The sequence below is a fragment of the Ruegeria sp. AD6 genome (genome assembly GCF_056542325.1).
The window spans coordinates 1-55,956 of record NZ_JBQFZQ010000007.1 but is presented as its reverse complement, the minus strand read 5'-3'; the positions used below and the strand labels follow the sequence as shown (position 1 = coordinate 55,956).

The window sequence follows — 55,956 nt, the reverse complement described above, 5'->3', positions numbered from 1 at the left end:
GAACGCGGTGGCCAATCTGGGCTATGCGGAAGGGCGTTGGTTGAAACCGGTTTATCCCGGCGACACGCTGCGCTCGGTTTCCGAAGTGATCGGGGTCAAGCAGAACTCGAACGGCAAAACCGGCGTGGTCTGGGTGCGCACCCGTGGTCTGAACCAATTGGATGAGGTTGTCATCGACTATGTGCGTTGGGTCATGGTTCGTAAGTCGAACTTGGATGCACCCGCGCCGGACACCGTTGTGCCCGAGCTGAAAAAGGTTCTGGAGCCACAGGATCTGGTTGTGCCCGAGGGGCTGGATTTCTCGAACTACGATTTCATGCAGTCGGGCGAACCCCATCGCTGGGGCGATTATGAGATCGGAGAGAAGATCGATCACGTGGATGGCGTCACCGTCGAAGAAGCCGAGCATATGCTGGCAACCCGCCTGTGGCAGAATACCGCCAAGGTGCATTTCGACCTGACCTTCCGGCCCGAGGGGCGATTGATCTATGGCGGTCACGTGATCTCGATGGCGCGGACACTGTCTTTCAACGGTCTGGCCAATGCGCAGATGATCGTGGGGCTGAACGGTGGTGCACATGCAAACCCGTGTTTTGCAGGTGACACGATCAAGACCTGGTCCGAGGTTCTGGACAAAGCCGAAACCGATGTTCCGGGCGTCGGTGCCCTTCGCCTGCGGCTGGTCGCGACCAAAGGTGGCGCGCCGTTTGAGTTGCGCAATGAAGACGGCAAGTATCACCCGGATGTGTTGCTTGACCTCGACTACTGGGCCCTGATCCCAATGTGATGTGACCCGGTCAGATCGCGCGGATCTGATGACGCTGATGTGAGTACAGCGTTGATTTTCCGTGCTAGGTTGGCGGCATGACCCTGCTTCGCACACTTGCCGCCTGCCTTTGCCTAGCGCCCCCTGCGTGGTCCTGTGATCTGGCGCTGGCGCTTGCGGTGGATGTCTCGGGGTCTGTGGACAGCAACGAGTTCCGCATTCAGATGGATGGGTTGGCGGCTGGCTTGCGCGATCCGATTGTATCCGAGGCATTGGTGCGTGGGCAGGCCCAGTTGATGTTGGTGCAGTGGACCGGGGCCTCGCGCCAAAGGGTGACGATCCCCTGGACCCGGATCGACAGCTTCGATGCGCTCGACCGGTTTGCCGATCAGGTGGCGCAAGATCCACGCGTCTGGCGCAATTTTTCAACCGCGATTGGTGAGGCATTGGAGACCACGGTGTCCAGCTTTGATACCGTGTCGGAATGCAAGCGGCTGCTGATCGACATCTCGGGCGACGGAATCTCGAACGAAGGGGTTGAACCCACGCAAATCCATGGGCTGTTGAAGGATCGCGGCGTAACCGTAAATGCCATCGCCATTGAAGAAAGTGAGCCTGATCTTACAGCCTATTTCTACGAAAACGTCATTGTCGGAGAAGGGGCGTTTGTCGTGTCCGCAGCCGGGTTTGCGGACTACCCCGAACGCATTCGCAAAAAGCTGCTGCGCGAAGTCACCCAGCAATCTGCCGCCCTGGAACAGGTGGGGAAGATTCGTGATCACATTGATTGATCAGTGAAAACGCTAACATTGAGATGGCTGCATGTGATTTGTGATCACAGTATTATTTAGTGTGATCACATATGGGGCAAAACGTCCATTTTGCACTAAAATTACCCGTTTTTGCGGGTGCAGCACGTGACAGCACAGGAAAAAAAGGTAAAACGACTGGTAGCCAAAGTAAGAGGAGCCGCCATGGCCGATGTCAATCGGGGCAATCGCCCGCTCTCGCCACATATTATGATCTACCGCCCGCAGATGACCTCGTTGTCGTCGATCATGGTTCGACTGTCGGGTCTTGCAGTGTTTGTCATCGCAGCACTTGTGGTTTGGTGGCTGCTTGCCGCGGCCACGTCCGAGGCCGCATTTGCTGGCATCGACGGCTTTCTGCGCAGCTGGTTCGGTCAGCTCATCCTGACGGGTGGGGTCTGGGCACTGTGGTACCACACGCTGGGGCGGTTACGTCACGTGGTGTGGGACTTCGGCTATTGCCTCGACGTTGATGTGTCCGAGAAGATGGGCATTGGCATGTTTGTCGGGGCGACCGTTCTGACCATCATCACCATGCTGTTGGTGTAAGGAGAATGGCGATGCAATACCTCACCGACCGCAAACGCGCGCAAGGCCTGGGCGCAGGGAAATCCGGAACGCAAACACATTGGCGCACCATGGTCCGGGCGATGATCCTGGCCATTCTGGTGCCCCTGTTCATCTTCACTTTTGGCTATGGCATTGGCGGAACCTACGAAGAGGTTCTGGCCTATTTCGCCCGTCCCTTCCCGGCCATTGTCACCGGTCTGACATTGGTCGTGGGTCTGCTGCAACTCATGTATGAGGCGCAGGAAACCATCGAGGATTACGTGCACGGGATCGCGGAAAAGATCACACTCGTTGCGATGTGGGCCTTTGGCTACACGCTGATGGCTGCGGGGCTGTTTGCCCTCGTCAAGCTGGCCCTGTGATGACGCGCTAAGGATCAGAGATAATGACAGCAGCATATGAATATGAAACCCACGAATATGACGTTGTGGTTGTCGGGGCAGGTGGCGCCGGTCTGCGCGCAACGCTGGGTATGGCGGAACAGGGCCTGCGCACGGCCTGTGTGACCAAGGTTTTCCCGACACGTTCACACACGGTTGCAGCACAAGGCGGTATCGCGGCGTCTTTGTCGAACATGGGGCCGGACCACTGGCAGTGGCATATGTACGACACCGTCAAGGGCTCGGACTGGCTGGGTGACACGGACGCGATGGAATACCTTGCGCGTGAAGCCCCCAAGGCGGTTTACGAACTTGAGCACTACGGCGTGCCGTTCAGCCGGACCGAAGAAGGCAAGATCTACCAGCGCCCCTTCGGCGGCCACACCACCGAGTTTGGCGAAGGCCCCGCCGTGCAGCGCACCTGTGCCGCCGCCGACCGGACCGGCCACGCGATCCTGCACACGCTGTACGGGCAAAGCCTCAAGAACAATGCCGAGTTCTACATCGAATATTTCGCCATCGACCTGATCATGTCCGAAGACGGGCAGTGTCAGGGCGTTGTCTGCTGGAAGCTGGACGACGGCACCATGCATGTCTTCAACGCCAAGATGGTTGTGCTGGCGACCGGTGGCTATGGTCGGGCGTATTTCAGCGCCACCTCGGCCCATACCTGCACCGGCGACGGTGGTGGAATGGTGGCCCGCGCAGGCCTGGCGCTGCAGGATATGGAATTCGTTCAGTTCCACCCGACCGGCATCTACGGCTCGGGCTGCCTGATCACCGAAGGCGCACGGGGCGAAGGTGGTTACCTGACCAACTCGGAAGGCGAGCGGTTCATGGAGCGTTATGCGCCCCAGTACAAGGATTTGGCTCCGCGCGACTATGTCTCGCGTTCGATGACGATGGAAATTCGCGAAGGCCGTGGTGTTGGCGGCGAAGGGGATCACATCCACCTGAACCTCAGCCACCTGCCTGCCGAGGCGCTGGCAGAGCGTCTGCCGGGCATTTCGGAAAGTGCCAAGATCTTCGCCGGTGTCGATGTCACCAAAGAACCGATCCCGGTTCTGCCGACCGTGCACTATAACATGGGCGGTATCCCGACCAACTATTGGGGTGAGGTTCTGAACCCCACCGCCGATGACCCGACAGCTGTCGTTCCCGGCCTGATGGCTGTGGGTGAGGCCGGTTGTGCCTCGGTCCACGGCGCGAACCGTCTGGGGTCGAACTCGCTGATCGACCTTGTGGTCTTTGGCCGCGCGGCGGCGATCAAGGCGGGCAAGGTTGTCGATGCCGGTGCTCCGAACCCGGTTCTGAACCAGGCGTCGGTTGATAAGGCGTTTGACCGCTTCGACACGGTCCGCAACGCCAGCGGTGCGATCCCAACCGCCGATCTGCGGCTTGAGATGCAGAAGACCATGCAGGCCGACGCCGCCGTGTTCCGTACCGCCAAGACTATGGCCGAGGGCGTCGAGAAGATGACCGCCATCGCCGCCAAGATGGACGACCTGAAAGTCACCGACCGCAGCCTTGTCTGGAACAGCGACCTGATGGAGACGCTGGAACTGACCAACCTGATGCCAAGCGCGCTGGCCACCATCGTCGGCGCCGAGGCGCGCAAGGAATCCCGCGGCGCCCACGCGCATGAGGATTTCAGCGAACGCGATGACGAAAACTGGCGCGTTCACACTGTCAGCCGGGTCGAGGGCAACAAGGTCGAGCTCAGCTATCGTCCGGTCATCGTCGATCCGCTGACCAACGAGGACGAAGGCGGCATCAGCCTCAAGAAAATCGCGCCCAAGGCGCGGACCTTCTAAGGAGCGTATTGACCAGGCAATGGTGTGCAAACGCCAAATACCCACGGACAACGCTGCGACCTATGGCCGTTGGACACTGTGCTGTGTCTGGGGGCTGGTATGACGGTTCAGGCGTTACGCTCTGCTCAGGCCGATCCGAAGATCATTCTGGTCGGTCTCAACCGCTGCGCAACGACCTCGTTCCACAGGTTGTTTCAGGACAGCGGCATCCCATCGGTGCATTGGGTGGATGAGCGGGGCGAAAATCTGGCGCATCGCATGGTGACAAATATATCCATGGGCCGCAAACCTCTGGACGGGTTTGGCGCTGTTCGGGCGTTTACCGACATTGCCTTTGTCAATGTCCGCTTCATGCTGGACGGTGCACGGTTCTTTCGCGAACTGCACGCGGGCTACCCGGATGCCTATTTCCTGCTGAACACGCGCAATCGGGACGACTGGATCACATCCCGCGCGCGCCACAACCAGGGCCGGTATCTGGATCGTTGCTGTCAGGCCAACGGTCAATCGGCGGACGAAGTGAAACAGGGCTGGGCGCATATGTACGACGTGCACCATGCCGAAGTGCAGGACTATTTCGCCGGAAACCCAAGGTTTCTGCGATTTGATATCGACCGGGACGAGCCGCAGGCCATTGCCGACTGGCTGTCTCCGGATTTTGACGTGAACATAGCCCATTGGGGGCACTATAATCGCGGCGCGTCCAAGCGCGCCCGGACAGGCTGAATGGAGAATTGACATGGTTCAACTGACCCTGCCCAAGAATTCCCGGATCACCACCGGCAAGACCTGGCCCAAACCGGAGGGTGCGAAAAACCTGCGCAAGTTCCAGATTTACCGCTGGAACCCGGATGACGGGCAAAACCCGCGCGTCGATACCTATTTTGTCGATATGGACAACTGCGGTCCGATGATCCTGGACGCGCTGATCAAGATCAAGAACGAGATCGACCCGACCCTGACCTTCCGCCGGTCCTGCCGGGAAGGGATCTGTGGCTCTTGCGCGATGAATATCGACGGGATCAACACGCTGGCCTGTATCTACGGCATGGACGAGATCAAGGGCGACGTGAAAATCTATCCGCTGCCGCATATGCCGGTGGTCAAGGACCTGATCCCCGATCTGACCCATTTCTACGCTCAGCACGCATCCATCATGCCGTGGCTGGAAACCAAGACCAACCGCCCGGCGAAAGAGTGGAAGCAATCCATCGAAGACCGCAAGAAACTGGATGGTCTGTATGAATGCGTCATGTGCGCCAGCTGCTCGACATCCTGTCCCAGCTACTGGTGGAACGGCGACCGCTACCTTGGCCCCGCCGCCCTGCTGCACGCCTATCGCTGGATCATTGACAGCCGGGATGAGGCCACGGGTGAGCGTCTGGACGAGTTGGAAGATCCCTTCAAGCTGTATCGCTGTCACACGATCATGAATTGCGCCAAGACCTGCCCCAAGGGTCTGAACCCGGCGGCTGCGATTGCGCAGATCAAGAAAATGATGATCGAACGCTCGGTTTAAGGCGTTTTTGAATCAGCGCTTGCCGGGTTGCGGCAAGCGCATGCCGCTATTGCAAAATCAGGCGATGCAGCCCGGTGCGACTCGGTCTAGATTTGCAGTAGGGAGGAGTGATGGGATCAAATCAGGATCACTCCGATGACAACAAAACCACAAACCCCGAAAGTGACCGCCAAAGAAGCGCTGGACCTGCTTGAGCAGGCCTGGGCCTATTACACGCCGGAACCAGCACCGGCCCTAAAGGCGCGAGAGCCAGAGCTGTTTGAATACGCAAATGCCGCCTGACGGCTTGCCAATTGCCGACGGTATGGGCGAAACAGAACCATGCCCGTTCTTTTGCTACTTCTGGCCGCCGGGGTCTTTGCCTATTTCTTCTGGCGGTCGCGCACGTCTTCACTGACGCGCGAGTGCCGATGGCGGCAACATCGCGATGAAGGTCGGTGGGTCTGCGCCTATTGCGGCGCAAAAACGGAAAGTTCTGACAGCCCAACCCAGTGTTTGCGCCAGTCTTCAGGCCGATAGAAACCGGGCAGAGGGGTCCTCTGCCCGTTCCAGTTTAGCCTGCTTCCGGAAAGGCGGCGTGCAGGGCAATCTCGACCATATCACCAAAACTGCTTTCGCGGTCGGATGAGGGCAGTGCCTCACCGGTCAGCAGATGATCGGACACGGTCAACACGGCCAAAGCCCGGCATTTGTGACGGGCGGCGAGGATGTAAAGCTCGGCCGCTTCCATCTCGACGCCCAGAATGCCGTGACGCACCATCTGTTCGTTCAGATCAGGGCGTTCGTCATAGAACACATCCGACGAATAGATGCCGCCGATATGGGTGGGCGTGCCTTTTGCCTTGGCCGCCACGGCGGCGGCCTGCAGCAAATCCCAATCTGCACAGGGAGCAAAATTCATCTCTTTCATGATGCCCCGCGAAGGGGTGCTGAGCGTTGTCGAAGTCATTGCCAGAATGACGTCGCGCAGATTCACGCTGTCCTGCATCCCACCGCAGGACCCGATGCGGATCAGCGTTTTCGCGCCATAGTCCCGGATCAGTTCATTCACGTAGATCGACAAAGACGGCATTCCCATACCGCTGCCCTGAATGGTGACAGGATTGCCCTTCCAGCCGCCGGTGAAGCCCAACATGCCCCGAACGTTGTTGACCTGCTTTACATCGTCCAGAAACGTCTCAGCGGCCCATTTCGCGCGATACGGATCGCCGGGCAAAAGAACGGTTTCGGCGATTTCACCTTTTTCCGCGCCAATATGAATCGTCATTTCGGCACCTGTCCTGATTAGATTTCCAGATCGGAAATATCCGCGCCGGATTTCAGCGCATCATGAACCCATTGCGGTTTCCGGCCACGACCTGTCCATGTCTGGTCCGGATTTGCAGGGTTGCGGTATTTGGCCTGTGCCTTGCTGCCTTTTACGGAACGCGGCGCGTCGCCCGACAATTCGGATAGCGAGAAGCCAAATTCAGCAGCTGCCTTTTCCGCCGCTTTCAGCGCTTCCTGACGTTCACGTTTCTCAGCGTTTACAAGGGCTTTTTCGACGTTTTCGCGCAGAGATACCAGCTCTTTTCGCGACATCGTTTCCAGGTTTATCCCCATAATCTTGTCTCCGTCCTGATAAGTGTTACCGCGTGCGCCAAGGCGCACCGCAATTGCAAACAACGCGATACTCTACTCCCAATGAATTGGGAATAGAAACGGGGAAATAATTGGTAAAAACGTCCGTTATTCAGCGGCCAGGTTTTTCGGGTCCACCAATTCCACAATATCGCCCATGATCGAATTGAGTTCGAAATTCTTGGGGGTGTAGACTTTTGCGACGCCCATGGCCTTCAATTGTTCCGCATCCTCATCCGGAATAATTCCGCCGACAACGACAGGGATGTGATCCAGACCCGCTTTGCGCAGCCGTGCAAGGACATCCTCGACCAGCGGTAGATGGCTGCCGGACAGGATCGACAGACCGATGACATGCGCGTCGTCATCTGCGGCGGCGGTCACGATCTCTTCGGGGGTCAGGCGAATACCTTCATAGCTGATGTCCATACCGCAATCCCGCGCACGGAATGCGATTTGTTCCGCACCGTTCGAATGGCCGTCCAGACCGGGCTTGCCGACCAGGAATTTCAGGCGGCGGCCCAGCTTGTCGCTGACGGCGTCCACCGCGGCGCGCAGGTCGTCCAGACCTTCGGTCTTGTTCGAAACCGAGCCCGACACACCTGTCGGGCCGCGATAGGTGCCGTAAACCTTGCGCATTTCCTCGGCCCATTCACCGGTGGTGACACCGGCCTTTGCGGCGGCAATCGACGGCTCCATCACATTTGTGCCGTTCTGCGCAGCCTCACGCAGCGCGGCCAGTGCGGCCGTAACGGCGGCATCATCCCGCTCGGCGCGCCAGTTGTTCAGGCGGTTAATCTGTTCCTGCTCGACAGCCGGATCAACAACCATGATCCCGCCATCTTCGGTTTGAAGGGGCGAGGGCTCACCCTCGATCCATTTGTTCACGCCGACCACAATGGTTTCATTGCGTTCGATCCGGTTCAGACGCTCGGCGTTGGAATCGACAAGGCGGGATTTCATGTACTCGATCGAGGCAACGGCACCCCCCATCGAATCGAGGTTGGCCAGTTCGGCGCGCGCGCCTTCCTTCAGTTCCTCGACCTTGGCGTCCACCGCCGGGTTGCCGTCGAACAGGTCACCATATTCCAGCAGGTCGGTCTCATAAGCCAGAATTTGCTGCATCCGCATCGACCATTGCTGATCCCATGGGCGGGGCAGGCCAAGCGCCTCGTTCCAAGCCGGCAACTGCACCGCACGGGCGCGGGCCTTTTTCGACAGGGTCACGGCCAGCATCTCGATCAGAATGCGGTAGACGTTGTTTTCCGGCTGCTGCTCGGTCAAGCCCAGCGAGTTCACCTGAACGCCATAGCGGAATCGGCGGAATTTTGGGTTCTCGACGCCGTAGCGGTCTTGCAGGATTTCGTCCCAAAGATCGACGAAGGCGCGCATTTTGCACATCTCGGTGACAAAGCGGATGCCCGCGTTCACAAAGAACGAAATCCGCCCGCACAGCGCCGGGAAATCCTCGGCCGGAACACGAGGGCGCAATTCATCCAGAACTGCGATGGCGGTGGCCAGCGCATAGGCCAGTTCCTGTTCCGGCGTCGCGCCTGCCTCTTGCAGGTGATAAGAACACACGTTCATCGGGTTCCATTTCGGCACGTGGGTATAGCAGTACTCGGCCACGTCCGCGATCATCTTCAGCGACGGTTTGGGCGGGCAGACATAGGTACCACGGCTCAGGTATTCCTTGATCAGGTCGTTCTGCACCGTGCCTTGCAGTTTCGAGACATCCGCGCCCTGTTCCTCGGCCACCGCGATATACAACGCCAACAGCCACGGGGCCGTGGCATTGATCGTCATCGAGGTGTTCATCTGCTCCAGCGGAATCTGGTCGAACAGAACCCGCATGTCACCCAGATGGCAGACCGGCACGCCCACTTTGCCAACCTCGCCACGGGCCAGAGTATGGTCACTGTCATAGCCGGTTTGCGTCGGCAGATCGAAGGCCACCGACAGGCCGGTCTGACCTTTTGCCAGGTTTCCACGATACAGCGCGTTCGAGGCTTCGGCGGTGGAATGACCGGCATAGGTCCGGATCAGCCAGGGGCGGTCTTTCTGCGTCTGCGTCATGGGCGGGCCTCGCATGTCGTTCGGTAACAAAATTACGTATGAGGGTTCTAAAGCGCAATTTTCAGGACATGTCAATTCGCTGCGTTGCGGCATTTCAAAATTGTGCAGATTGTGAGCGGTTTCGATTAGTGGCACTGTGCCGACATGATGCAAACCGTGGAACTTCCGCTCTGGCTTTTCCTGCTGATCGTGGTCTTTGCCATGGTCACGTTCGCGTCGCATTTCCTGTTCCCATCGGTGCGCTGGTTTTTCCGCCGCAGGCTGGAACGGGCGGTGTCGCGAGTGAACAAACGTCTGCAACGCCCGATTCAGCCGTTCAAGCTGGCCCGGCGGCATGACATGATCCAACGGCTGATCTATGACCCGCAGGTCGGGCACGCCGTTCAAAACCACGCGCGCGAGGAGGGCATCCCCGAGGCGGTGGCCTTCGAAAAGGCCCGCCGCTATGCGCGCGAAATCGTGCCCTCGTTCTCGGCCTTTGCCTATTTCAGCTTTGCCATTCGTTTGGCCCGGTTGCTGAGCAACACGTTCTACAACGTGCGCCTCAGCTATGAAGACGAAAGCGCCGTCAAGGACATCGACCCCGAGGCAACGGTTGTCTTTGTCATGAATCACCGCAGTAACATGGACTACGTGCTGGTCACCTATCTGGCGGCGCAGCAGTCGGCCCTGTCTTATGCTGTGGGGGAATGGGCGCGGGTCTGGCCGCTCAGCCGGTTGATCCGGGCAATGGGGGCGTATTTCATCCGACGGAAGTCCGGTAGTGAGCTGTATCGGCAGGTCCTGGCCAGCTATGTCCGCCACGCGACCGAGGCAGGCGTGACCCAGGCGATGTTCCCCGAAGGCGGGCTGAGCCTGACCGGCGCGCTGGGTCGGCCTAAGTTGGGATTGTTGAAATACATCATCGATGGCACCTCGCCGGACGGGCGGGATGTTGTGTTCGTGCCTGTGGCCCTGAACTATGACCGGGTGTTGGAAGACACCATTTTGACCCATGCCGCACTGGGGACCGAGCGGCGCTTTCGTGCGCGGATCGGTGTCATCACCAGCTGGATTGTCAAGCAGCTCTGGCGTCGCCTGATCGGGCGGTACAAACGGTTCGGCGTGGCCTCGGTGCGGTATGGCCAGCCGATCTCGCTCAAGGAATTCTCGGCCAGGGCGGGCGATGACATCATGACCGATCTGGCCCGCGCGCTGATGGTGCGGATCGGGGCGGCGATTCCGATGGTGCCCGGCCCGGCGGCCTGTTCGTTGTTGCGCGAAAATGGGCCGATGCCCGAGCAGGACGTGAAGGCTCGGATCGTTGCGATGATGGAGCAGGATGGCGGCGAATCCGCCGAGACGGCGACAGCCGTGACAGACGCGCTGGATCAGTTTGTCGAGCGCCGCATTCTGAGCCGAGATGGGGACATGCTATGCCTGTCTGGCCAGCGCGGAGATCTTCTCGATTTCTACGCCAACTCACTGCCCAACCACATGAATTCCGATGATTCTGCGGATGCGAAAGAAATTTCTGCACCTGCGGGGTCATAAAATTACAAATTCGATCCAAAAACGGTTGCAATATTTCGCGTCGATCAATATTCCAGTCGATGAAGCGCGCGATTCTGCGTCGCGGCAAAGGTATTGAGAGAAGGAGGCCAGCATGGCTTTGGACACCGAAAGCGGTATCGCGTCGTACGAGGCACCCGAAAAGGACCTCTATGAGATGGGGGAAATCCCTCCGATGGGGTTTGTGCCCAAGCAGATGTATGCCTGGGCAATCCGGAAAGAACGTCATGGTGAGCCCAACACCGCCATGCAGCAGGAAGTGGTCGATGTGCCGACCCTGGACAGCAACGAAGTGCTGGTTCTGGTGATGGCTGCGGGCGTGAACTATAACGGCGTCTGGGCTGCACTGGGTCAGCCGATCAGCCCGTTTGACGGCCACAAGGCGCCCTATCACATTGCGGGTTCCGATGCGTCGGGCATCGTCTGGGCCGTTGGTGACAAGGTCAAGCGCTGGAAAGTCGGCGACGAGGTTGTCATCCACTGCAACCAGGACGATGGCGATGACGAAGAATGCAACGGCGGCGATCCGATGTATTCGCCCAGCCAGCGCATCTGGGGTTACGAGACACCCGACGGCTCGTTCAGCCAGTTCACCCGCGTGCAGGCACAGCAGTTGATGCCGCGCCCCAAGCACCTGACCTGGGAAGAGGCCGCCTGCTACACGCTGACGCTGGCCACCGCCTATCGGATGCTGTTCGGTCACGAGCCGCATGACCTGAAACCCGGTCAGAACGTTCTGGTCTGGGGTGCCTCAGGTGGTCTGGGGTCTTATGCGATCCAGCTGATCAACACCGCAGGCGCCAATGCGATCGGTGTGATCTCGGACGAAAGCAAGCGTGACTTTGTCATGGGGCTGGGTGCCAAGGGTGTTCTGAACCGCAAGGACTTCAATTGCTGGGGTCAATTGCCCACCGTGAACACCCCGGAATACGCCGAGTGGTTCAAAGAGGCTCGCAAATTCGGCAAGGCGATCTGGGACATCACCGGCAAAGGCAACAATGTCGACATGGTGTTCGAACATCCGGGCGAAAGCACCTTCCCGGTCTCGACCTTTGTGGTCAAGAAAGGCGGCATGGTTGTGATCTGCGCCGGCACCACCGGGTTCAACTGCACCTTCGACGTGCGCTATATGTGGATGCACCAGAAGCGCCTGCAGGGCTCGCACTTTGCGCATCTGAAACAGGCCGCAGCCGCGAACAAACTGATGGTCGAGCGTCGTCTGGATCCCTGCATGTCCGAAGTGTTCTCGTGGAATGATCTGCCCGAGGCGCATATGAAAATGCTGCGCAACGAGCATAAACCGGGCAACATGTCGGTTCTGGTTCAGGCCCCGCGGACCGGTATGCGCACCTTGGAAGAGGTGTTGGACGCGCGTCCCTAATCTGACCGCGAAACAGACAAGAAACACCCGCGAATCGGCCTTTCGGTTCGCGGGTGTTTTGCGTTTTTCACCCGCCCTTCGGCCTTTCAACAGGTTGCAAAATCACCCCTCGCTGTTTTTGGGGAGTAGAAACCGGTGAATAGGCTGAAAAAGATCATACATGTTATGGTTGTGTTAACCCTTCGTTAACTGTTTCAGAGAGACCCTGATGGCGCAAAATGAGTGGATTTTGGACGTATTGTCGGACCTCAACGCGTTCGCCGTTGCGAATGGGTTAACCGCCTTGGCCGAGCAGCTGGATGATACACGGCTGATCGCTGCGGCCGAGATCGCGTCCATGAAGGATGAGGCACGGGCGCCCGCGGATGGGAACAGAACTCGATTTGGGTCAGATCCTGCAGGATTTGGAAAACACCAGCACGCTTGACGAGCTCAGCGCGGTTGCATTTCGATTACGTGACCGTCTGAAGGTCGCACATCTGACCTATCACTGGGTGGACGGGGCCGGTGATCAATACGGCTGTACCACCTATTCCGATGACTGGGACGAACGGTATCGGGAAAAGAACTACCACCGCATCGACCCTGTCATTCTGGGCTGCTTCCAGCGGTTCCACCCGGTTGACTGGAAGGCGCTGGACTGGTCGAGCAAAGTGGCCAAGGCCTTTCTTCAGGACGCACTGGCGCATGGGATCGGCAACCAGGGCTATTCGATTCCAATCCGGGGGCCCAACGGGCAATTCGCGCTGTTCACCGTGAACCACAGTTGCGACGACCAGACCTGGCAGGATTTCATCTCGACCTACGGGCAACAGCTGATCCTGGTGGCGCATTACATCAATCGCAAAGCGCTGGAGTTTGAAAAGGACAGGCAGCCCGAGTCGACGCGTGGCCTGTCACCCAGAGAGATCGACGCGATTACCCTGCTGGCGCTTGGATATAGCCGCGCGCAGGTGGCCCATTCGCTATCGATTTCCGAGCATACTTTGCGGGTCTATATCGAAAGCGCGCGGTCGAAACTGGGCGCGCAGAACACAACGCACGCAATAGCCACAGCACTCAGCCGCGGGTTAATAGTGGTTTAAGCAACGTACGGTCCTCGAACAGTTAATTAACCACGTCTCTGTACCCCTTTCGTTCTTAAAAGAACGACGAGGGGAACACGTCATGTTGCGTTATCTGTATGCTGACGAGCTGCATAAATTTCCAATTCTGGCCGAGGGGATGTTTCGCGATCGCGCAGATCAGTTCAAAACCCGTTTGGGTTGGGACGTGCACGTTAACGAAAAAGGGGAAGAGCGGGATCAATATGACGATCTCAATCCGCTCTATGTCATCTGGGAAGAACCCGATGGCAGCCACGGGGGATCGATGCGGGTGCTGCCCACAACCGGCCCGGTGATGGTGAACGAAGTCTTTGGCCATCTGAACGAGGGCGAGCCGATCTGCAGCCCCTTGATCTGGGAGGTGACGCGCTTTTGCCTGTCCCGGACCGCCAGTCCGCATACCGCCGGGGCCATCATGCTCAGCGGGGGCGAGATGATGGAAGGGTTCGGCCTGACCCATATCGCCGGGGTGTTCGATGCGCGGATGATACGCATCTATCGCATGATCGGCTCGTCCCCGATCGTTCTGGGAACAGAAGGCAAGGGGCGCGATCAGATCTCGGTCGGGCTGTGGCCCTATTCGGCAGATGACTGCAATCGCGTGGCAGCGCGTGCGGGCATCCCCCGCGACCTGTCGCGCCTGTGGTTCAGGACTGCTTTTGGCCCCGGCAGACGGCACCGGTTTGCCTTGTCTGCGTGACGGTGACGAAAACGGCATTCCGCATCTGGTGGTGGCTGGCGCGGCCTTGTAGGGTCGCGCCATGTCTTTGCCCAATGTGACCTTCTCGGACGATCAGGCCGCCGCATATGACAGCATCGCCGAGATGCTGCGCTCAGCCGGTGTGGACCTGGAAGATGATGCGCTGCTCAAACTGCCGGGGGCCGGAAAATCCGGTGTGATGGCGGTGATCGGCAAGGCGGGGTCAGGCAAGACTCTGTTGCTGGCAGAGCTGTATAAGGCGCTGGCCGAAACCGGCGTTCAGATCGTGTCGGGCGACTATGAAAGCCGTAAATCCAGGGACAAGCGCACGCTTGCGATTCTGGCCCCCACGAACAAGGCCGCCAGCGTCCTGCGCCTGCGCGGTGTTCCGGCCACGACCATCCACCGCATCCTCTATACGCCGGTATACGACCCCGAATATGAACGCATCGCCGAATGGCTGGCCGGAAATGACGACCGGCCCGAGATCGAGGGCCTGACAGATGAGGCGCTAGACCGCGCGGCGGCGTTTTATGAAAACAACAAATCAATTCCCGGCGCGTTGGCGGCTGCGGGGTTGCGTGGATCGGATTTCATCACCGGCTGGAAACGCCGGGATGAGCCGCTGGATATTGGCTTTGTCGACGAAGCCTCGATGCTGGATGACCGGCAGTTCGAAGACCTGAAAGAGATCTTCCCGACCCTGCTGATGTTCGGCGACCCCGCTCAGCTTGCCCCGGTCAACCAATCCGGCAGCATGGTGTTCGAGGCGCTGCCAGAGCCGCGCAAGCTGGTGCTGCACCGGGTCCACCGGCAGGACGCGGATAACCCGATCCTCGATCTGGCCCATGCGTTGGCCGATCCGTCCATGGGGTTCGAAGATTTCGAGCGTCTGGTCGAAGACACCGCCCGCCGCGATGATCGTGTGGTCTGGGGCCAGCGGGTCGAGGTTGATCTGATGGCCCGCAGCCCGGTTCTGGTCTGGCGCAATGCAACGCGCATCCGGCTGATCCAAGCGTTCCGGCAGGTCCATGGTGCGCCGGATACCGAGTTGCTGGAAGGCGAACCTCTGATCTGTGACGGGATCGAACTGCCTTTGAAACACCGCAAGAAGCGGCTGGATCTTGAGGCGCGCGGGCTGATCAAGGGCGCTCAGGTTGTCTATCTTGGGCCGGGGCGCAAGCCGGGGTTTTCGCGCTTGCATGTGATGGGGGCCGAGGACCCTCAGGTCAGTGCAGCGTCGATTGTGCAGATCGAAAAACCGGACGAAGAAGAACCGTTCATCCCTTATGCTGCCCGCATGGGGGCGACGTTTTTGCACGGCGCGGCGGTGACGATCCACAAGGCGCAAGGGTCCCAATGGGACACGGTACAAGTCTTTGCACCAGACATCTATGCAGCAGCCCGGATGGGCCGGACCGAGGCCGGGCAGCCATTGTGGAAACGGCTGGCCTATGTGGCCATCACACGGGCGCAGGAGCGGCTGATCTGGGTGGTGCGCAACCGACTGTCGAAACCCACCCATCCGCTGCGCGTGGACGACCTGCGCGCGGTCCCTGCGGCATCCCTGACATTGGAGGCGGAAGAGACATGAAAACCATCATCGTCACTGGCGCAAGCTCGGGCATCGGGCAGGCCACGGCCGAGCTGTTTCTGGCCGAGGGCTGGATGGTCGGCCTGTTGGCCCGCAGCGAAGACAAGCTGGCCGCGATGGCTGACGGTCAGCCGCGCGCTGTGCCATTGGTTGCGGATGTGACGGACCCCATCGCCGTGGCCCGAGCCTTTCGATCCTTTGCCAACCGGGCCGATCGGCTGGATGTCCTGTTCAACAACGCGGGCATCTTTGCCCCCGGTGGCACAATCGACGAAATCGCGCTGGAGGATTGGTACCAAAGCGTCAACGTGAACCTCAACGGGATGTTCCTGTGCGCGCGTGAGGCGTTTCGGCTCATGCGCAGCCAGGCGCCACAAGGGGGACGGATTATCAACAACGGCTCGATTGCGGCCTATGTTCCACGCCCCAACTCGGTGCATTACTCGGCCACGAAACATGCCATCACCGGCCTGACCCGCAGCCTGTCATTGGATGGGCGCGACTTTGGCATCGCTTGCGGTCAGATCGACATTGGAAACGCCCGCACGCAGATGGTTCAGGGGCTGGTCGATGCGGCCGTCGCGAACGGAGAAACGCCGGACCCGACAATGGACGTGCAGGACGCAGCGCGATCTGTCTTGCACATGGCTAATCTGCCGCCCGAGGCGAACGTGCAGTTCATGACCGTGATGGCTACCACGATGCCCTATATCGGGCGGGGCTAAGCGTTACTTTTCGCGCAGCAGACGGAAGGCGGTTGATGCGCCCCAACCCGCAGCAATGGCGATGACCAGCGACATCAGGCCGTAAAGAACAGGCTGCTGGCGGGACATGTTGTACAGAAACCGCTCCAGCCCCACCTTGCGCACGTCAATGGTGGTTTCGTATTGCGAGACAACCTCACCCCCCCGGGTCAGGTAAATCCGCGCCACATAATCGCCTTCGGTCAGGTCTGCGGGCATCGCGATCGAGGTGCGAAACAGGGTTTGTTCGTCCACCGCGACCGTGTTTTCCCGAATCGAATACAGGTCTTCGTTTTCGCGAATCCGCACCACCGCATCGGCAAATTCCTGAGCGCCCCGAATATGCATCGCCGCCCCGACCGAGCGGATCGCCCGTTCGATGGAAATGCGATAGCGCAGATCTTCGGTGTCGGTGATGATCTCGTCAAACGGCGCGCTTGTGGCGACGGCATAGAAGCTGGGGGCAAGATCGACCAGAACGCTGTCGGTGTTGACCCAGATACCGAACCTGCGTTCCTTGCGCCGCACCGTGATCGGTTCGGACGGGCCTGCGACGGACACGATGACCTCAAGCGGGGGGCCTTCGGGGATCGGGGCCTCGCGCTTGATGGCGCCGAAGATCAGGATCTCGGAGCCGTCAAAATTGGCGGTGATGGCAACACGGTCCTGGCTGAGACCCAGAACAACCTGTTCCTCGGCTGCGGCGGCGGGCAGGCATAGCAGGCACAAAGCGGCGATCAGAGGGCGCAACATTCTCAGTGCCCTCCGCTGTCGCCGAGCGAGAACAGCTCGGTCGGTTCCAGTAGCAGGTCCAGCGCCAGCTTGCCGCAGACGACCAGAACCAGCGCGGCCAGCAGAACACGCAGTTGCTCGGCCGGCATACGCGCGCCGATCACGGTGCCGATCTGCGCGCCGATGACGCCTCCGACCAGCAAGAGAACCGCCAATACCACGTCAACGGTGTAGTTGGTGGTGGCGTGCAGCATGGTGGTGAAGGCGGTGACAAAGATGATCTGGAACAGCGAGGTGCCGACCACGACCTTGGTCGGCATGCCCAGCAGGTAGATCATCGCGGGCACCATGATGAAACCGCCGCCGACGCCCATGATCGCTGACAGAACGCCCACGCACAGTCCGACCAGAACCGGCGGAATGACCGAGATATAAAGGCCCGAGGTCCGAAAGCGCATTTTGAACGGCAACGCATGCACCCAGCCGCGCTGTCTGCGCTTGGCAGGGGTGGCGTTGCCCTTTTTTACGCGCCGAAGCGCGCGCAGGCTTTCGACGAACATCAGGCTGCCGATAACGCCCAGAAACACGACGTAGCACAAGGTGACCAGCAGATCGACCTGACCCAGCCCCTTGAGGTAGTTGAAAATCACCACACCCAGGGCCGCGCCTATCAGGCCGCCCGTTAAAAGCACCGTGCCCATCTTCAGATCGACCGTCTTTCGTCGGAAATGCGCCAGCACGCCCGAGAAGGACGAGGCAACGATCTGGTTGGCTTCGGTCGCAACCGCGACGGCAGGCGGGATGCCGATGAAGAACAGCAGGGGCGTCATCAGAAAGCCGCCCCCAACACCGAACATTCCGGACAGGATGCCGACCATCCCGCCCAGCCCTAACAGAAGAAAGGCATTCACGGAGACTTCGGCGATGGGAAGGTAGATCTGCATGTTGTCTTCTAGTCGGGCGAATGGGGCCAGTTCAATGCGACAAAGCCGCGATCAATTGGGATGGTTAAACACCGGAATTTGTACGTTTCCGTGACAGCCTGGCAGCGTATCGAGGTGATCTGTAGACCCCTGGTCACGCTGCTGTCTGGCAAAGGAAACACGCACATACCCTTTTAGAACGGTTGCGGCATGCAAAATCAACTGTGCATGCCGCTCTGCAGCAAACAGGACCCAGAATTGTCTCGAAACTGGACTTATCAGCGTTCCTTTACATAGGGCTCACCACCCGCTCGGGGCGGTACCGCCTTGCCTACGAACCCGGCCAGAATGACGACGGTCAGGATATAGGGCAGGGCGTCCATCACCTGAACGGGAATCACCACGCCGCCCAGATCGATATTCTGGAACCGCAGCGCAACGGCTTGCAGCAGGCCGAACAGCAGACAGGCCCACATGGCATGCCACGGGCGCCATTTCGCGAAGATCAGTGCGGCCAGCGCAATGAAGCCCCGGCCGGCGGTCATCTCTTTGACGAACCCGGCCTGCAGCGCGGTCGCCAGATACGCCCCTGCAATACCGCAGAGCACGCCACAGATGGCCACAGCGGCAAAGCGCAGACCAACAACCGAGACGCCCGCCGTATCCACCGCCGCCGGGTTTTCACCCACCGCCCGCAGGCGCAAACCGAACCGGGTGCGATACAGGATCCACCAGGTCAGCGGCACCATCAGAAAGGCGATGTAAACAAGGATCGAATGGCCCGACAGCAGTTCGGAGTAAATCGGGCCGAGAATTGGCACACCGCTCAGCGCTTCGGCAAAGGGAAACTCGATCGGCTCGAACCGGCCTTGCCCAAACAGGGACGGGGTGCGCCCGCCCTGCTGGAACCAGCTTTGGGCGATCAGCACGGTCAGGCCCGAGGCTAGAAAGTTGATGGCAACGCCCGAGATCAGTTGATTGCCCCGGAAGGTGATCGAGGCCACCCCGTGCAGCGCTGACAGGACCAGCGACGCGCCGATCCCTGCCAAAAGGCCCAGCCAGACCGAACCGGTTACGGCAGCGACGGCGGCCGAGAAAAAGGCCGACATCAGCATCTTGCCTTCAAGCCCGATGTCGAAGATACCCGCGCGTTCCGAATAAAGCCCGGCCAGACAAGCCAGCAGCAGCGGTGTGGCCAGACGGATAGTCGAATCGAGGACCTGGATGAGGGTAACGAAGAACTCCATCACTCAGCCCCCTTCCGCAGACCCAGGAACAGCTTTTCAAGCGGCATGCGAACCATATTGTCGAGCGCTCCGGTGAAAAGGATGACCAGCGCCTGAATGACGACGATCAGTTCCCGCGGGATCGAGGTCCACAGCGCCAGTTCTGCGCCGCCCTGATACAGGAAGCCGAACAGCAGCGCCGCAAGGAACACGCCGAACGGGTGCGACCGGCCCATCAGGGCCACAGCGATGCCGATAAAGCCCGCGCCTTCGGTTGAATTCAGAACCAGCCGTTCCGCCTCACCCATCACGTTGTTGATTGCCATCAGACCCGCCAGCGCGCCCGAGATCAGCATGGCGATGATGGTGATGCGCACAGGCGAGATACCGGCATAAACGGCCCCGGTTTCCGAATGGCCATAGGCGCGAATTTCATAGCCCAGCCTTGTGCGCCAGATCAGGGCCCAGACGATCACACAGGCCAGAATCGCCACGAAGAACGAGATATTCGCAGGTGCTCCCCGGAACATCACATTCTCGGCGGTTGAGAACATCGACTGGAAAGTCGGCAGGTGGACCGCCTCGGGGAAGCGCGCGGTCGCCGGGTCTTGCGAGCCCTGTGGACGCATCACATTGACCAGCATGTAGTTCAGGAAGGCGGCGGCGATGAAGTTGAACATGATGGTGGTGATCACGATATGGCTGCCGCGCTTGGCTTGCAGATAGGCCGGGATCGCGGCCCATGCCGCGCCAAACAGCATCGAGGCGGCACAGGCGGCCAGCAGGGCAATGCTCCAATGCGGCCAGGGGACATACAAGCAGACCATGGCAACGCCAAGCCCGCCCAGCATTGCCTGACCTTCGCCCCCGATATTGAACATCCGCGCGTGGAACGCGACGGCCACGGCCAATCCGGTGAACATGAAGTTGGTGGCGTAGTATAGCGTATAGCCCCAGCCATAGGTCGATCCCAGCGCGCCGGTGACCATCAGGTTCACGGCCTCGACCGGGTTTTCTCCGATGGCCAGAATGACCAGCGCCGAAAGGATTGCGGCCAGTAGAAGGCTGATCACCGGGATCAGCACGACATCGGCCCATTTGGGCATTTTATCCATGTTACGCGGCCTCTCCCGCAACACCGGCCATCAGCAGGCCCAGTTCTTTTTCATCCGTCTCGGCGGGCAGACGTTCGCCCATGATATGTCCGTCAAACATCACTGCGATCCGGTCGGACAGTGAGAAGATTTCCTCCAACTCGACCGAAACCAGCAGGATGGCCTTGCCCTGATCGCGCAGGGCGACGATCTGTTTGTGAATGAACTCGATCGCGCCAATATCGACACCTCGGGTCGGCTGGCCGACCAGCAGCAGGTCGGGATTGCGCTCAATCTCGCGCGCGACGACGATCTTTTGCTGGTTCCCCCCCGAAAAGCTTTTGGCCGTCAGCCAGCCATTCGGTGGGCGGACATCGAATTTCTCGATCTTCGCTTCGGTATCGGCGCGCAGGGCGGCGTTGTCCATGAAGATGCCACGCTTGTAAGCCGGGTCGCGGTGATAGCCGAAGGCCACGTTTTCCCACGCGTGGAAGTCCATGATCAGACCTTCGCGCTGCCGATCTTCGGGCACATGGGCAATGTGCTGCGCGCGCCGCGCCTGTCCATCCGACCCCGCCCCGCTGAGCGGCAGCGGCACGCCGTTCAGCTTGATCGAGCCCTGACCTGGGCGCATCCCGCCCAGAACCTCCAGCAGTTCAGACTGACCATTGCCCGCGACACCGGCAATGCCCACAATCTCGCCCGCCCGGACGGTCAGGTCGATCCCTTTGACCCGCTCAACACCGGCGCTGTCAAAGACTTGCAGGTTTTCGATCTCCAGAATCGGTTTGCCCGGCTTTGCAGGCACTTTATCGACCTGCAGCAGAACCTTGCGGCCCACCATCAGCTCGGCCAGTTCTTCGGGGCTGGTCTCGGACGTCTTGACGGTGGCCGTCATCTGCCCGCGCCGCATGACCGAAACGGTATCGGTGTTCTCCATGATCTCGCGCAGCTTATGGGTAATCACGATGATCGTTTTCCCCTCGGCCCGCAGCCGGTCGAGGATGCGGAACAGCTGGTCCGCCTCGGACGGCGTCAGAACGCCGGTGGGTTCGTCGAGAATCAGAATCTCGGCCCGGCGGTACAGCGCCTTGAGGATCTCGACCCGCTGTTGCATGCCCACACCGATCTCGTCGATGCGTTTGTCGGGGTCCACGAACAGCTCGTACTCTTCTTCTAGCGCTTTCAGTTCCTTACGCGCCTTGGCCAGCGACGGCGCCAGCATGCCGCCATCCTCGGCCCCCAGAACGATGTTTTCCAGAACGGTGAAGTTTTCGACCAGCTTGAAATGCTGGAACACCATCCCGATGCCCGAGGCAATCGCCGCCTGACTGTCCGGAATCTCGGTCTTGGTGCCGTTGATCCAGATCTCGCCTTTGTCGGCTTTGTAAAACCCGTAGAGGATGCTCATCAGCGTGGATTTGCCCGCACCGTTTTCACCGATAATCCCATGGATCGTACCGGGGGCGACGCTGATGGAAATGTCTTTGTTGGCCTGAACCGGCCCAAAGGCTTTGGAAATCCCTTTGAGCTCAATGGCGGGGACGGTCATGTCGTGTCCTCAATTGCCGAAGGGACCGCGCAACCGGCGCGGCAGAAGGAAAAAGCGAGGCGAAAGAGACCCTCCGCCCCGCATGGGTTTTAGAATTGCAGTGCCGGGCAGCTGTCGTTCTCGTAGTAGCTGACAACCGAGACATTGCCGTCGATAATGTCGCGCCGTGCGCTTTCGATGGCCGAGCTCATTTCTTCGGTGACCAGCTCTGCGTTGTTTTCGTCCATTGCGACGCCAACGCCTTCTTCGGCCAGACCCATCGAGAAGACACCGGTTTGCAGGTCTTCACCCGCCTTCATGGCGTCATAAACGGCAACATCCACGCGCTTGAGCATCGAGGTCAGCACTTTGCCCGGATGCAGGTGGTTCTGGTTGCTGTCCACGCCGATCGACAGGATGCCTTCGTCGGCTGCGGTTTGCAGAACACCAACGCCGGTGCCGCCTGCGGCCGCATAGATCACGTCAGCGCCCTGACTGATCTGCGCCTTGGTCAGTTCCGAACCCTTCACCGGGTCGTTCCATGCCGCGGGGGTGGTGCCGGTCATGTTGGCGACAACTTCGATATCCGGGTTCACGGCCTTGGCACCTTGGGCGTAACCGCAGCCAAAGTGGCGAATCAGCGGGATGTCCATGCCGCCGATAAAGCCAACGGTGCCCGACTGGGACGCCATCGCTGCCATCATGCCGACCAGATACGATCCTTCATGTTCCGCAAAACCGATCTGACGGATATTCGGAGCCTCCAGCCAGGTTACGTCAACCGCAACAAACTTGGTGTCCGGGTAATCACCGGCAACAGCGGCCAGCGGATCGGCCATGGCAAAGCCCATGGTGATGATCGGGTTGGCACCGGCTTCGGCAAAGCGGCGCAGGGCCTGTTCGCGCTGGGCTTCCGACTGAAGCTCGATCTCGCGGTAGGTTTTGCCGGTTTGATCTGCCCAACGCTGTGCGCCGTTATGTGCGGCTTCGTTGAACGACTTGTCAAACTTGCCACCCAGGTCAAAGATCAGCGCCGGTTCGGCCAGGGCTGCGCCAGCTGTCAGTGCGACCGCCGCAGCGGCACCCATCAGAGATTTCATGAGGGTCATTTCTTACTCCCGTTGTTTTTGTCGTTGGTCCAAGGCCAAGGATAGCCCCGATTACCCACTCAGAGCGAGCATAACTGTTGTGATGGCGGGAATTAAGGATGTTTGCAACAGGTGGGGTCAATAGATTTTTGACCGTTTGGTCCGAAAATTGCCACTTACCGTCAGGGCAGGGCGCATTCCATGACAATTGCGTCGCAGTTTGGCCCGTTTTCTCGGCGGTAGTAGCCCTTGCGCTGACCACACACCCGGTATCCGCAGCGATGGTATAGCGCGATTGCGGGCCGATTGTCGGCGGCTACGTCCAGAAACGCCCGTATCGCGCCCAGTTGCGCGGCCTTTGCGTGCCAGTCGTTCATGCATTGCAGGCCCAGCCCCTGCCGTTGATGGCTGGGGTGAGTCGCGATGGTCAGCAACTCCGCCTCATCCGCAATCACCTGAAACAGGGCGAAGGCTTTGGGCGTTCCGATGCAGTGGGTGAACGGGTTGGCCAGCAGGTCAGCGAACTCGGACGCCGTCCAAGGACGGGATTGGGTGAAAGCGGCGGCATGTGTTGCGGCCAGATCCCGAGGTGTCATTCGTCCAGCAAGACCGGAGGCGTGTCGCTGGACGGTGCCGCATCGGCGGGGCGGACGTATAAAGGCGCAGGCGGCAGGGTTTCGGTGTCCCATCGAAGTGCTGCAACCCGCGCAATGGCTTGCGCCTGTGCTGCCGGGTCGGGGCAGAAGTAGAGCGGCCCCAATGCCTTGGCCTCATCCAGCTGTATCAGGCGTGCGGGCAAGTCAGCCGTTTGCACATAGACCTGATCGCGCGGTGCCGGGATGGTGGGGATATGGGTGTCCGGGGCAATGTCGGCCAATGCGTCAAAACCAGACACGCCCACGGCGGGGACGTTCAGGCCCAAGGCCAGCCCCCGTGCTGCCGATACCGAAATGCGAATGCCGGTAAAGTTTCCCGGCCCGACGCCCACGCCAATGGCGTCCAGATCTGCCCAGCTACTGCCAGCCTGTGCCAACACCTCTTCCAATAGGGGCATCAGCCGTTCGGCCTGTCCGCGTGACATGGCCTCGGCCACGGATAGGACGATCTGTCCGCCCCGTAGCAAAGCGGCCGCGCAATGCGCGGCCGATGTGTCAAATGCCAGTATTGTCGGGTCAGACGGCAACCGGACGAACCTCGGTCACTTCGGGGATGTAGTGGCGTAGCAGGTTCTCGATACCCATTTTCAGGGTCAGTGTGGACGAGGGGCACCCGGCGCAAGCGCCCTGCATATGCAGGTAAACCACGCCCCGGTCAAAGCCGTGGAAGGTGATGTCACCACCATCCTGCGCCACTGCGGGCCGCACACGGCTGTCCAGCAACTCTTTGATCTGGTTGACGACTTCTGCATCTTCGCCGGTATGCTCCGCATGACCGGATGCCGTTGTTGCGTCCGCACCCATAACAGGTTGACCGGACTGGTAATGCTCCATCACCGCGCCAAGGATGGCGGGTTTGATGTGGTCCCACTGCACGTCATCCGATTTGGTCACGGTGACAAAGTCGTTCCCGAAGAACACGCCGGTCACGCCGTCAACGCCGAAGATGCGCTTGGCCAGAGGGGATTTCTCACCCGCTTCGGCGGTTGGAAAATCGGCTGTTCCCGCCTCAAGCACCGTCTGGCCGGGCAAAAACTTCAATGTGGCCGGGTTTGGGGTGGATTCGGTCTGAATGAACATGGGACAGCTCCGTCTAAGGTGCCATTGATATGCGCGTCGCAGTCGGGGAAGTCAAGATTTGGAACTATTCTAAATTGAGGCGGCGTAGCCCAGCGCCTGATCCAGCCGGTCATCGCCCCAAAACAGCTCATCCCCGATCAGAAAGCTGGGCGCACCAAAGATACCCGCCGCCTTGGCCCGATCCGTTTGCTGAAACAGCGCGGCCTTGACGTCCGAATCCGCCGTTCGCTGCAACAGATCAGACGGCAGATCCGCATCGCGCAGACAGTCCAGCAGAGTCCCTTGATCCGAAATCTCGCGACCCCGACCAAACTCGGCGCTGTAGACGGCGCGGACAAAACGCGCTTTTTGGTCCGGCGGGTCGATGGCCAGAACCAAACGCGCCGCATGCAGGCCGTTCTGCGGGAACGGGTCCGGGCGTTGAAACGGCAAGGCGCGCGCGGCACATAACCGCTCCATATCCTGCCACATATAGCGGCCTTTGGCGGGGTAGAGGTTGAAGGGCGACGTGGTCCAGCCCTGATCGGCAAAGATCGGCCCCAGCAGGAACGGCTGCCAGTTCACGGTCACGCCCTTGGCGGTGGCGGCCTGTTCAATGCGCATGGCGCTGAGATAGGAATAGGTCGAGGCGAATTCGAACCAGAAATCGACGCTCGCCGCCATCTCAGGTAATTTCTTCCAGTTTTTCCTTGCTCAGATCGCCGGGCACGATTGTGATCGGGATTGGCAGGCTGCCCGAGTTCTTCGTCAACTGCGTGACCAGCGGGCCGGGCCCCTTCTTGTCGGTGCCCGCCCCAAGAACCAGCACGCCGATTTCGGGGTCGGACTGCACGTGCTCGATGATCTGAGGCACCGGATCGCCTTCGCGGATCGCCAGTTCCGGCTCGACGTTTTGTTTGTCGCGCATCCACTTGGCGAACACTTCGTAATGCGCGTGAATACGCTCGCGCGCTTCTTCGCGCATGACCTCGGCCACACCGATCCAGTGGTTAAACTCGTCCGGCGGGATGACCGACAGGATCGTGACGCCGCCGCCGGTATGGGCCGCGCGCATTGCGGCAAAGCGCATCGCATTCAGGCATTCACGGCTGTCATCCAGTACGACCAGGAACTTGCGCATGGGTGTCCTCATTCTTTTTTGGGGATGATGCCCGACCGATTGCGCGCTGGCAACTCGGGCAATGCCCACATATTCAGCTAGCGATCGCTGGCAGCCCAATCCCAATAAAGACCACGGGCGCGGCGGGCAATAGGGCCAATCTGAAATTGCGTGTCGTCCAGCGCGGTTACCGGCGTCACCTTATTCATGTTCCCGGACATGAACACCTCATCCGCCTGATGGAAATCGTCAAAGCCCAGAATCGTTTCATGCACGGTGACGCCATCGGCGCGCAGGTTCTTGATGTGACGCGCGCGGGTGATCCCGGCCAAAAAGGTGCCGTTGGGGATCGGGGTAAAGACCTCACCGTCCCGGACCATGAAGATATTGGCGGTTGCGGTTTCGGCCACATTGCCCATCGCGTCCGCAACCAGCGCGTTCGAGAACCCTTTGGAGCGCGCCTCCTGCAGCATGCGGGCGTTGTTGGGGTAAAGGCATCCGGCCTTAGCATGCACAACGGCAGATTCCAGAACCGGCCTGCGAAAACGTGTGGTTGTCAGCGTGGTCGAGGCCGTCTCGGGCGCCATCGGAATCTCTTCCAGGCAAATTGCGAAACCGGTGCTGTTTTCCTTTGGAACAATGGCAGTGGCGTCACCATCGATCCCCCAATACATCGGGCGAATATAGACGCCTGTGTCCGGGCCGTAGGCCTGCAGCCCGTCGCGCACCAGATCGACCATCTGTTCTGGCGTCACCGTTGGCGTCAGCATCAGCGCCTCAGCCGAGCGGTTCACGCGGGCGCAATGGGCCAAAAGATCCGGGGCCATGCCTTCGAAATACCGCGCCCCGTCAAACACTGACGAGCCCAGCCACGCGCCATGGTCGGCGGCACGCATGATCGGAGAGTCCCCATCGTGCCATTGGCCTTCGAAATAGGTGCGGATATTCTTGCCCGTTGCCATGACGCCCTCCCAAGCTTTGGGCAAACCTAGGAGGGCGTCAGGCGAAGGTCCAGTGTAATCAGCGCGATGTTGCGCCGACCATACCCACAATGTCGTAGGTCTGGCGCAGGATCGGTGCGGTGATTTCGCGCGCGCGTTCAGCGCCACGTGCCAGAATGCGGTCGATCTCGGCCTGATCGTTCATCAGCCGCGCCATCTCGGACGAGATCGGCGACAGTTTCTCGACCGCCAGTTCCGCCAGCATCGGTTTGAACTCACCGAACTGTTTGCCGCCCACATCTGACAGCACCTGTTCGGCGCTTTGATCTGCAAGGGCGGCGTAGATGTTCACCAGATTGCGCGCCTCGGGGCGGTCTTCCAGACCATCGGGTTCTGAGGGCAGCGCATCCGGGTCCGTCTTGGCCTTGCGAATTTTCTTGGCGATCGTGTCGGCATCGTCGGTCATGTTGATCCGGCTCATATCCGATGGATCGGATTTGGACATCTTCTTGGACCCGTCGCGCAGGCTCATGACCCGCGTGGCCGCGCCTTCGATCACCGGTTCGGTAATGGGGAAGAAATCCACGCCGAAATCGTTGTTGAACTTGATCGCAATGTCGCGTGTCAGTTCCAGATGCTGCTTCTGGTCCTCGCCCACCGGAACATGGGTCGCGTGATAGATCAGAATGTCGGCAGCCATCAGCGACGGGTAGGCGAACAGACCCAGCGAGGCATTCTGCTGGTTTTTGCCCGCCTTGTCCTTCCACTGAGTCATCCGCTGCATCCAACCCATCCGGGCGACACAGTTGAAGATCCAGCCAAGCTGCGCGTGCTCAGGCACCTGACTTTGGTTGAACAGGATCGACTGTTCCGGATCAATGCCCGCAGCGATGAACCCGGCGCATAGCTCGCGGGTGTTGTGGGACAGCGCAGCGGGGTCCTGCCATGTGGTGATCGCGTGCAGGTCGACCATGCAATAGATGGTTTCGAACTCTGGCCCCTGCATGTCCACAAAGCGCTTCATCGCCCCCAGATAATTGCCCAGGGTCAGCCCGCCCGAAGGCTGGATGCCGGAAAACACGCGCGGCGTGAATTGGGTCTGGGTCATCGAAGGGAACTCCCGTCTGGAAAAATCAGCCCTCGTCGCTTACCCATGAGGGTCAGGGACGTCAACAGCCGCGAAAGGCCCGCCCAATATGAGCAGTGAGCATTACACACCCGCCGTGAACCCCCTGCCGCCCGTCGTGGTGGCGCTGGTTCTGTTCATCATCGGGATCGAACTGGCCTTCACGCTGGGCGCGCGCGGGCTGGTCGGAGGGCCAGGTGCAGTAGGCTGGCGGTTGGATGCGCTGCAGAGCTACGCCTTTTCGGCGGATATTTTCGACTGGATGGTGCTGAACGGTCGCTGGCCGTTCGAGCATGTCATCCGTTTCGTGACCTATCCCTTTGTCTCGACCAATTTCACCCAAGCGGTGTTCGTCTGCGTCTTCGTGCTGGCCATGGGCAAGATGGTCGGAGAGGTCTTTGGCGGCTTTCCGATGCTGTTGATCTTTGTGCTGTCCGGCGTGGGTGGCGCGCTGGCCTATGCGTTGATCCTTGATCCTTCGTATCCCTTGGTCGGAGGCTTCCCACCGGTCTACGGATTGATTGGGGCCTTTACATGGCTGTTGTGGCGCAAGCTGTCTCTGGTCGGCGAAAATCAGGCACGGGCTTTCCAGTTGATCGCCGTGCTGATGGGTATTCAACTGCTCTTTGGGTTGCTGTTCGGCGGGACGTCCGATTGGGTGGCCGATCTGGGTGGGTTTGCCACCGGTTTCGGACTGTCGTTCTTCCTGGCCCCAGGCGGTTGGGCCCGGATCAAGGGCCGCATTCGGCGGGATTGATCAGGACCGGCGCAGGGCGCGCTTGAACTCGGACAGTTTGAATGCGCCCAACAAATGGCCAAGCGCGAAATACGCAACCGCCGCCACGACGATCAGCGCCAGTAACGCGAGATAGCGCCAGCCCGCCAGCGCGAAGGCCCAGCCGAACAGGTGGATTGCGGCAAACAGCACCACGCCCATTCCGATGGAAGCCGCAACAATCCGCCATGCGCGCAGTTTGAACCGGTCATCAAACCGCGCTTCGTCCCCCATGCGCCGCGCACCGATGGCCAGCAGGGCAACCATCGCCCATCCGGCAACCGACGCTGCAATGGCGGGTGCGATCCATCCGACCACAGGGTATAGACCAAAGGCCAAAGCCGCATTGATGATCATGGCAACGACAGCATAGCGGAAGGGGGATTTCGTATCCTCGCGCGCGAAATACAGCGGTTGCAGCAGTTTCTGCAGCATGAAGGCCGGAAGCCCGACGCCGTAGATCGCCACGGCGAGCGCTGTGGCGGCGGTATCCTCGGCGCTGAACTGGCCGCGCTCGAACAGAACTGAAACCAAGGGTATCGGGATGATCAGAAACGCCACGGTCGAGGGCAGCGTGAGCAGCAACATGAACTCGCCCGCGCGCGAGAAGGCGTTGCGCGCACCTTCCTTGTCGTCGGCGCGCAGACGGCGGGACAGGTCGGGCAGCAAGACAATGCCGATGGCAATTCCGACAACGCCCAGAGGCAACTGATACAGACGATCAGCGGCAAATAACCAACTGACGGCTTTCTCGGTCTTGGATGCCACCAATTGACCCACCACCAGATTGACCTGCGTAACCCCCATGGCCAACGCGGCAGGGACCGCAATGCGAACCATGTTGCGCATTTCGGGTGTCAGGCGCGGCAGGCCCACGCGGATACGGATACCCGCGCGCTCGGTCGCGACCCAGACCAGAGCCAGTTGAGCGACCCCGGCGACAGGGATCACGGTGATGAGCCAGCGAATGACCTCACCGCCAGACATCGCGCCGAAGATAAGCGCCGAGCACGCAAAGATGTTCAGCAAAACGGGCGCGGCAGCGGCGGCTGCAAAGCGGCCCGTCGCATTCAGCACGCCCGAAAACAAGGCCGCCAATGACATGAACAGGATGTACGGAAAGACGACGTAACCGTAATCGACGGCCAGATCGAACCGCTCATCGCCATAGAACCCTTCGGCCGTCAGCCACACGAGGCCCGGCATGAACACCATTGCCACACCGACCAGCGCCAGCACGGCTGCGCCAAGCAGGTTGAATGCATCCTGTGCGAACCCTTCGGCGTTTTCACCACCTTCAAGCCGTTTCGAAAACATCGGCACAAAGGCCGCGTTGAACGCCCCTTCGGCGAAAAACCGGCGGAACATATTGGGCAGGCGGAAGGCCGCCACAAACGCGTCCATCACCGGCCCCGGGCCGATATAGGCGGTCAACAAGATTTCCCGCAGAAAGCCCAGAATGCGGCTGGCCAGAGTCCAGAACCCAACCGTGAAGAAACCCGAAAACAGCCGGATCTGCTTCATGAGGCCGCGCGCTCGGCGCCTTCGGTGATCGCGGTGCGCAGTTTGGCCTCAAGCCCGCGCTGCTTGCTTTCCGAGTGGTATTTCAGCCCGAACATATCCTTGACATAGAAAGTATCCACCACCTGTTCGCCATAGGTCGCGATCACGGCGTTGGCGATATAGACATTGGCCGCCGCCAGCGTCCGCGTCAGGTCATAGAGCAGGCCGGGCCGGTCGCGGGTATCAACCTCGATGATCGTGTAAATCTCGGACCCGTCATTGTCGAAGGTGATATGGGTCGGCACGTTGAACGCGCGCTCGCGTTTCTTGATCTTGTCGCGTGATTTCAGCGCCTCGCGGGCGACAACCTCGCCTTTCAGGGTTTTGTGGATCATCTGGGTCAGACGCGGCAGGCGCGCGGCCTCGAAGGGGTGGCCCTCGGCGTCCTGTATCCAGAATGCGTCTGTCACATAGCCGTCCTTGGTGGTGTAGCTGCGCGCATCCACCACGTTCGCCCCGACCAGCGCCAGAGCGCCCGCAATCCGCGCAAAGATACCGGGGTGGTCGCCCATGGCAAAGCAGGCGCGGGTCGCGTCGCGATCCTCGTCCGGGTGCAGACGGATTTCGACTTCGCCCGGATCACCGCTGCGATCCAGCGCGCGCAGCATGTCCGCAAATTCGACATGCGTCGCCACGTTCAGACCCTGCCAATAGGGTGCGTAGTGCCGCCCGGTTTCGACCTTCAGGTCGGCCTTGGACCAATCCGCAAGCTGGGCCCGCAGCGCCTTTTTGGCCTCGGTCCCGCGATTGGCGCGGTTCAGGTCCTCCATTCCGGTCTCAAGCGCGCGTTTGGTTTCGGCATGCAGGGCCCGCAACAGGGTGGCTTTCCAGTTGTTCCAGGTGGTCGGCCCGACGCCGCGAATGTCGCAGACCGTCAGCACGGTCAACAAATCCAGCCGCTTGACCGTCTGCACGGCTTTGGCAAAGTCCCTCACGGTGCGCGGGTCAGAAATATCGCGTTTCTGCGCCATGTCGGACATCAGCAGGTGATAGCGCACCAGCCATTCGACCGTCTCGGAATCCCCCTTGTTCAACCCAAGCCGGGGGGCCACCTTGCGCGCGATCTGCGCCCCCAGGATCGAGTGATCCTCGGGCCGCCCCTTGGCGATATCGTGCAGCAGCAAGGCCACATACAGAACCTTGCGGTTGACGCCACCTTTCAGGATCGAAGAGGCCAGAGGCAAGGACTCCATCAACTCTTCGCGCTCGATCTGGGCCAGGTTCACGATGCACTGAATGGTATGCTCGTCCACCGTATAGCTGTGATACATGTTGAATTGCATCATCGCGACGATGGGCTCGAACTCGGGCAGGAAGGCCGATAACACGCCCAGTTCGTTCATCCGCCGCAAGGCCCGTTCCGGGTTGCCGTGTTTCAGCATCAGGTCCAGGAAAATGCGCCGCGCTTCTTTGTCGTTGCGCATGTCCTCGTCGATCAGATGCAGGTTGGCTGTTACCAGCAGCATTGCGTCAGGATGGATTAACATACCGGTCCGCAACCCTTCCTCGAACAGGCGCAGCAGGTTCACCTTGTCTGCCAGAAACGCGTCCGGATCGGCGATGTTCAGACGCCCGTGCACAACGCTGTAGCCCTGCTTGACCCTCGGGCGACGCCGGAAGATCCGTTCTAGCAGCGGGGCACCTTTCACATGCGCGGCCTCCAGCTTGGTCAGGAAGATCCGCGTCAGCTCGCCCACGCGCGTCGCCTCGCGGAAATAGCGCTGCATGAACACCTCGACACCGCGCCGACCGGCCCTGTCTTCGTAGCCCATTCGCGCCGCGACCTCGACCTGCATGTCAAAGGTCAGCTGTTCCGTCGCACGCCCCGTCACCAGATGCAGATGAGAGCGCACGGCCCACAGGAAATCCTCGGCCTCGACAAAGGTCTTGAATTCTTCAGGTGTGAACAGACCCAGCGGCACAAGCTCGGCCACATCCTGAACGCCGTAGATGTATTTTGCGATCCAATACAGCGATTGCAGGTCGCGCAGCCCGCCCTTGCCTTCTTTCACATTCGGTTCGACCATATAGCGCTGGCCCTGTTTCAGGTGGCGTTCGTCGCGTTCCTTTAGTTTGGCCTCGATGAACTCGCGCTCGGTCCCTTTGAACAGGTCGGATTTCAGCTTGTTGTCCAACTCCTCCGCCAGGGCCGTGTCACCGGCCAGATAGCGCTGTTCCAGCATCGCGGTGCGGATGGTGAAATCTTCGGTTCCCAACCGCAGGCAGTCTTTGATGGTGCGAGAGGAATGCCCCACCTTCAGCCGCAAATCCCACAGGATGTAGAGCATGGATTCAATCACGCTCTCGGCCCAGGCGGTGATCTTGTAAGGCGTCAAAAACAGCAGATCGACATCCGAGGCCGGGGCCATTTCGCCCCGCCCATATCCGCCAACGGCCAGAACGGCGATCCGTTCGCCTTGCGTCGGGTTGGCCAGCGGGTGCAGACGCTCGCTGGACACGCGCATCGCCGTGCCGACCAGTTGATCGGTCAGGTGCGTATAGGATCGGGTCAGAGGCCGCGCATCAAACGGGCGCGCCGCAAACGCATCCGCAATGGCCTTGCGCCCGGTCTTCTGCGCATGCCGCAGGATTCGCACGGTTTCCGAACGGATCGCGGCATTGTCCGCGCAGGCTTCAAATGCAGACGCCAGCTGCTTAGTCACACTGGCGCTGTCGAAAATATCCTCGGCGGGGCAGATCAGCACGGTGTCGGGCGCGGCAACCAGACCGGGTCGATCAGAAACCGGCGCCAGAGAAGCTTTGTGGGGCAGGGTCAATCACAACCACCTGTTTGTTCTGGATCGTGGCGACGGCCAGACCGCGTTCGTTGGTGCCGTTCGGACGCAGACGGAAGATGCCGCCGACGCCCTGGAAACCGGCGTTCTGTGTCAGGGCCGCCCCGGTCAGCGCGTCGGATTTGCCTTGCGAGACCAGTGCGCCGATGGCCGCGATGCCGTCATAGGCCAAGCCACTGATAGGATGCGGGGCCTCGCCGTAGGTCGCGTTATAGCGCTGGCGGTAGGCTTGTGCCTTGGAGGGGTCCGGCAGGGCGAACCAACCGCCCTGAACACCCGGCAGTTCCAGCGTTTGCGGTGGGATGTCCCAGCGGGTCAGGCCGATGAATTGCGTCGTGGCCGGTGAAACGCCTGCCTCTGGCAGAAGCTGGGTGAACAGGGGCAACGCACCGGCCGTTGTTGCTGTCAGGAACACCGAGTCCGCGCCCGACGAATCCACTGTTGCCTTGACGGTGGGAACCGCGTTGATCACCCCTTGTTGCGAGCGGTCATAGCCCACAGTGCCCGCGTTGTTGACCGGGCTGGAGTTCAGCGCATTGGCAATGGCCGACTGGCCCAACTGGCCCGCCGCGTCATTGCTGTGCACAATTACGGTGCCGGTTTTACCTTGCGAGCCTGCATAGTTCACCAACCGGTTTGCGGTGTTCTGGAATGTGGGACCAAGCACGTAGACATTACCGCCCGCGATGCTGGTGTTGTTCGAAAAGGACAGAACATTGACGTTGTTGTTCAGCACGGCCAGCCCGGCCGCGTTGGCCGCTTGTGCGTAGACCGGTCCGATGATGATCTTGGCCCCGTCCGACACGGCCTGCTGCGCAACAACGGATGCGGTGCCCGCGTTTCCGGCAGTGTCATAGACCCGCAGGTCGATCTGAACGTTCGGAAGGTCGTTCATCGCCAGCCGCGCCGCGTTCTCAAGGCTGCGCGCCAGTGCGGCGTCTCCCGCCTGACCTGACCCGCTTGGAACCAGCAGGGCGACCGGGACAGGTTTCGATGTGTTGATCGATGGCCCGCCGCCCAAACCGCCAACTTCACAGGCAGCCAGAAACGCCATGGTGGCCAGGGCAGCAGCGGCCTTCGCCAGCTTGCTTACGGGCTTGCAAACGGTAAACATCTAAAAGAAAACTCCCTGATCCGGCGGCGACGGGCGCTGCTATTCTATCGAGCCGCGATAATAAACGTCATGCTGTGAGGGTCCAGCTTTGAATTTCCAAAAGATCAGATTGGCTGCGGGCCTGTATTTTGTTGCCACTCCGATCGGAACCGCGCGCGACATTACGCTCAGGGCGCTGGATATTCTGGCTTCGGCGGACGTGATCGCGGCGGAAGACACCCGCAGCCTGCGCCGATTGATGGAGATCCATGGCATCCCGCTGGATGGTCGCCGAATCCACGCCTATCACGATCACAGCGGCGCGGGCGCGCGCGGCAAGATTATGGACGCGCTGGCACAGGGGCAGTCGGTTGCCTACGCGTCCGAAGCCGGAATGCCACTGATCGCCGATCCGGGCTATGATCTTGGGCGGCAAGCGGCCGAGGCCGGATATACAGTGACCTGTGCACCAGGGCCGTCTGCGGCTTTGGCGGCCCTTACGCTGGCGGGTTTGCCAACGGATGCGTTCTTTTTTGCAGGCTTTCTGCCGAATGCGTCCGGTGCTCGGCGCAGCCGAATCGAAGCCCTGCGTGATATTCCCGGAACGCTGGTGTTTTACGAATCGCCCAAACGCGTCGCCAGCAGCCTGTCCGATCTGTCCGACGTTCTGGGCGCAGATCGTCAGGCCGCTTTGTGCCGGGAACTGACGAAGAAATTCGAAGAAATCAAGCGCGGTACGCTGGGCGAACTGGCGCAGGCCTATCAGGGTCAGACCGTGAAGGGCGAGGTTGTCTTGCTGGTGGATCGCAGCCATTCGCAAAGTGTTAACGAGTCTGACGTAGAAGAGGCTTTGAAACAGGCCTTGCAGACGCATTCGGTTCGGGATGCCGCGGATCTGGTGTCGCAGATGTATGATCTGCCCCGGCGTCCGATCTACCAGAAGGCCCTGAAATTGGGAAAGGGATGACATGGCACAGCGTTCGGTTCGGGGATCAGTGTCCTATCACGCGGGTCAGGCGGCGGAACTGCGCGTCGCTACAGATTACGAACGCCGTGGCTTTTCCATCGCACATCGCCGTTGGCGCGGTGCCGGGGGTGAAATTGATCTGATTGCACGCGATAGCGATGGGCTGGTCTTCATCGAGGTAAAGAAAAGCGCCAGTTTTGACATGGCCGCGGCCCGTATCACACGGCGGCAAACGGAACGGATTTGCGCCTCGGCTGCGCAGTTTCTGGAAAACGAACCTGGCGGGCAGCTAACGAATGTGCGGTTCGACGCGGCATTGGTTGATCGCTCGGGTGCGGTCCAAATCATCGAAAACGCGTTTGGACAGGCCTAAGCCCCATTGAACCCCTCGGCCTGCTGCGCCATGTATCTGGCATGAAGTTGAGGGACATGCCATGAAAATCGCCTTTCAAATGGACCCGATCGGGGCCGTGGACATCAATGCCGACAGCTCTTTCCGCCTTGCGGAAGAGGCGCAGGCCCGCGGGCACCAGCTGTTCTTCTACGGCGCGGACCAATTGGCCTATCAGGAAGGCCGGATCACCGCGCGCGGTCAGGACATGACGGTGCAGCGTGTGCCCGGAGATCCGGCGGTGCTTGGACCGGAACGTGAGGTCGATCTGGCCGAGTTCGACGTCATCTGGCTGCGACAGGACCCGCCGTTCGACATGCATTACATCACGTCGACCCATCTGCTGGATCGCCTGAAAGGTCAGGTTCTGGTGGTCAATGACCCGTTTTGGGTTCGCAACTTCCCCGAAAAACTGCTGATCCTGGATTTCCCCGATCTGATGCCACCGACCACGATTGCGCGGGATCTGCGGACCATCAAAGCGTTCAAGGACAAGCATAAGGATGTCATCCTGAAACCCCTTTATGGCAATGGCGGTGCAGGCGTGTTCCGGCTTGATGCCAACGATCGCAATCTCACGTCCCTGCATGAGCTGTTCTCGGGCTTCTCGCGCGAGCCTCTGATCGTTCAGAAATTCCTGCCCGATGTCAAAAACGGCGACAAGCGCGTGATCCTGGTCGACGGGGAAGCGGTGGGCGCGATCAATCGTGTCCCGGCCGAAGGCGAGACGCGTTCGAACATGCATGTGGGTGGACGGCCCGAAAAGATCGGGCTGAGCGAACGCGATCTCGAGATTTGCGCCACCATCGGTCCAATTCTGAAAGAAAAGGGCCAGATTTTTGTCGGGATCGACGTCATCGGCGACTACCTGACCGAGATCAACGTGACCTCGCCCACTGGCATTCAGGAGCTGGAGCGGTTTAACGGCGAGAACATCGCCGAAAAGATCTGGCAGGCGATTGAGGCCAAAGTCTAGGCCATCACCCTGGCGCTGATCCGGAAACTCAGCGCCTCGGCCACATGGGGTCTGCGAATATCGGGCGCACCATCCAGATCGGCGATGGTTCGCGCGACCCGCAGGATGCGGTGAAAGGCGCGGGCCGACAGGCCGAACCGGTCGGCGGCTTTCAGCAACAGGTCTTTGCCTTCGGGATCCGGGGCTGCGACCTCTTCCAGCAGTTTACCTTCAACATCCGCGTTCTGGCGGACGGATGGCGTATCTGCGTAGCGCGTGGCCTGAACCTGACGCGCCTGTTCCACACGTGTCGCGACGGTGGCCGAGCTATCGCCGGATGGCGGCAGATCAAGGTCGGTAAAGGCAACAGGCGGAACCTCGATCCGCAGATCGAACCTGTCCATCAACGGGCCGGAAATACGGTTCAGGTAATCCTCGCCGCATCCGGGCGCACGGGAACAGGCGCGGGACGGATCGGTCAGATAGCCGCATTTGCAGGGGTTGGCTGCGGCGACCAGCATGAAACGGCAGGGATACTTCACATGCGCATTGGCGCGCGCCACCATCACTTCGCCTGTCTCAATCGGTTGGCGCAGGGTTTCCAGCACCGTCCGGGGGAATTCGGGAAACTCGTCCATGAACAGTACACCGTTATGGGCCAATGAAATCTCGCCCGGTTTTGCGCCCTTGCCGCCACCAACAATCGCCGCCATCGAGGCCGTGTGGTGCGGCTCGCGGAAGGGTCGCGCGCGGCTGATGCCGCCTTCATCCAGCAGCCCGCAAAGGGATTGGATCATAGACGTCTCCAGCGCTTCGACCGGTGTAAGGGGCGGCAGAATGCCGGGCAGGCGTGCGGCCAGCATTGATTTGCCCGAGCCAGGCGTTCCGATCATGATCAGGTGGTGCCGTCCGGCTGCGGCAATCTCAAGCGCGCGTTTTGCACGTTCCTGCCCTTTGACGTCGCGCAGATCGCGGGCGCTGGGCGACAGGTTTACCTCACCCGGTTTCGCCGCGGCCAGAGGAGACTGGCCTGAGAAATGGCGGACGACGTCGCCCAGAGACCCGGCTCCGATCACCTGAGTGGCATCGACCCATGCCGCCTCGGCGCTGGATGCGCGCGGGCAAAGCAGCGCGCGATCCTCGGAGGCGGCGGTCATGGCGGCGGGCAAAGCGCCGACCACGGGCACCAAAGACCCATCCAAGGACAACTCACCCAAGGCAACTGTGCCGTCGGCGGCATCTGCCGGAATGATCTCCAGCGCCGACAGCAGGGCGACGGCGATGGGCAGGTCGAAATGGCTGCCTTCTTTCGGCAGATCGGCGGGCGAGAGGTTGATGGTGATCCGCTTCGACGGCAGGGCAATGGCCATGGCGCTAAGCGCGCTACGGACCCGGTCGCGCGCCTCGGACACGGCCTTGTCCGGCAGGCCGACGATGGAGAACGCAGGCAAGCCCGGCGATACGGCGCATTGCACCTCGACCGGGCGGGCCTCGACCCCCTGAAAAGCAACGGTATGAGCGCGGGCAACCATGTTGATCCTGTTCTTGGTTAACAGGACGTTGCTGCCATGGTTGCGGTTTAGGAATCGTTAACGGCAGCACGCATGGCGGTGAATTTGGGCCATGCCTCGGGGTCAGCCACGGTTTTGTCGCGGCAGAACGAATTGCAAAAACCCCAGCGTTGTCCGTCCAACTCCAGAAAATCGGTCACCGGTTTGCCGGAATAGGGGCACATCGTGTTAACTGACGGGCCGGGTTCGGCGGCCATGGCCGTTGAAACACCGCCCACTGGCCATGGCGCAATGGGCAAATCCAAAGCGTAGGGAAATGGCTTATATTCAACCGTCAGCCCCATCGCGCGCCATTGGCGTACCGATGTATCGCTCAGCAGTTCGATGCAGTAGTCGCGATTGGCCTCGGATACAGGCAGGCCGTAGCCAATGATCCGTGCCGCCACCGGCGTGTAAAACACATCGGCCAGAGAATACGCGCCAAAAAGCGGTCCATCCTTGGCCCCCGAGATACGGCGCGCGTGGGCCCAGAGTGTTTCGATACGCGCCAGATCAGTCAGCGTGTCCTCAGATGGAGAGAACCCCTGCCAGACATGCTTCAACTGCATCGCGCATTGGCCGCGCAGGGCGGTGAAGCCGGCGACCATCTCGGCGCATAACCAACGCGCCGTGGCCCGTTCCGCCGGGTCACTGGGCCATAAACCGGCGTCCGGGTGACGTTCGGCCAGCGTTTCGGCCATGGCGAGGCTTTCGCCCACGACTGTTCCCTCGGGCAAGCGCATCGCGGGAACAAGCCGGGCCGGAGACAGTGGCTCCATATCCTGCGCCATGGTTCCGGAATAAAGGCCGATCATATGGGTTCGATAGGGCAGGCCGAACTTTTCCAGCATCAGCCAACCGCGCATGGACCAGCTGGAAAACAGCCTGTCGCCGATAAAAAGGTCATAGGTCATAAAGGGACGATGACGCAGCGCGTCGCGCAGGTAAATCAGTGATTTGTGCGCCGCCCGATCACGGAAGGTGATTGATTACACCAGCCGACCAGGCCTGACCGTCAAATACCAGATGGGTCACGGACAGGTTGTCGATGCGGTGCGCAAAGGTCTGTTGCGCGTCCAGATCCAGCGCGCGCTGAACCTGTGTCAGGATCACACCGAAATGGGCGACGATGACCAGATCGTGGCCCCGGTGATTGGCGATCAGGGTGTCAATCGCGCCATCGACCCGCGCGCGCACCTCGTTCCAGCTTTCGCCTTGTGGCGGGCGAACGTCGCCGGGGTTGTCCCAATAGGCGAAGGCCAGTTCGGGGTCTTCGGCCTCGATTTCGGCAAAGCCGCGCAATTCCCACGCGCCGAAATTGATCTCGCGCAGGTCCGGGTGATGGGGCAAACGGCGGCGTGTGCCTTGGATAGCTGTTGCCGTCTCCAAGGCGCGCGACAGGTCCGAGGACACGACTATTGCCGCGGGCGGCAGGTAGTCATGCAGGCGTTCCAGGGCGGCTGTGTCGCTCAGATCAGCCGGAAGATCGGACCAGCCAACCATGGTTTTGGCATGGGTCGGGCCATGGCGGACAAGGTGCAGCCGGGTCACGGCAATGTCCCCTTCAGAACCATCGGCAAGCCTGCCGTCACCTGTACCGCCAGATCGGCACGAGCGGCCAGGGCGATGTTCAAGCGACCCTGCGCCTCGCGAAAGCGGCGGGCCAGAGCGTTTTCGGGTACGATCCCATGACCTACCTCGTTGGACACAACGACGATCTGCGCCGCGCAATGCCCCAGCGCGTTCAGCAGGTCAGCCTGCGCCGTGGCCAGATCGGTTTCGGCCAGCAGGTGATTGGTCAGCCACATGGTGGCGCAGTCGATCAGGCAGATCTGATCCGCCTTCAATCCCGCCAAAACCGGGGCCAAATCCAAAGGTGCCTCGACCGTCAGCCAATCCGGGCCGCGTTGGGCGATATGCTGATCGACCTTTTGGCGCATTTCATCATCAAACACTTGTGATGTGGCCAGATAAACGCGGCTTTTCCGCGATGAAACAACCAGTTGTTCGGCAAAAGCCGATTTGCCCGAAGCAGCCCCGCCCAGCACAAAGGTTAAATCGGGCAGCACAATTCTTACCTTTCTAGTGATCCACCTGCTTGTGCTCTGCGTATCGACGACAGGTCGGCAAGGCAAGCCCGGCCATCGAATACGATAATTGGGAGAGTTTCATGGCACTTGACAACGCGACCGACTTTTCGATGTCCCGGCAGGCAATGAAGGCCGAATTGCTGGATGCAGAGACCGAGTTAAAGTTGGCATATGCCTGGCGCGATGATCGTGATGAAAAAGCTCTGCATCGACTGATCACCGCCTATATGCGGTTAGCTATTTCGATGGCGGCAAAATTCAAGCGCTATGGCGCGCCGATGAACGATTTGATCCAAGAGGCCGGTCTGGGCCTGATGAAAGCCGCTGACAAGTTTGACCCCGACCGGGGCGTGCGCTTTTCCACCTATGCCGTCTGGTGGATCAAGGCCAGCATTCAGGACTATGTGATGCGCAATTGGTCCATGGTGCGCACCGGCTCGACCTCATCCCAGAAATCGCTGTTCTTCAACATGCGTCGGGTTCAGGCACGGTTGGAACGCGAAGCGGCGACCGAGGGTCTGGAACTGGACCGGCACCAACTGCACCAGATGATCGCCACTGAAATCGGTGTGCCTCTGCGCGATGTCGAGATGATGGAAGGCCGCCTGTCAGGTTCGGATTTCTCGCTGAACGCGGTGCAATCGGTTGATGAGGACGGGCGCGAATGGATCGATGCGCTGGAAGACGACCGGGAACAGGCCGCAGAAACGGTTGCGCACAACCATGACACCGAACAACTGCGCGAGTGGTTGTTGACCGCCATGAACGCGCTGAATGACCGCGAGCGTTTCATCGTACGCGAACGCAAGCTGCGCGAACCCGCGCGGACGCTGGAAAGCCTGGGGGATGAGCTTGGGCTGTCCAAGGAACGTGTCCGCCAGCTTGAGGCCGCAGCATTTGTGAAGATGCGCAAGAACCTTGAAGCCCAGTCGCGAGAGGTGCAACACTTCATCGCATGACACGGCTTGCGATTCTGCTTTGTGCACTGATGGTTACGATGGTCTCGGCGCGTCCGGGCCAGGCGGATGCGTTGATCCCTCGCGACATGATTGCCGACATGCAGTCGGCGGATGTGGTAATATTGGGCGAAGTTCACGACAATCCCAGGCATCATCAGGTTCAGAGCCAGGCGATCCAGGCCATCTCGCCCTCGGCTGTTGTGTGGGAGATGGTGACCGAAGAAGGCGCACAAAGGCTGGCGCAAAAGGCCGTGTCTGATCCCGAAGAACTGAGCCGCATCCTGCGCTGGGCGGAAACAGGTTGGCCGCCGCTCAGCATGTATTACCCTGTTTTTCAGGCATCGGACGCGCCTGTTTATGGCGCCATGGTGCCGCGAACCGCTGCGCGGGCTGCGATGGAGCGCGGCGCGGCAACAGCGCTGGGCGCGGATGCGGCGCGATATGGTCTGACGGTTCCACTGCCACCTGCCGAACAGGCCGCGCGCGAAGCCGACCAGTTGGCCGCGCATTGTGACGCGCTTCCGGAAGAGGCCTTGCCGCAAATGGTCGCAATACAGCGCCTACGTGACGCCGTGCTGACACGCTCGACCCTGCAGGCGATCGAAGACACCGGCGGGCCGGTTGCGGTGATCACCGGCAACGGCCATGCCCGCAAGGACCGAGGCATTCCGACCTTCCTGTCGCGGATGCAGCCCGGGTTGAAGGTTTTTGTGCTGGGCCAATCCGAGGATGGCGCAATCGAAGGCACATTCGACGCGGTGATTGACAGCCCGACTGTTGATCGCGAAGACCCCTGCAAAGCGTTCGAGACCCAGAATTAACCGCTGGAACTACGCGGTGGCGTTGCCTAATGTCGGGGCCGACCGGGACGGGAAGGGCTGAACATGCTGTCATCCAAACGCATTTTGCTGATCATCGGCGGAGGGATAGCTGCCTACAAATCGCTGGACCTGATCCGGCGGCTGAAAGAGCGTGGCGCGGCCGTAACCCCCGTTGTGACCCGCGCGGCGGAAGAGTTTGTGACGCCCTTGTCCGTATCCGCGCTTGCAGGTGAAAAGGTCTATCGCGACCTCTTCGACCTGACCGATGAGGCCGAGATGGGCCATATACAGCTTTCGCGCTCGGCCGACTTGATCGTTGTTGCCCCGGCGACGGCGGATCTGATGGGCAAGATGGCCTCGGGTCTGGCGAATGATATGGCCTCGACCCTTCTGATGGCCACCGACACACCCGTTCTGTGTGCGCCTGCCATGAATGTACGGATGTGGGATCACCCCGCGACCCAGCGCAACCTTGCGCAATTGCAGGCGGATGGCGTGCGCTTTGTCGGCCCGAACGAAGGGGATATGGCCTGCGGCGAATACGGTCCCGGCCGCATGTCCGAACCGCTAGAGATTGTTGCCGCGATCGAGGCCCAATTGTCGGACGGCCCATTGCAGGGCAAGCGCATTCTGGTGACGTCCGGCCCCACGCATGAACCCATCGATCCCGTGCGCTATATCGCCAATCGGTCGTCGGGGGCGCAGGGCACCGCCGTGGCGCGGGCCTTGGCGGCGCTTGGGGCGGATGTGGTCTTTGTCACCGGCCCCGCCGATGTGCCCCCGCCCGAAGGCGTGCAGGTGGTGCGCGTTGAAACGGCGCAGGAAATGTCGGACGCGGTCGACGCCGCCCTGCCGGTGGATGCTGGTGTGTTTGCCGCCGCCGTGGCCGATTGGCGCGTCGCCAGCGCCTCGGACCGGAAGCTGAAGAAAACCCGCGACGGTTTGCCTGCGTTGGAGTTTGCAGAAAACCCCGACATCCTGAAACGGGTTGCACATCTGGAGCAGGGACGGCCAGCGCTGGTTGTGGGTTTTGCGGCGGAAACAAATGACGTTCTGGAAAATGCCACCGCGAAACGACTGCGTAAGCAATGTGACTGGATTGTCGCCAACGATGTCAGCCCCTCGACCGGTATCATGGGCGGGGCGGAAAACGCGGTGGTGCTGATCTCGGACACTGGTGCCGAGGAATGGCCTCGCATGGGCAAAGACGCGGTGGCCGCCCGTCTGGCCCAGAAGATTGCCGAGGCGTTGGGCGATTGACGCCTTGGACTATGAACAAAGAGGAACTGGAATGGTCGCAATTCGTGTGATCCGCGACGCGGGGTCCGATGCCTCGGTGGCATTGCCGTCTTATGAAACATCCGGTGCCGCCGGTGCAGATGTGCGCGCAAACCTTCCGGGAGGGCGGGCGATCACACTTGAGCCCGGGCAGCGCGCCTTGATCCCGACCGGCCTGCGGATCGAAATCCCCCAAGGGTATGAGGTTCAGGTCCGCCCGCGCTCGGGGCTGGCCCTGAAACATGGGATCACCCTGCCCAACACGCCGGGGACAATCGACAGCGATTATCGCGGACCGCTGGGCGTGATCCTGATGAATGCTGGGCAAGTCCCCTTTGACGTGGCGCATGGTGAACGTATTGCGCAACTGGTCGTCGCCCCGGTCGTTCAGGCCGAGTTCCAGGTGGCAGACGACCTGAGCGATACCGAACGCGGGACAGGTGGCTTCGGCTCCACCGGGCGCGGCTGATGTTGCTGGTTCTTCTGTTGGCCGCCGGGCTTTGGGGCGTCGGCTACATCGCGGGTGTATCGCGCACGGCCCGGCTGGTCTCGGTCGCGGTTCTTTTGTCGGGCGTCATCATTGCGCAGCTGATCCTGCCCGACGGCAATCCCTTGCGCGAAGCGACCGGTGGGTCCGCCGCGATGTGGTTGATTCTGGCCGGGTTTGCCGCTTTGGTTCTGGCCTATGGCAGGATGCTGAAAGCCCTGCGCAACCGGGCCACGCCCGCGACAGATCAGGAGGCCACCAAACCCTCGGACCGTTTCTCTGAAACCGAACTGGATCGCTACGCCCGTCACATCGTCCTGCGCGAATTGGGGGGGCCGGGGCAGAAGAAACTCAAAAAAGCCCGCGTGCTTGTCATCGGCGCAGGCGGTCTGGGCGCGCCCGCGTTGCAATATCTGGCGGCGGCGGGTGTTGGAACCATCGGCGTGATCGATGACGACGTGGTCGAAAACGCCAACCTGCAACGTCAGGTGATCCACCGCGACGCGGACATCGGAATGCCCAAGGTCTTCTCGGCGCAGCAAGCGATGGAAGCGCAAAACCCGAACGTTGTGGTGCTGCCCTACAATCGCCGCCTGAGCGATGAGATTGCGGCGGACCTGTTCGCCGATTTCGATCTGATCCTGGACGGGACGGACAATTTCGACACCCGCTATCTGGCCAACCGAATGGCAGTTGCCTTGGGAAAACCTTTGATCTCTGGCGCGCTCTCGCAATGGGAAGGGCAGCTGAGCGTCTTTGATCCCGCCACCGCAGGCCCGTGCTATCAGTGCATCTTTCTCGAAGCGCCCGCCGCCGGGCTGGCCCCTTCTTGTGCCGAAGCGGGGGTGATAGGGCCGCTGCCCGGCGTGGTGGGATCCATGATGGCGGTTGAGGCGATCAAGGTGATCACCGGTTCCGGGGCCGCCTTGCGGGGCGAAATGCTGATCTATGACGCGCTTTATGGCGAAAGCCGCAAGATCACCCTGTCCAAACGCGCCGATTGCCCGATTTGCGCGCAGGCAGCCGCCCAGGCGTAACCGCCGCGCGCGCCAGCGCGCGGCCCGGCCCAACCGCGCCAAGGCGCATCTGTGATGCGCGCTGCGCGGGCGGGAGAGCCTCGTTCACCCCAAAGCGCGGTCCAGATCGGCGATTAGGTCCTCGGCATCTTCCAGCCCGACCGACAAACGGAAAATCCCGTCGCCCGCATAGGCGCGGTAATCCTCCAACTGCGCGCCGCCCAGTTTAAACGACGTCTCCATCAGCCCATCGGTGCCCATCCAGAAGATCAGGCTGCGATGATGCCCCAGCGAGACTGCATAGTGGATCACCTCAAGCCTCTCGATCATCTGTTGCGCGATGCGTTCGCCCTCAGCAGCGTTGCCCACCTGGAATGAGATCATGCCGGACATATTCGACATCTGTTGCTGCGCCAGTTCGGCCTGCGGATGCGATGCGAGACCGGGATAGATCACCTTGGTGACCCGCGGGTCATTGTCCAGCCATTCGGCTACCGCCATGGCTCCGGCCTGATGGGCCTTCATGCGCAGGGGCAGGGTGGTGGCGCCGCGCGCGATCAGCCAGGCGTTGAACGGTGATAGAACGCTTCCGTGATGGATCGCGGCCTCGGCCCGCATCCGCGCGACCAGCTCCGCCGATCCGGCCACCGCGCCGCCCACCGCATCGCCATGCCCGCCGATATATTTCGTGATCGAGTGCAGCGTCAGATCAACACCCAACGCCACCGTGTCCATGCCCAGTGGCGAGGCAAAGGTGGCATCACAACTCAGCAACGCCCCGGCCTGACGCGCAAGCCGCGAGATTGCGGCCAGATCGGTCAGCCGCCCGATGGGATTTACTGGCGTTTCGGTATGGATCAGCCGCGTGTTGGGGCGCAGGGCCGCAGCCACGTTCGACGGATCAGACATGTTGACGGCTGAGACCTCAATGCCCATGCGCGGCAGTGTCTCGCGGGCCAGTTCGGCCACGCCAGCATAAGACACGTCGGAGACAATCAGATGATCGCCCGCCGACAGAAAGGTGAAAAAGATTGCCGAGGCCGCCGCCATCCCCGAGGCGGTCGCCAGACAGGCCTCGGTGCCTTGTAGCGCGGCGATCTTGGCCTCCAGCCCCGCCACGGTCGGGTTGGCCCAGCGGGAATACACATAGGGCGTCTCGGGTGTCAGATCATGGGCGGAAAACCCGGCCAGATCCTCGGTTATATAGGTCGAGCTCATATGGATCGGCGGGGCCGATGCGTTGGTCGAGGCGTCGGGCGGATCCCCGGCATGGATCGCTGTCGTCATGATCCCGGCGGCGCGATTGGGTTTTGTCATATGCGTCCTCCCTTTCACCACGAACCTGAGCGGGCTAACGCGACAAGGCAAGCAGATTTGCGACGAATTCTGCCGGTTCCGGTACCACCCCCTCTGGACCATTCCCCGCACCCTACCTAGCTTGAGGGTCAAAGGAGATCTGCATGACCAACCCGATCCTGTCCGACTGGACCACGCCCTTTGAAATCGCGCCATTCGCGGCGATTTCAGATGAAGATTTTGCCCCGGCACTGGATAAGGCGATGGCTGCGCATAACGCTCAGATCGACGCGATTGCCGGAAACCCGGACGCGCCCACCTTTGCCAACACGATTGAGGCACTTGAGGCCGCGGGGGAGCAATTAGACAAGGTCCTGTCGGTGTTTTTCACGGTGGCGGGGGCCGACAGCAACCCCAAACGGGAAGAGTTGCAGCGTGACTTTTCACCCAAACTGTCGGCGCATTTCTCGGGCATTTCATCGAACAAGGATCTGTTCCGCCGGGTGGCCGATCTTTGGCAGCGGCGCGATGATCTGGACCTGAGCGATGAACAGGCCCGAGTTCTGATGCTGACCCATCGCGGCTTTGTCCGCGCCGGTGCCGCGCTGCAGGGCGAGGCCGATGAACGCATGCAAGAGATCAAGTCGCGCCTTGCCTCGCTGGGTACGTCTTTCACCCAGAACCTGCTGACGGATGAGCGCGATTGGTTCATGGTTCTGGCCGAGGATGATCTGGACGGCCTGCCCGATTTCGTCATCGCTGCGGCCCGCGCAGCGGGTGAGGAAAAGGGCGCGAACGGGCCGGTCGTGACCCTGTCCCGCTCGCTGATCGTGCCGTTTCTGCAGTTCTCATCCCGCCGCGACCTGCGGGAAACCGCCTATCGCGCCTGGGCTGCGCGGGGGGCAAATGGGAATGAGACCGACAACCGCGAGATTGCAGCCGAAATCCTGACCCTGCGGGAAGAGCGGGCCAAGCTGCTGGGCTATGACAGTTTCGCGGATTTCAAGCTGGAAACCGAGATGGCCCGCTCGCCCGACCGCGTGCGCGATCTGTTGATGCAGGTTTGGGACCCCGCCAAAGCCCGCGCCGATGCGGATGCCGAGATCCTGATCGGCATGATGCAAGAGGATGGCGTGAACGGCCCCTTGGAAGCCTGGGACTGGCGATACTATGCCGAGAAGCGCCGCAAGGCCGAGCATGACCTGGACGAGGCGGCGCTGAAACCGTACCTGCAACTCGACCGTATGATCGAGGCGTCGTTTGCCTGCGCCAACCGTCTTTTCGGGCTGGAGTTCGCGCCGCTGGACGTGCCGCTCTACCACCCCGATTGCCGGGCGTGGGAGGTGACGCGCAACGGGAGGCATGTGGCGGTTTTCATTGGCGATTATTTCGCCCGAGGCTCGAAACGGTCAGGGGCCTGGTGCAGCGCCATGCGGGCGCAGGCGAAGTTTCCCGAAGAACAGGCCCCCGTCGTGATTAACGTCTGCAACTTTGCCAAGGGCGATCCCGCGCTGTTGTCTTATGATGACGCGCGGACGTTGTTTCATGAATTTGGGCATGCGCTGCATCAGATGCTTTCGAACGTGACCTATGAAAGCATCTCGGGCACATCGGTCGCGCGGGATTTCGTCGAACTGCCCAGCCAGCTTTATGAACACTGGCTGGAAGTGCCCGAGGTTCTGGCCGAATACGCCATCCATGCCGAGACGGGTGAGCCGATGCCTCAGGCGATGTTGGAGAAGGTGCTGAAGGCAGCCAATTTCGACCAAGGGTTCCAGACGGTCGAATATGTGGCCTCGGCCTTGGTTGATCTGGCGTTTCACGAAGGCGCAGCCCCGGCGGACCCGATGGCCAAGCAGGCCGAGGTTCTGGCCGAAATCGGCATGCCAAGGGCCATCGGGATGCGCCACGCCACCCCGCATTTCGCCCATGTCTTTGCGGGCGACGGGTACAGCGCAGGCTACTACAGCTACATGTGGTCCGAGGTCATGGATGCCGACGCCTTCGCCGCATTCGAAGAGGCCGGAGGGGCCTTTGACCCTGAACGCGCCAAGGCGCTGGAAGAGAATATCCTCTCCACCGGCGGCTCGCGTGAGGCCGAGGATTTGTATCTGGCCTTCCGGGGCCGCCTGCCGGGTGTCGAGGCCCTGCTGAAAGGGCGCGGGTTGATCGCCGCCTGATCGGATCGGGCCGTCAGTATCCCAACTGGCGGTCCACCAGATGCACAAAGGGCTCACCCGCCTCACCGCGCCGGATGTTTTCGCAGATCACCTGCGCCGCTGTGACGGGCCGGGTCTCGGACGCGATATGCGGCGTGACTGTGACGCTCGGATGTGACCAATAAGGGTGTTCCGGCGGCAGGGGTTCGATGCGAAACACATCCAGCGTCGCGTGTCCGACCTGCCCGGTGTTCAGCGCATCCAGCAGGGCGTCGTCATCGATCAGCGGGCCGCGCCCCGGATTGATGATCCTTGCCCCTTTCGGCATCAGCGCCAATGTCTCGGCATTCAGAGTGTTTTCCGTCGCTTTCGTGTCAGGCAACAGCAGCACGACAATTTCGGATTGGGACAAGGCGATACGCAAACCGTCGGCCCCATGCAGACAGGTCACGCCCTGGATGTCCTTTTGGGTGCGGCTCCACCCCAAAACGCGAAAGTTCAGCGTGGCCAGCGCCTGCGCTGCCGCTTGACCCAACTCTCCCAGCCCCAGCACGCAGACCGTGCGCTCGGTCGCAAGCGGTGGCGCGATCGGGGTCCAAACACCGTCCTGCTGGGTGATATGAGTATCCATGCCCAGATGGTACCGCAGGACATGGCCCACGACCCATTCCGTCATGCCTTGTGTGAGGCCGTGATCGACCATACGGGCCAATGGAACGGTCAGGGTTTGGTTGTCGGCGATGCTTTCGACCCCGGCCCAAAGGCTCAGGACGGCTTTCAGTCGAGAATAGGGTTTGAAGTCCAGCAAGCCGCCATTTGGCGCATAGACGACGTAATCCACCTGATCCGGGTCCATGTCGGTGGCCAGATGCACGTCCAACCCGGCCTGGGCCAGACCCTTGGTCAACAGCGGCTCGTAGATCGGCCACAGGGCATGGCGCGCAGAGAACAGGACGTTGACGGGCATGAAGGGCCTTTCAGATCAGCGGGGGCGGTGGATGTGCGCGCTTTGGACAATGCCGAAGGCTGCCATCAGGACCAGCATGGCCGACCCGCCATAGCTGACCATTGGCAGCGGTACGCCCACAACCGGGGCCAACCCCATCACCATCGACATGTTGACCGCAAAGAACAGGAAGAAGTTCAGCGCAATCCCCAGCACCACCAGTGACGAGAACCGATCCTTGGTCGACAGCGCCGTGACCATGCAGAAGATCAGGATCAGAGCATAGAGTATCAACAGAGTGATGCCGCCAACAAAGCCGAATTCCTCGGCCAGTGTGGTGAAGATGAAATCGGTGTGCTTCTCGGGCAGGAAATTCAGGCGCGACTGGGTGCCTTGCATGAAGCCGCGCCCGTTCCAGCCACCCGATCCCAAAGCGATTTTCGATTGGGTGATATGGTATCCGTCGCCAAGTGGATCGGATGAAGGATCAAGAAATGTGTCGATGCGGCGAAACTGATAGTCTTTCAGCAACTGCCATTCGGTTCCCCGGCTGTTGAAGACAGCGGCAATCAGCCCCGCCACTGCCGCTATTACCGCCGCAAAATAGGCCCAATGCACACCTGCCAAAAACATCAACCCGCCACCGGCGGCCAGCAACAGGATCGAGGTGCCAAGGTCCGGTTGCCGTAAGACCATGAAGGTCGGGATAAGGATAAGGATCACCGGAATGATCACCCAGAGCGGGCGAGAAGTTTTGTGAGAAGGCAGCCAATCGTAATAAGCCGCCAGCACCATGACCAATGCGACTTTCATAACCTCGGACGGTTGCAGCCGCATGAAACCAAGATCTATCCAGCGCTGAGCGCCCATACCTATGGTTCCAAAAAGCTCGACAAAAACCAGCAGAGCGATGGAACCCAGATAAGCCAGCACCGACATATTTCGCCAGAACCAGATCGGTACAAGCGCGATGATAAACATCACAGTTAAGCCCAGACCAAACCGCTCCATCTGAGGTTCGGCCCAGGGCATCCACGACCCGCCTGCCACGGAATAGAGCATCAGGAACCCGGCACTGGCCGTGCTGATCAGCAACAGGGTCAAAGGCCAGTTCATGTACAGAAACTTGCGGAACCCCGATGGCGTGGATTTGACGTTATACTCTAAATAGCTCATGCGCGGTCCTTTTCGTCAGGACGCGCTTTGGGGCGACGGTCGCCCTCAAGCCTCTTTTGCTGCTCTTTAATACGGTCCCGATCCGCGACCGGGTACGCCTCAAGCGGCGGGGTGCCCTTGTAGAGTGCCTGTAGCATGATATCTCGTGCAACCGGGGCCGCTGCTTTCGATCCGCCACCGCCATGTTCCACCACCACTGCAATCGCGTATTTGGGATTGTCGTAGGGCGCAAAACTGACGAACAGGGCGTGATCTCGGCGTTCCCACGGCAAATCCTCATTGCGGATCACCCCAGCAGCCCGTTCGGCCTTGGTGATGTTGCGAACCTGGCTGGTGCCGGTCTTGCCCGCCATACGCAGATCATCCGCAATGATACGGCTGCGATAGGCCGTCCCGCGCCTGTCGTTCGACACCGACCACATTGCCTCGCGAATGTAGCGCAGGTTGGTGGGGCTGATCGCTAGCGCTTCACCCGCGCCCGAGGGCTGTTCGACCCCGTTGACCGACCGCACCAGTCGGGGCGCAACGGCGCGTCCAGTGGCGATCCTTGCAGTCATCACGGCCAGTTGCATGGGCGAGGCGAGCATGAAGCCCTGCCCGATGGACGCATTGGCGGTATCACCGATCAGCCATTCCTCGCCATGGACCCGCTGTTTCCATGCCTGATTGGGCGCCAGCCCGGCGCGCACAGCGGACATCGGAATGTCATGTTTTATTCCCAGGCCAAGGATGTTGGACATCTCAGAGATTTTGTCGATGCCGACCTTGATCGCCACGTCGTAGTAATACACGTCGCAACTGCGCTTCAGCGATGTATTCAAGTCCACCATGCCATGACCGCCACGCTTCCAGCAGTGGAAGCGGCGGCTGCCGACCTTCAGGTGGCCGGGGCAATAGACGGTATTGCCAGGACCGATGACACCAGCCTCAAGTGCTGCCAGAGCGGTGACCATCTTAAAGGTGGAGCCTGGCGGATAGGTGCCCTGCACCGTTTTGTTGGCCAATGGGCGGTACTTGTCCTGCGTCAGTATTTGGTAATCCGCGACCGAGATTCCGCGGACGAACAGGTTGGGGTCAAAGCTGGGGGCCGAGGCCATCGCGCGCAGATCGCCGGTTTCGCAGTCGATGACCACAGCGGCGGCGCTTTCCCCGGCCAGTCGGGCTTGCGCATATTGCTGCAGGTCCGCATCGACCGAGAGCTGAAGGTCGGCACCGGGCTGACCCTCCTGCCGGTCCAATTCACGCATCACTCGGCCCGAAGCGTTAACCTCGATCCGCTTGGAGCCGGCACGGCCTCGCAGCGAGATCTCCTGTTTGGCTTCCAATCCGACCTTGCCGATCTGGAAGCGCGGGATGCGTAGCACCGGTTCGGGATCTTCGATCTGGCTGAGATCATAATCGCTGACCGGGCCGACATATCCGACGATATGAGCGAAATCCTCATATCTGGGGTATTGCCGGGTTGAACCGACCTCTGGCGTAACGCCGGGCAGGGCCGGGGCGTTCACCGCAACTTTCGAGATGTCCTCCCACGTCACCTGATCGGCCAGCGTCACCGGCAGAAACGGGGCCGAGCGGCGCATCTCGGTCTTGGCGCGTTCGATCTCATCCTCGTTCAGGGGGATGATGCTGGACAGCTCGGCGATCACCTTGTCGACGTCGCCTGCATCCTCGCGCACGATGACGATACGGTAGGACGGCGTGTTTTGCCCGATGATCTGCCCGTTGCGGTCGTAGATACGCCCGCGTGTGGGTGGGATCAGGCGGATATTGATGCGGTTTTCTTCGGCCAGAAGGCGATACTGATCGGCCTGATCGACCTGCATGAACCGCATCCGCGCCGCCAGCCCGCCGACAAAGGCGGCTTGCAGCCCGCCCAGTATCAAGGCCCGGCGCGGCAGGCGTTTATAGGCAAGCCCCTGAGTTTTGGTCTTGCGCGGCTTCATGCCCGTGCCCCCGCAACACTGACGTCTGCTGCCGACATCCGTCGCACGCCAAAGACGGACTGGCTGAGCAGAACAATTGCCGGATAGGCCGCAATCGTCACGACCAGCTGAAATAGGACGGGCGCAAAGGCGGCCTGATCAACGGACAGGACGGCCAGAATAACGCGGTTTCCAAGAAATACGGCAGTTGTGACCATGCCGACCGACATCCATTCACCCACAAAGCCCGCATCCCGCATGCCAGGTGCTGCCGAGCGCAGGTAGGCCGCGCCCAGAACCACCAATGCGGCCAGTAATCCGGGCGGGCGTTGCAACAGCAGGTCGGCCATCAGCATCACGGCGGCGATCAGCAAGGTCGGTACGTAATCCGGGCGGCGCAGCACCCATGCAAAGGTCAGCGCGATCATGACATCCGGAAAGGGCCAGCGATCCGGTTGCGCGTTCAGCGGCAGAAGGTGCAGGAACAGGACCAGAAACGCCAACACTACGTAAAGCCCCCGCATCGCCCAGTTATGTGAGGCAGGTTTATCCATCGCCGGCCTCATTGGGCGTCAAAGCGGCTTCGGGGCGCGCCGGGCCGACAATGCCACCGGGATCGCGGATCGAGGGCGCCGCGTTGAACCGCAGAACCCGCAGAAACTCCAGCCGTTCGAAATCGGCGGACAGGCGCACGCGCAGGCGGCCACCGGGGTCTGCGGCAATCTGGCCGATCAGCAGTCCGGCGGGGAATACGCCCCCATCGCCCGAGGTAATCACCCGGTCGCCGGGGCGCACAAGCTCGCGGTTTTCAAGGAATTCGACGGCTGGGGCCGGGGTGTTGTCGCCGGCGATCAGGGCCGTTTGCCCCGATGGCTGGATGGTCGCGGGAATGGCGCTGGAGGCATCGGTCAGCAGAATGACACGCGCCGTATCCGGCCCCACGCCCGAGATACGCCCGACCAGCCCGATCCCGTCCATTGTGGCCCAGCCATCGACGATCCCGTCCCGCTCACCCACGTTCAGCAGAACGGACTGCCGGAAGGGTGAGCCGCTATCTGCCATCACAACCCCGGTGATATAGGTCAGGCGCGGATCAAGGCGCACATTGTTCAAATCCAGCAGGCGCGCGTTTTCCTGTTCCAGTTGCAGCGCGGCCTCTTTCCAGGCGCGCATCAGGCGCAACTCGGACCGTAGCTCGCGGTTCTGTTCGCTCAGGCGCTGATAGCTTTGGAAATCGCGCACCAGATTGACGGTCGCCGTCACCGGCACCATGGCCCATTCCATCGAGGGGACAACGGCGTCCACCACCTGCGCGCGGAAACGCTCAACCCGAGGGCTATCGATGCGCCAGACGACAAAGATACCCAGCAGGCACAGCACAACGATCCCCAAAAGAAGACGACGCAGCGGGGTCGTGTAGTCATCGCGCTGTGATCGGTCTTTTGCCACAGGTTACCTTCCCGTGCTGCTCGTGCCGAATTTACCCTATGTGCAAAGGGTGCGCGCCTTAGCTTTCGTAGTCAATCGCGTGGCGCAGCTGTTTTTCGTATTCTAGCGCCTTGCCGGTTCCCAAAGCCACACAATTCAGGCTTTCATCGGCAATCGACACGGCCAGACCGGTCTGTTCGCGCAGGGCCAGATCCAGATCGCCCAGCAGCGCGCCGCCGCCGGTCAGCATCACGCCGCGGTCCACAATGTCCGCCGCCAGATCGGGCGGGGTCGTTTCCAGCGCGGTCATCACCGCCTCGCAGATCTGTTGGACGGGCTCCGACAGGGCCTCGGCCACCTGTGCCTGGCTGATCTCGATTTCCTTGGGCACGCCGTTCAGCAGGTCGCGGCCGCGGATATGCATCGACTGGCCACGGCCATCGTCGGGCATCCGGGCGGTGCCGATGGTGGTCTTGATCCGTTCAGCGGTGGATTCACCCACCAGCAGGTTCTGCTGACGGCGCAGGTATGAGATGATGGCCTCGTCCATCCGGTCGCCACCAACGCGGACCGAACGGGCGTAGACGATGTCGCCCAGCGACAGAACCGCAACCTCGGTGGTGCCGCCGCCGATATCGACGACCATGTTGCCGGTCGGATCGGTGATCGGCATCCCTGCGCCAATGGCTGCCGCAATCGGTTCGGCAATCAGGCCCGCGCGGCGCGCGCCTGCGGACAGAACCGACTGACGGATCGCGCGTTTTTCAACGGGTGTCGCGCCATGGGGGACGCAGACAATAATCTTGGGCTTCGAGAAGGTCGAACGTTTATGCACCTTGCGGATGAAATGCTTGATCATCTCTTCGGCGGTGTCGAAATCTGCAATCACGCCCTCGCGCATCGGGCGGATCGCCTCGATGGAACCGGGGGTCCGGCCCAGCATCAGCTTGGCGTCTTCACCAACCGCCAGCACTTTTTTCACGCCGTCCTTGACGTGATAGGCCACAACCGACGGTTCAGACAGGATCACACCGCGACCTTTGACATAAACCAGCGTGTTTGCTGTCCCAAGGTCGATAGCCATGTCCGCTGTGAACAGGCCGCCCAGATTGCCAAAGATCCCCATGTTTCCCCTGATCCTGTATGTCGGTTTTTCTACTGCCCGCGACTCGACGGTTCCGGGACGGATGACTTATAGGGTGCCAACTCGCCCGGTAAAAGGGCTGATTCCGCGACAATCAGCACCTTTTCGCCTCATTTGCAGGGACTTTAGAAGGCAACATGCTCTCATATCAACATATTTACCACGCCGGGAATCTGGCCGACGTGCAAAAGCACGCAATATTGGCATGGACGCTGTCTTATCTGACCCGCAAGGACAAGCCGTTGACCTATGTGGAAACCCATTCCGGGCGCGGGGTGTACCGGCTGGATTCAGAAGAGGCGCGCAAGACGGGTGAAGCGGCGGCGGGGATTGAGCGGGTGCAGCGGGGCGAATGGTTCGAGGCATCGCATCCGCTGGCGCAGGCCATCGTGGCGACGCGGTCCAGATTTGGGTCGGCGTGTTATCCGGGATCACCCCTGATTGCGACAAGTTTGCTCAGACCACAGGACAGTTTGCATTTTGCCGAACTGCATCCGCAGGAATATGTCGCGCTGTCGCAGGCCGTGCCGGGGGGCAATGTCAAAACCTACAAGCAGGACGGATACGATCTGGCGCAGTCCCTGTTGCCGCCCACGCCGCGCCGGGGGATACTGCTGATCGATCCGAGTTATGAGGTGAAAACAGAGTATGATCGCCTGCCGGGCATCATCGCCAAGCTGCATCGCAAATGGAATGTCGGGGTCATCGCGCTTTGGTATCCGATCTTGCGGGACAGCCGCCAACAACAGATGGTCGATGCATTGGTTCGGCAGAACTTAACCAAAGCGATGCGGCACGAGGTGACCTTTCCGGCGGCGCGAAAGGATCATCGCATGATCGGATCCGGCATGTTCGTGATCAACGCGCCGTTTGGCCTGAGCGACGAAGCGCAGAGACTGACGGACTTGTTCAAAACCCTTTGAAAGCTGGTGCGGCAAAGGGGTCTCCCGCCTCGCTTGCCAGCATCAAAGATGCCGTCAACCGAGTTGGGCCCGGCAGCGCGCCGCAGGCGCGCTG

Annotated in this window: 55 protein-coding genes (1 of these 55 only partly in view); 25 read left to right on the top strand and 30 right to left on the bottom strand. The window is 60.7% G+C overall.

Annotated features, from left to right (window positions below):
* The 8 genes from ACR0KJ_RS14575 to ACR0KJ_RS14540 all read left to right on the top strand — a co-directional run.
* Positions 1-787, top strand: partial view of a MaoC family dehydratase gene (locus ACR0KJ_RS14575; RefSeq protein WP_480627004.1) — the 3' portion only. It extends 242 nt beyond the left edge of the window; 787 of the gene's 1,029 nt are visible here — the last part of the coding sequence; the start codon falls outside the window, past its left edge; it ends in the stop codon at positions 785-787.
* Positions 788-864: 77 nt separating this feature from the next.
* Entirely contained in the window at positions 865-1,557 is a 693-nt protein-coding gene (locus ACR0KJ_RS14570) for a DUF1194 domain-containing protein (RefSeq protein WP_480627003.1), read from the top strand.
* A gap of 183 nt (positions 1,558-1,740) precedes the next feature.
* Entirely contained in the window at positions 1,741-2,124 is a 384-nt protein-coding gene (gene sdhC, locus ACR0KJ_RS14565) for a succinate dehydrogenase, cytochrome b556 subunit (protein WP_480627002.1), read from the top strand.
* Between the two features lie 11 nt (positions 2,125-2,135).
* Positions 2,136-2,507: a succinate dehydrogenase, hydrophobic membrane anchor protein gene (locus ACR0KJ_RS14560; protein ID WP_170455634.1), complete on the top strand. Its 372-nt coding sequence runs from the start codon at positions 2,136-2,138 to the stop codon at positions 2,505-2,507.
* Positions 2,508-2,530: 23 nt separating this feature from the next.
* Entirely contained in the window at positions 2,531-4,339 is a 1,809-nt protein-coding gene (sdhA, locus tag ACR0KJ_RS14555) for a succinate dehydrogenase flavoprotein subunit (RefSeq protein ID WP_480627001.1), read from the top strand.
* A gap of 99 nt (positions 4,340-4,438) precedes the next feature.
* On the top strand, positions 4,439-5,065 hold the full coding sequence (locus ACR0KJ_RS14550; RefSeq protein WP_170624007.1) for a sulfotransferase: 627 nt from the start codon (positions 4,439-4,441) through the stop codon (positions 5,063-5,065).
* A gap of 13 nt (positions 5,066-5,078) precedes the next feature.
* Complete coding sequence (locus ACR0KJ_RS14545; protein WP_170455629.1) at positions 5,079-5,858, top strand: succinate dehydrogenase iron-sulfur subunit; 780 nt, start codon at positions 5,079-5,081, stop codon at positions 5,856-5,858.
* A gap of 135 nt (positions 5,859-5,993) precedes the next feature.
* Positions 5,994-6,140, top strand: coding sequence for a hypothetical protein (locus ACR0KJ_RS14540; protein WP_170455628.1), 147 nt, complete (start codon positions 5,994-5,996; stop codon positions 6,138-6,140).
* A 271-nt stretch (positions 6,141-6,411) separates the two neighbouring features.
* Here the strand turns inward: ACR0KJ_RS14540 and deoD are convergent, their stop codons facing one another.
* The 3 genes from deoD to ACR0KJ_RS14525 form a co-directional block, all read right to left on the bottom strand.
* Positions 6,412-7,125 carry a purine-nucleoside phosphorylase gene (deoD, locus tag ACR0KJ_RS14535; protein ID WP_480627000.1) on the bottom strand — a complete coding sequence of 238 codons (714 nt, stop codon included), beginning with the start codon at positions 7,123-7,125 and terminating at the stop codon, positions 6,412-6,414.
* 17 nt (positions 7,126-7,142) lie between these two features.
* Complete coding sequence (locus ACR0KJ_RS14530) at positions 7,143-7,460, bottom strand: H-NS histone family protein (protein WP_170455626.1); 318 nt, start codon at positions 7,458-7,460, stop codon at positions 7,143-7,145.
* Positions 7,461-7,586: 126 nt separating this feature from the next.
* Positions 7,587-9,554, bottom strand: a complete 1,968-nt coding sequence (locus ACR0KJ_RS14525; RefSeq protein WP_170624005.1) for a protein meaA — start codon at positions 9,552-9,554, stop codon at positions 7,587-7,589.
* Positions 9,555-9,698: 144 nt separating this feature from the next.
* Between ACR0KJ_RS14525 and ACR0KJ_RS14520 the strand changes: the two genes are divergently transcribed.
* The 6 genes from ACR0KJ_RS14520 (at position 9,699) to ACR0KJ_RS14495 (ending at position 16,611) form a co-directional block, all read left to right on the top strand.
* A complete protein-coding gene (locus ACR0KJ_RS14520; protein WP_480626999.1) occupies positions 9,699-11,087 on the top strand; it encodes a 1-acyl-sn-glycerol-3-phosphate acyltransferase in 1,389 nt (462 codons plus the stop codon).
* A 112-nt stretch (positions 11,088-11,199) separates the two neighbouring features.
* A complete protein-coding gene (gene ccrA, locus ACR0KJ_RS14515; protein ID WP_170455623.1) occupies positions 11,200-12,486 on the top strand; it encodes a crotonyl-CoA carboxylase/reductase in 1,287 nt (428 codons plus the stop codon).
* A 365-nt stretch (positions 12,487-12,851) separates the two neighbouring features.
* A complete protein-coding gene (locus ACR0KJ_RS14510; RefSeq protein ID WP_480585720.1) occupies positions 12,852-13,571 on the top strand; it encodes a helix-turn-helix transcriptional regulator in 720 nt (239 codons plus the stop codon).
* Between the two features lie 82 nt (positions 13,572-13,653).
* Entirely contained in the window at positions 13,654-14,292 is a 639-nt protein-coding gene (locus ACR0KJ_RS14505) for an acyl-homoserine-lactone synthase (protein WP_480585723.1), read from the top strand.
* A 61-nt stretch (positions 14,293-14,353) separates the two neighbouring features.
* A complete protein-coding gene (locus ACR0KJ_RS14500) occupies positions 14,354-15,886 on the top strand; it encodes an ATP-dependent DNA helicase (protein ID WP_480626998.1) in 1,533 nt (510 codons plus the stop codon).
* Positions 15,883-16,611 carry an SDR family oxidoreductase gene (locus ACR0KJ_RS14495; RefSeq protein ID WP_480626997.1) on the top strand — a complete coding sequence of 243 codons (729 nt, stop codon included), beginning with the start codon at positions 15,883-15,885 and terminating at the stop codon, positions 16,609-16,611. Before ACR0KJ_RS14500 ends, ACR0KJ_RS14495 begins: the two co-directional genes overlap by 4 nt.
* A 3-nt stretch (positions 16,612-16,614) precedes the next feature.
* Here the strand turns inward: ACR0KJ_RS14495 and ACR0KJ_RS14490 are convergent, their stop codons facing one another.
* From ACR0KJ_RS14490 to trpS, 13 genes are all read right to left on the bottom strand, one after another.
* Positions 16,615-17,382, bottom strand: coding sequence for a TIGR02186 family protein (locus ACR0KJ_RS14490; RefSeq protein ID WP_170455614.1), 768 nt, complete (start codon positions 17,380-17,382; stop codon positions 16,615-16,617).
* Positions 17,383-17,384: 2 nt separating this feature from the next.
* A complete protein-coding gene (locus tag ACR0KJ_RS14485; RefSeq protein WP_170455612.1) occupies positions 17,385-18,305 on the bottom strand; it encodes a sulfite exporter TauE/SafE family protein in 921 nt (306 codons plus the stop codon).
* Positions 18,306-18,562: 257 nt separating this feature from the next.
* Complete coding sequence (locus ACR0KJ_RS14480; protein ID WP_170522285.1) at positions 18,563-19,531, bottom strand: ABC transporter permease; 969 nt, start codon at positions 19,529-19,531, stop codon at positions 18,563-18,565.
* Positions 19,531-20,625: an ABC transporter permease gene (locus tag ACR0KJ_RS14475; protein ID WP_170455607.1), complete on the bottom strand. Its 1,095-nt coding sequence runs from the start codon at positions 20,623-20,625 to the stop codon at positions 19,531-19,533. The genes ACR0KJ_RS14480 and ACR0KJ_RS14475 overlap by 1 nt, the downstream gene beginning before the upstream one ends.
* 1 nt (position 20,626) lies before the next feature.
* Complete coding sequence (locus ACR0KJ_RS14470) at positions 20,627-22,156, bottom strand: ABC transporter ATP-binding protein (protein ID WP_170623996.1); 1,530 nt, start codon at positions 22,154-22,156, stop codon at positions 20,627-20,629.
* 89 nt (positions 22,157-22,245) lie between these two features.
* Positions 22,246-23,244 (bottom strand): BMP family ABC transporter substrate-binding protein, encoded by a 999-nt coding sequence (locus ACR0KJ_RS14465; RefSeq protein ID WP_170455603.1) that lies wholly within the window; start codon positions 23,242-23,244, stop codon positions 22,246-22,248.
* 161 nt (positions 23,245-23,405) lie between these two features.
* Entirely contained in the window at positions 23,406-23,819 is a 414-nt protein-coding gene (locus ACR0KJ_RS14460) for a GNAT family N-acetyltransferase (RefSeq protein ID WP_170623994.1), read from the bottom strand.
* Positions 23,816-24,406 (bottom strand): tRNA (adenosine(37)-N6)-threonylcarbamoyltransferase complex dimerization subunit type 1 TsaB, encoded by a 591-nt coding sequence (gene tsaB / locus ACR0KJ_RS14455; protein ID WP_480626996.1) that lies wholly within the window; start codon positions 24,404-24,406, stop codon positions 23,816-23,818. Before tsaB ends, ACR0KJ_RS14460 begins: the two co-directional genes overlap by 4 nt.
* Entirely contained in the window at positions 24,396-24,959 is a 564-nt protein-coding gene (locus ACR0KJ_RS14450) for a NifU family protein (RefSeq protein WP_170455597.1), read from the bottom strand. The genes tsaB and ACR0KJ_RS14450 overlap by 11 nt, the downstream gene beginning before the upstream one ends.
* Before the next feature lie 69 nt (positions 24,960-25,028).
* Complete coding sequence (locus tag ACR0KJ_RS14445) at positions 25,029-25,622, bottom strand: 2-hydroxychromene-2-carboxylate isomerase (protein WP_170522293.1); 594 nt, start codon at positions 25,620-25,622, stop codon at positions 25,029-25,031.
* A gap of 1 nt (position 25,623) precedes the next feature.
* Positions 25,624-26,079 carry a universal stress protein gene (locus tag ACR0KJ_RS14440; RefSeq protein WP_170455593.1) on the bottom strand — a complete coding sequence of 152 codons (456 nt, stop codon included), beginning with the start codon at positions 26,077-26,079 and terminating at the stop codon, positions 25,624-25,626.
* A gap of 77 nt (positions 26,080-26,156) precedes the next feature.
* Entirely contained in the window at positions 26,157-27,020 is an 864-nt protein-coding gene (locus ACR0KJ_RS14435; protein ID WP_170522295.1) for a branched-chain amino acid aminotransferase, read from the bottom strand.
* A gap of 58 nt (positions 27,021-27,078) precedes the next feature.
* Positions 27,079-28,107, bottom strand: a complete 1,029-nt coding sequence (trpS, locus tag ACR0KJ_RS14430) for a tryptophan--tRNA ligase (RefSeq protein WP_170522297.1) — start codon at positions 28,105-28,107, stop codon at positions 27,079-27,081.
* Between the two features lie 88 nt (positions 28,108-28,195).
* Between trpS and ACR0KJ_RS14425 the strand changes: the two genes are divergently transcribed.
* Positions 28,196-28,882 (top strand): rhomboid family intramembrane serine protease, encoded by a 687-nt coding sequence (locus ACR0KJ_RS14425; RefSeq protein ID WP_480626995.1) that lies wholly within the window; start codon positions 28,196-28,198, stop codon positions 28,880-28,882.
* Here ACR0KJ_RS14425 and murJ read toward each other — a convergent pair whose 3' ends face one another.
* Genes murJ through ACR0KJ_RS14410 form a run of 3 tightly spaced genes read right to left on the bottom strand, consistent with a single transcriptional unit; the run spans position 28,883 to position 34,372 of the window.
* Positions 28,883-30,424: a murein biosynthesis integral membrane protein MurJ gene (murJ, locus tag ACR0KJ_RS14420; RefSeq protein ID WP_480626994.1), complete on the bottom strand. Its 1,542-nt coding sequence runs from the start codon at positions 30,422-30,424 to the stop codon at positions 28,883-28,885.
* The gene (locus ACR0KJ_RS14415; protein WP_480585746.1) at positions 30,421-33,240 is read right to left on the bottom strand and encodes a [protein-PII] uridylyltransferase; all 2,820 of its coding nucleotides are present in this window, start codon (positions 33,238-33,240) and stop codon (positions 30,421-30,423) included. Before ACR0KJ_RS14415 ends, murJ begins: the two co-directional genes overlap by 4 nt.
* A complete protein-coding gene (locus ACR0KJ_RS14410; RefSeq protein ID WP_170455582.1) occupies positions 33,200-34,372 on the bottom strand; it encodes a penicillin-binding protein activator in 1,173 nt (390 codons plus the stop codon). Before ACR0KJ_RS14410 ends, ACR0KJ_RS14415 begins: the two co-directional genes overlap by 41 nt.
* Before the next feature lie 88 nt (positions 34,373-34,460).
* On the opposite strand from ACR0KJ_RS14410, the gene rsmI reads away from it, so the two are divergent.
* From rsmI to gshB, 3 genes are all read left to right on the top strand, one after another.
* Positions 34,461-35,318 carry a 16S rRNA (cytidine(1402)-2'-O)-methyltransferase gene (gene rsmI, locus ACR0KJ_RS14405; RefSeq protein WP_170455580.1) on the top strand — a complete coding sequence of 286 codons (858 nt, stop codon included), beginning with the start codon at positions 34,461-34,463 and terminating at the stop codon, positions 35,316-35,318.
* 1 nt (position 35,319) lies between these two features.
* Positions 35,320-35,691, top strand: a complete 372-nt coding sequence (locus ACR0KJ_RS14400; protein ID WP_170455578.1) for a YraN family protein — start codon at positions 35,320-35,322, stop codon at positions 35,689-35,691.
* A 61-nt stretch (positions 35,692-35,752) separates the two neighbouring features.
* Positions 35,753-36,685 carry a glutathione synthase gene (gshB, locus tag ACR0KJ_RS14395; RefSeq protein ID WP_170455576.1) on the top strand — a complete coding sequence of 311 codons (933 nt, stop codon included), beginning with the start codon at positions 35,753-35,755 and terminating at the stop codon, positions 36,683-36,685.
* On the opposite strand, the gene ACR0KJ_RS14390 is transcribed toward gshB, so the two are convergent.
* The 4 genes from ACR0KJ_RS14390 to cobU are packed head-to-tail and all read right to left on the bottom strand — an operon-like array spanning position 36,682 to position 40,283.
* On the bottom strand, positions 36,682-38,196 hold the full coding sequence (locus tag ACR0KJ_RS14390) for a YifB family Mg chelatase-like AAA ATPase (protein ID WP_480626993.1): 1,515 nt from the start codon (positions 38,194-38,196) through the stop codon (positions 36,682-36,684). The genes gshB and ACR0KJ_RS14390 overlap by 4 nt on opposite strands.
* 47 nt (positions 38,197-38,243) lie before the next feature.
* Positions 38,244-39,128 (bottom strand): glutathione S-transferase, encoded by an 885-nt coding sequence (locus ACR0KJ_RS14385; RefSeq protein ID WP_170455571.1) that lies wholly within the window; start codon positions 39,126-39,128, stop codon positions 38,244-38,246.
* A gap of 58 nt (positions 39,129-39,186) precedes the next feature.
* Positions 39,187-39,765 (bottom strand): histidine phosphatase family protein, encoded by a 579-nt coding sequence (locus ACR0KJ_RS14380; RefSeq protein ID WP_170455569.1) that lies wholly within the window; start codon positions 39,763-39,765, stop codon positions 39,187-39,189.
* Positions 39,762-40,283, bottom strand: coding sequence for a bifunctional adenosylcobinamide kinase/adenosylcobinamide-phosphate guanylyltransferase (cobU, locus tag ACR0KJ_RS14375; RefSeq protein WP_480626992.1), 522 nt, complete (start codon positions 40,281-40,283; stop codon positions 39,762-39,764). Before cobU ends, ACR0KJ_RS14380 begins: the two co-directional genes overlap by 4 nt.
* A 101-nt stretch (positions 40,284-40,384) precedes the next feature.
* Here cobU and ACR0KJ_RS14370 point away from each other — a divergent pair, with 101 nt between their 5' ends.
* From ACR0KJ_RS14370 to ACR0KJ_RS14350, 5 genes are all read left to right on the top strand, one after another.
* Positions 40,385-41,263, top strand: a complete 879-nt coding sequence (locus tag ACR0KJ_RS14370; protein ID WP_170455565.1) for an RNA polymerase factor sigma-32 — start codon at positions 40,385-40,387, stop codon at positions 41,261-41,263.
* On the top strand, positions 41,260-42,084 hold the full coding sequence (locus tag ACR0KJ_RS14365) for a ChaN family lipoprotein (protein WP_480626991.1): 825 nt from the start codon (positions 41,260-41,262) through the stop codon (positions 42,082-42,084). The genes ACR0KJ_RS14370 and ACR0KJ_RS14365 overlap by 4 nt, the downstream gene beginning before the upstream one ends.
* 63 nt (positions 42,085-42,147) lie before the next feature.
* Positions 42,148-43,344 carry a bifunctional phosphopantothenoylcysteine decarboxylase/phosphopantothenate--cysteine ligase CoaBC gene (gene coaBC, locus ACR0KJ_RS14360; protein ID WP_480626990.1) on the top strand — a complete coding sequence of 399 codons (1,197 nt, stop codon included), beginning with the start codon at positions 42,148-42,150 and terminating at the stop codon, positions 43,342-43,344.
* 31 nt (positions 43,345-43,375) lie between these two features.
* Positions 43,376-43,831 carry a dUTP diphosphatase gene (gene dut, locus ACR0KJ_RS14355; protein WP_480626989.1) on the top strand — a complete coding sequence of 152 codons (456 nt, stop codon included), beginning with the start codon at positions 43,376-43,378 and terminating at the stop codon, positions 43,829-43,831.
* Positions 43,831-44,886: a HesA/MoeB/ThiF family protein gene (locus ACR0KJ_RS14350; protein ID WP_480626988.1), complete on the top strand. Its 1,056-nt coding sequence runs from the start codon at positions 43,831-43,833 to the stop codon at positions 44,884-44,886. Before dut ends, ACR0KJ_RS14350 begins: the two co-directional genes overlap by 1 nt.
* A gap of 84 nt (positions 44,887-44,970) precedes the next feature.
* On the opposite strand, the gene ACR0KJ_RS14345 is transcribed toward ACR0KJ_RS14350, so the two are convergent.
* The gene (locus tag ACR0KJ_RS14345; RefSeq protein ID WP_480626987.1) at positions 44,971-46,182 is read right to left on the bottom strand and encodes a trans-sulfuration enzyme family protein; all 1,212 of its coding nucleotides are present in this window, start codon (positions 46,180-46,182) and stop codon (positions 44,971-44,973) included.
* Positions 46,183-46,325: 143 nt separating this feature from the next.
* On the opposite strand from ACR0KJ_RS14345, the gene ACR0KJ_RS14340 reads away from it, so the two are divergent.
* Positions 46,326-48,341, top strand: a complete 2,016-nt coding sequence (locus ACR0KJ_RS14340; protein ID WP_480626986.1) for a M3 family metallopeptidase — start codon at positions 46,326-46,328, stop codon at positions 48,339-48,341.
* A gap of 13 nt (positions 48,342-48,354) precedes the next feature.
* Here ACR0KJ_RS14340 and ACR0KJ_RS14335 read toward each other — a convergent pair whose 3' ends face one another.
* Genes ACR0KJ_RS14335 through ACR0KJ_RS14310 form a run of 6 tightly spaced genes read right to left on the bottom strand, consistent with a single transcriptional unit; the run spans position 48,355 to position 54,921 of the window.
* Positions 48,355-49,287 carry a 2-hydroxyacid dehydrogenase gene (locus tag ACR0KJ_RS14335; RefSeq protein WP_170455552.1) on the bottom strand — a complete coding sequence of 311 codons (933 nt, stop codon included), beginning with the start codon at positions 49,285-49,287 and terminating at the stop codon, positions 48,355-48,357.
* A gap of 15 nt (positions 49,288-49,302) precedes the next feature.
* The gene (gene rodA / locus ACR0KJ_RS14330) at positions 49,303-50,442 is read right to left on the bottom strand and encodes a rod shape-determining protein RodA (RefSeq protein ID WP_170455550.1); all 1,140 of its coding nucleotides are present in this window, start codon (positions 50,440-50,442) and stop codon (positions 49,303-49,305) included.
* A complete protein-coding gene (gene mrdA, locus ACR0KJ_RS14325) occupies positions 50,439-52,388 on the bottom strand; it encodes a penicillin-binding protein 2 (RefSeq protein ID WP_170455548.1) in 1,950 nt (649 codons plus the stop codon). Before mrdA ends, rodA begins: the two co-directional genes overlap by 4 nt.
* Positions 52,385-52,921: a rod shape-determining protein MreD gene (locus ACR0KJ_RS14320; RefSeq protein ID WP_170522339.1), complete on the bottom strand. Its 537-nt coding sequence runs from the start codon at positions 52,919-52,921 to the stop codon at positions 52,385-52,387. The genes mrdA and ACR0KJ_RS14320 overlap by 4 nt, the downstream gene beginning before the upstream one ends.
* Positions 52,914-53,816, bottom strand: a complete 903-nt coding sequence (gene mreC / locus ACR0KJ_RS14315) for a rod shape-determining protein MreC (protein ID WP_170455545.1) — start codon at positions 53,814-53,816, stop codon at positions 52,914-52,916. The genes ACR0KJ_RS14320 and mreC overlap by 8 nt, the downstream gene beginning before the upstream one ends.
* 58 nt (positions 53,817-53,874) lie before the next feature.
* Complete coding sequence (locus tag ACR0KJ_RS14310; protein WP_039523195.1) at positions 53,875-54,921, bottom strand: rod shape-determining protein; 1,047 nt, start codon at positions 54,919-54,921, stop codon at positions 53,875-53,877.
* A gap of 155 nt (positions 54,922-55,076) precedes the next feature.
* Between ACR0KJ_RS14310 and ACR0KJ_RS14305 the strand changes: the two genes are divergently transcribed.
* The gene (locus ACR0KJ_RS14305; protein WP_480626985.1) at positions 55,077-55,862 is read left to right on the top strand and encodes a 23S rRNA (adenine(2030)-N(6))-methyltransferase RlmJ; all 786 of its coding nucleotides are present in this window, start codon (positions 55,077-55,079) and stop codon (positions 55,860-55,862) included.
* Positions 55,863-55,956: the final 94 nt, after the last annotated feature.

Excerpts from the sequence above, each read along its gene's own strand:
- ACR0KJ_RS14570 (WP_480627003.1), top strand. The coding sequence starts at position 865 with ATGACCCTGCTTCGCACACTTGCCGCCTGCCTTTGCCTAGCGCCCCCT.
- sdhC (WP_480627002.1), top strand. The coding sequence starts at position 1,741 with ATGGCCGATGTCAATCGGGGCAATCGCCCGCTCTCGCCACATATTATG.
- ACR0KJ_RS14560 (WP_170455634.1), top strand. The coding sequence starts at position 2,136 with ATGCAATACCTCACCGACCGCAAACGCGCGCAAGGCCTGGGCGCAGGG.
- sdhA (WP_480627001.1), top strand. The coding sequence starts at position 2,531 with ATGACAGCAGCATATGAATATGAAACCCACGAATATGACGTTGTGGTT.
- ACR0KJ_RS14550 (WP_170624007.1), top strand. The coding sequence starts at position 4,439 with ATGACGGTTCAGGCGTTACGCTCTGCTCAGGCCGATCCGAAGATCATT.
- ACR0KJ_RS14545 (WP_170455629.1), top strand. The coding sequence starts at position 5,079 with ATGGTTCAACTGACCCTGCCCAAGAATTCCCGGATCACCACCGGCAAG.
- ACR0KJ_RS14540 (WP_170455628.1), top strand. The coding sequence starts at position 5,994 with ATGACAACAAAACCACAAACCCCGAAAGTGACCGCCAAAGAAGCGCTG.
- deoD (WP_480627000.1), bottom strand. The coding sequence starts at position 7,125 with ATGACGATTCATATTGGCGCGGAAAAAGGTGAAATCGCCGAAACCGTT.
- ACR0KJ_RS14530 (WP_170455626.1), bottom strand. The coding sequence starts at position 7,460 with ATGGGGATAAACCTGGAAACGATGTCGCGAAAAGAGCTGGTATCTCTG.
- ACR0KJ_RS14525 (WP_170624005.1), bottom strand. The coding sequence starts at position 9,554 with ATGACGCAGACGCAGAAAGACCGCCCCTGGCTGATCCGGACCTATGCC.
- ACR0KJ_RS14520 (WP_480626999.1), top strand. The coding sequence starts at position 9,699 with ATGATGCAAACCGTGGAACTTCCGCTCTGGCTTTTCCTGCTGATCGTG.
- ccrA (WP_170455623.1), top strand. The coding sequence starts at position 11,200 with ATGGCTTTGGACACCGAAAGCGGTATCGCGTCGTACGAGGCACCCGAA.
- ACR0KJ_RS14510 (WP_480585720.1), top strand. The coding sequence starts at position 12,852 with ATGGGAACAGAACTCGATTTGGGTCAGATCCTGCAGGATTTGGAAAAC.
- ACR0KJ_RS14505 (WP_480585723.1), top strand. The coding sequence starts at position 13,654 with ATGTTGCGTTATCTGTATGCTGACGAGCTGCATAAATTTCCAATTCTG.
- ACR0KJ_RS14500 (WP_480626998.1), top strand. The coding sequence starts at position 14,354 with ATGTCTTTGCCCAATGTGACCTTCTCGGACGATCAGGCCGCCGCATAT.
- ACR0KJ_RS14495 (WP_480626997.1), top strand. The coding sequence starts at position 15,883 with ATGAAAACCATCATCGTCACTGGCGCAAGCTCGGGCATCGGGCAGGCC.
- ACR0KJ_RS14490 (WP_170455614.1), bottom strand. The coding sequence starts at position 17,382 with ATGTTGCGCCCTCTGATCGCCGCTTTGTGCCTGCTATGCCTGCCCGCC.
- ACR0KJ_RS14485 (WP_170455612.1), bottom strand. The coding sequence starts at position 18,305 with ATGCAGATCTACCTTCCCATCGCCGAAGTCTCCGTGAATGCCTTTCTT.
- ACR0KJ_RS14480 (WP_170522285.1), bottom strand. The coding sequence starts at position 19,531 with ATGGAGTTCTTCGTTACCCTCATCCAGGTCCTCGATTCGACTATCCGT.
- ACR0KJ_RS14475 (WP_170455607.1), bottom strand. The coding sequence starts at position 20,625 with ATGGATAAAATGCCCAAATGGGCCGATGTCGTGCTGATCCCGGTGATC.
- ACR0KJ_RS14470 (WP_170623996.1), bottom strand. The coding sequence starts at position 22,156 with ATGACCGTCCCCGCCATTGAGCTCAAAGGGATTTCCAAAGCCTTTGGG.
- ACR0KJ_RS14465 (WP_170455603.1), bottom strand. The coding sequence starts at position 23,244 with ATGACCCTCATGAAATCTCTGATGGGTGCCGCTGCGGCGGTCGCACTG.
- ACR0KJ_RS14460 (WP_170623994.1), bottom strand. The coding sequence starts at position 23,819 with ATGACACCTCGGGATCTGGCCGCAACACATGCCGCCGCTTTCACCCAA.
- ACR0KJ_RS14450 (WP_170455597.1), bottom strand. The coding sequence starts at position 24,959 with ATGTTCATTCAGACCGAATCCACCCCAAACCCGGCCACATTGAAGTTT.
- ACR0KJ_RS14445 (WP_170522293.1), bottom strand. The coding sequence starts at position 25,622 with ATGGCGGCGAGCGTCGATTTCTGGTTCGAATTCGCCTCGACCTATTCC.
- ACR0KJ_RS14440 (WP_170455593.1), bottom strand. The coding sequence starts at position 26,079 with ATGCGCAAGTTCCTGGTCGTACTGGATGACAGCCGTGAATGCCTGAAT.
- ACR0KJ_RS14435 (WP_170522295.1), bottom strand. The coding sequence starts at position 27,020 with ATGGCAACGGGCAAGAATATCCGCACCTATTTCGAAGGCCAATGGCAC.
- trpS (WP_170522297.1), bottom strand. The coding sequence starts at position 28,107 with ATGACCCAGACCCAATTCACGCCGCGCGTGTTTTCCGGCATCCAGCCT.
- ACR0KJ_RS14425 (WP_480626995.1), top strand. The coding sequence starts at position 28,196 with ATGAGCAGTGAGCATTACACACCCGCCGTGAACCCCCTGCCGCCCGTC.
- murJ (WP_480626994.1), bottom strand. The coding sequence starts at position 30,424 with ATGAAGCAGATCCGGCTGTTTTCGGGTTTCTTCACGGTTGGGTTCTGG.
- ACR0KJ_RS14410 (WP_170455582.1), bottom strand. The coding sequence starts at position 34,372 with ATGTTTACCGTTTGCAAGCCCGTAAGCAAGCTGGCGAAGGCCGCTGCT.
- ACR0KJ_RS14400 (WP_170455578.1), top strand. The coding sequence starts at position 35,320 with ATGGCACAGCGTTCGGTTCGGGGATCAGTGTCCTATCACGCGGGTCAG.
- gshB (WP_170455576.1), top strand. The coding sequence starts at position 35,753 with ATGAAAATCGCCTTTCAAATGGACCCGATCGGGGCCGTGGACATCAAT.
- ACR0KJ_RS14390 (WP_480626993.1), bottom strand. The coding sequence starts at position 38,196 with ATGGTTGCCCGCGCTCATACCGTTGCTTTTCAGGGGGTCGAGGCCCGC.
- ACR0KJ_RS14385 (WP_170455571.1), bottom strand. The coding sequence starts at position 39,128 with ATGACCTATGACCTTTTTATCGGCGACAGGCTGTTTTCCAGCTGGTCC.
- ACR0KJ_RS14370 (WP_170455565.1), top strand. The coding sequence starts at position 40,385 with ATGGCACTTGACAACGCGACCGACTTTTCGATGTCCCGGCAGGCAATG.
- ACR0KJ_RS14365 (WP_480626991.1), top strand. The coding sequence starts at position 41,260 with ATGACACGGCTTGCGATTCTGCTTTGTGCACTGATGGTTACGATGGTC.
- coaBC (WP_480626990.1), top strand. The coding sequence starts at position 42,148 with ATGCTGTCATCCAAACGCATTTTGCTGATCATCGGCGGAGGGATAGCT.
- dut (WP_480626989.1), top strand. The coding sequence starts at position 43,376 with ATGGTCGCAATTCGTGTGATCCGCGACGCGGGGTCCGATGCCTCGGTG.
- ACR0KJ_RS14350 (WP_480626988.1), top strand. The coding sequence starts at position 43,831 with ATGTTGCTGGTTCTTCTGTTGGCCGCCGGGCTTTGGGGCGTCGGCTAC.
- ACR0KJ_RS14345 (WP_480626987.1), bottom strand. The coding sequence starts at position 46,182 with ATGACAAAACCCAATCGCGCCGCCGGGATCATGACGACAGCGATCCAT.
- ACR0KJ_RS14340 (WP_480626986.1), top strand. The coding sequence starts at position 46,326 with ATGACCAACCCGATCCTGTCCGACTGGACCACGCCCTTTGAAATCGCG.
- ACR0KJ_RS14335 (WP_170455552.1), bottom strand. The coding sequence starts at position 49,287 with ATGCCCGTCAACGTCCTGTTCTCTGCGCGCCATGCCCTGTGGCCGATC.
- rodA (WP_170455550.1), bottom strand. The coding sequence starts at position 50,442 with ATGAGCTATTTAGAGTATAACGTCAAATCCACGCCATCGGGGTTCCGC.
- mrdA (WP_170455548.1), bottom strand. The coding sequence starts at position 52,388 with ATGAAGCCGCGCAAGACCAAAACTCAGGGGCTTGCCTATAAACGCCTG.
- ACR0KJ_RS14320 (WP_170522339.1), bottom strand. The coding sequence starts at position 52,921 with ATGGATAAACCTGCCTCACATAACTGGGCGATGCGGGGGCTTTACGTA.
- ACR0KJ_RS14310 (WP_039523195.1), bottom strand. The coding sequence starts at position 54,921 with ATGGGGATCTTTGGCAATCTGGGCGGCCTGTTCACAGCGGACATGGCT.
- ACR0KJ_RS14305 (WP_480626985.1), top strand. The coding sequence starts at position 55,077 with ATGCTCTCATATCAACATATTTACCACGCCGGGAATCTGGCCGACGTG.